The following is a 56407-nucleotide window of genomic DNA, read 5'->3' as shown; positions in this document are numbered from 1 at the left end:
GACCAGGCCCGCCTGACCTTCCGCAACCTGCAATCGGCGGTGGAAGCCGCCGGCGGCACGCTGGACGACGTTACGCAGGTGCTGATCTACATGACAGACGTCAACGACATGAAGGCCATCGACGCCGTCTACCGCGAGTTCTTCACCGCGCCCTACCCCAGCCGCTCCAGCGCGGCCGTCGCCGCCCTGGTCGTGCCGGGCATGAAGGTGGAGATCGTGGCGTTCGGAGTGGTCAACAAGTAGCGGGACTCATTCCCGGTCCAGCACCTCGAAGGGCGAGGCCGAGCGCTTGATGTAGCCCAGCACGATGTTGGATTCGATGTCGCGCACGCCGGGCGCGCGATACAGGCGATTGACGATGAAGTCGGAGTAGTGGCTGACGTCCCGCGCCCGCACCACCAGCATGTAGTTGGCCCCGCCCGTGACGATGCGGGCGGACAGCACCTCCGGCCAGTCCTTGATGGCGGCCACGAAGGCCTCGTGCCATCCCTCCACCTCGTGGCGCATGGACACGTGCACCACGGCCTCGACCTCCAGGCCCAGCTTGGCGTAGTCCAGCACGCAGCTGTAGCCCTGGATGATGCCGGCCTCTTCCAGCAGTTTGACCCGCCGCAGGCAGGCCGACGGCGACAGCGAGACCTGGGCCGCCAGATCCTGGTTGCTGATGCGGCCGTCGCGCTGCAGGCACTCGACGATGCGCATGTCGAGGCGGTCGAGCTTTATTCGCATGGAATTTCGCCAAATTCTTTGATTTTCGAATTTTATTCGAATTCAACCACCACGAACCATCGAAAATGCCAGCACATTCGATGGCCGCTTCGATAAGATTTCACCTGATCCTATCCCGCCACGCCATGTCCCTGATCGACATCAGCCCCCCGCTTTCCCCCGCCACTCCGGTCTGGCCGGGCGACACACCCTTCCAGCAGGCCGAGGTCTGGCGCATGGAAGGCGCCTGTCCGGTCAACGTGGGCCGCGTCACGCTGTCGCCGCACACCGGCGCCCATGCCGATGCGCCGCTGCACTACGCGCGCGATGGCATGCCCATCGGCGCCGTCCCGCTCGACATCTATCTCGGCCCGGCCCGCGTCATCCACTGCCTGGATGCCGGTCCGCTGGTGGAACCGCGCCATATCGAACACGCCCTGGCGGACGTGCCGCCGCGTGTCCTGCTGCGCACCTACGCGCGCAATCCGGTCGAGCGCTGGGACAGCGCCTTCTGCGCGATCGCGCCCGCCGCCATCGCGCTGCTGGCGCGGCACGGCGTGCGGCTGGTGGGCATCGACACGCCTTCCATCGATCCCCAGGAATCCAAGACCATGGACGCGCACCGCGCGGTGCACGCCGCGGGCATGGCCATTCTCGAAGGCCTGGTGCTGGACCAGGCCCCCGAAGGCGACTACGAACTGATTGCCCTGCCGCTGCGCTTCGCGACGCTGGACGCGAGTCCCGTGCGCGCGGTGTTGCGGCCGCTGCGCTGACCACTCTCTCCGTTTCAACGACCCATCGTCCAGGACGTTCTTCCATGACTGCCTCCCGGCAAGACAGCGACGCATCCCCCTCCGCGTGGCACAACGCGCAGATGGATTTCTCCAAATCCATGAGCTATGGCGACTACCTCGGCCTAGACCAGTTGCTGGGCGCCCAGCATCCGCTGTCGCCCGACCACAACGAGATGCTGTTCATCATCCAGCACCAGACCAGCGAGCTGTGGATGAAGCTGATGCTGCACGAGCTGTTCGCGGCCCGCGCCTGCATCCAGCGCAGCGAGGTGGAGCCGGCCCTGAAGATGCTGGCGCGCGTCTCGCGCATCATGGAGCAGTTGGTCCATGCCTGGACGGTGCTGTCGACCATGACGCCTTCGGAATACACCAAGTTCCGTCCCTACCTGGGCAGTTCGTCGGGCTTCCAGTCCTTCCAGTACCGGCAGATCGAATTCGTGCTGGGCAACAAGAACGCCGCGATGGTGGCGCCGCATGCCCATCACCCCGAGCGCAAGGCGCTGGTGGAAGCCGCGCTGGCGGCGCCTTCGCTGTACGACGAAAGCCTGATGCTGATGGCCCGGCGCGGCTTCGCCATCGCGCCGGAGCGCCTCGCGCGGGACTGGACCCTGCCCACGCAATACGACGCCTCGGTCGAGGCCGCCTGGCTGAAGGTGTACGCCGACCCGGATGCCTGCTGGGACCTGTACGCGCTGGCGGAAAAGCTCGTGGACCTGGAGGACGCCTTCCGCCAATGGCGCTTTCGCCACGTGACGACGGTGGAACGCGTGATCGGCTTCAAGCGCGGAACCGGCGGCACGGCCGGCGTCAGCTACCTGCGCAAGATGCTGGAGGTCGTGCTCTTTCCCGAGCTCTGGCAGATGAGAACAAATTTGTAACCCCCCCTACGCGCTGACGCGCGCCCCCCAGGGGGCGGCACTGGCGGACCGGCGGAGCCGGATCCGCTGTGCCCTGGGTAGAGCGGCGCTTGAAAAGCGCCGCTCTATAATCGATCGATAGTTCCAAGGAAAATCGTTCCCATGTTCGAGCACGTTCCCCGCTATGCCGGCGACCCCATCCTGTCGCTGGTGCAGACCTTCCTGAAAGACCCGCGCGAGCACAAGGTCAACCTCAGCATCGGCTTCTACTATGACGGCGCCGGCAATGTGCCGGTGCTCGGCAGCGTGAGCCAGGCCCGCGACCGCATCGACACCTCGGTGCCCGCGGTCTACCTGCCGATGGAAGGCGATGCCCAGTACCGCAAGGCAATCCAGGAAACCGTGCTGGGCGCCGGACACCGCGCCGTGGCCGAGGGCCGGGTGGCGACCATCCATACCCTGGGCGGTTCGGGCGCGCTCAAGGTGGGCGCCGATTTCCTGAAGGCGCATTTCCCCGGCAGCGAGATCTGGATCAGCGATCCCACCTGGGAGAACCACTACAACATCCTGGGCGGCGCGGGTTTCCCCATGCATGCCTTCCCGTATTACGACGCGGCCACCAACGGCATCCGCTTCGACGAGATGCTGGCCACGTTCGAGACGCTGCCCGAGCGCAGCATCGTGCTGCTCCAGCCCTGCTGCCACAACCCGACGGGCATCGACCCGTCGCGCGAGCAGTGGCTCAAGATCATCGACGTGCTGGTCGCCCGCAACGCCATCCCGTTCTTCGACATGGCCTACCAGGGCTTCGGCGACGGCCTGGAAGAGGACGCCTGGGTCGTGCGCGAGACGGCCGACCGCGGCATCGCCATGCTGGTGGGCAATTCGTTCTCGAAGAACATGTCGCTGTACGGCGAACGCGTGGGCGGGCTGTCGGTGGTCTGCCCGACCGCCGACGAGGCCGGCCGCGTGCTGGGCCAGCTCCAGGCCACGGTCCGCAAGAACTACTCCAGCCCGGCGCTGTTCGGCAGCCGCGTGGTCAGCGCCCTGCTGAACGACCCCGCACTGCGCGAGGAATGGAAAGGGGAAGTGGCGCAGATGCGCACGCGCATCCATGCCATGCGCAAGGGCCTGCGAGACCGCCTGCACGCCCTGCGCCCGGACCTGGACGTGGACTACTTCGTCAACCAGCGGGGCATGTTCAGCTACACCGGCCTGAACCCGGCGCAGGTCGACCGGCTGCGCGACGAGTTCGGCGTCTACCTCATCCAGTCCGGCCGCATGTGCGTGGCCGGACTGTTCGAGGCCAACCTGGACTACGTGGCCGCGTCCATGGCCAAGGTCCTGGCCTGATCCGGGCTGGCGCGGCTCAATCGAGCCGGATGTTCGCCTTGTCGATGACCTGGCGATACAGGCCGCGCTCTTCCTCGACCCGCCGGGCCAGCATCGCGGCATCGACGACGGGCACGTCGAAGCCGCGCTCGTTCAACTGCCTGACGAAGGCCGGATCGCGCAGGATGTGGTCCAGATGCGCGTCCAGCCTGGTCCTTGTCCGGGCGTCCATGCCCGCGGGCGCGAGCAGGCCGATCCAGCTGTCCACGGCCGCCAGGGCCGGATAGCCGCTTTCGGCGAAGGTGGGCGTGTCGGGCAGCAGCGGACTGCGCTGGCGGCCGGTAACGGCCAGCGCGCGCAGCTTGCCCGCCTGCACCTGGGGCGCCACATTGGTGACGGTGTCGAAGGTGGCCGTGATGTTGCCGCCCAGCAGGCTGCTCATGGCCGGTGCCGCGCCCTGGTAGGGAACGTGCAGCATGGCGATGCCCGCCGACTGGTTGAGCAGCTCCCCCAACAGGTGGGTGATGTTGCCATTGCCGAACGAACCGTATGAAACGCTCTTGGGCGTCCCGCGCGCCTTGCCCACCAGCGCCGCCAGGTCGTTCAGGCCGCTGCCGCTGCTCGTGGAAAACACCATCTGGTTGGTCCCCACCAGCGCCACCGCTTCCAGGCTCTTCACGTCGAACGGCAGCTTGGCGTAGAGCTGGGGAATGATGGTCAGCGTGGAATTGGGCGCCAGCATCAGCGTGTAGCCATCCGGCGCGGCCCCGGCCAGGGCGGTGGCGGCAATGATCGTGGCGGCCCCGGGCTTGTTCTCGACCACCATGGGCTGGCCCGTGCGCTCGGAGAAGTCCTTGGCCAGGATGCGCCCCACCAGGTCCATGGCGCCGCCGGGCGGATAGGGCACCAGCAGCTTGACCGGCCGCTCCGGATACCGGGCCTGCGCATGCGCCGCCGTGGGCGCGACGGCCGCCAGCCACAAGGTGGCCAAGGCGGCGAGCAATGACGACATGCCAGCGAAAAGCGGTCTTGCGATGAACATGGGAAGGCTCCAGGTCCGGGAGTGGGACGGCGGGTTCAGGCGGATGGTGCGCGCTCGGCCACGGCATCCAGGAATGCGCGCAGGCGGACGTTGAAGGCCGGGGCCTGCTCGATGTTCAGGAAATGGCCGCAGTCCTCGAAGATGTCCAGCTCGCTGCCGGCGATGGCGCGGGCGATGGCCTGCATCTGCTCGACCGGCGCGAGCTGGTCCTGCCGCCCGCCCAGCACCAGCGTGGGCACGCGGATGTCGGCAAGCGCCAGGTAAGGCGGCAGCTGCGTGCGCACCGGCACGATCTGGCGGTACTGGTCCAGCCGCAGGCGCAGCAGGCTGTCGCGCAGCCGGGCCACGACGTCGGGCGCGGTGGCGGGCCCCATCAGCTTGGGCAGCAGGCTGTCGGCCAGCGCCTGCTGGGGCCGCTCGGACTCCAGCGGCGCCAGGCGGTCGCGGGCGAACTGTTCGCCATGGGCCACCGGGGCATCGGCCGGCCGGCAGGCCGCGAGCACCAGGGCGCTGACCCGCTCGGGGGCGCGCGCATAGACGGACTGGATCACCAGCCCCCCCATGGACAGCCCCACCAGCGGCGCGCGCGCCAGTCCCAGCGTGTCCATGACCGCCAGCACGTCGGCGGCGAAATCGTGGAAATCCAGGGCGCCGGGAATGTCGTCGCTATGGCCGTAGCCGCGCAGGTCCAGCGCCACGGCGCGGTGATCGCGGCCGAAGTGCTCCAGCTGGTCGCGCCAGTTGTCCAGGTTGCCGCCCACGCCGTGCACGAACACGACGGGCGCGCCCTGGCCGTGCGATTCGTAGGCGATGCGGGGTAAGCCGGAGGTGAGCTGATATCCTTGATGCATGGGTGTCGCCGCCCTGGAAAAGATGAGAAATGCCGGTGGAAGCCCATTCTATGCATGCCTGGGAGCGGCCTGCTAGATGGCTTTGGGCTACCTCACTCATAACCAATGGATATGGGCCGTTCATGGACACCAAGCTGCGGCATTTTCTCGCGGTGTACGAACACCGGTCGCTGGGCAAGGCCGGCCGGGCGCTCGGCATGTCACAGCCCGCCCTGAGCAAGAGCCTGCGCCAGCTCGAACAGTCGCTGGGCATGGCGCTGTTCACCCGCCATGCCTGGGGCGTGGCACCCACGGTCTATGCGCATACGCTGCTGCCCTACGTGCGGGCGATCGACATGCAGTTCACCGCGGCGCAGGAAGAACTGGACGCGCTCAAGAGCGCGCACATCGGCGTCGTGCGCGTGGGCTGCGGCGCCGGGGCGTCGGCCTCGCTGCTGCCGCGCACGCTGCTCAGGCTGTACGGCGAGCGCCCGGGCATGCAGGTCTTCGTGGAAGAAGGGCTGTACCACCCGCTGGTCATGGGCGTGCGCGAGGGGCGCCTGGACATGGCGGTAACCATGCTCACCAACCTGGAGCTGCCGGCGGCGCTGACCCATTGCCGGCTGATGGCCGATCCCTTCCATGTCGCCCTGGCGCACGACCATCCCCTGTTGGACCTGCCGGGGCGGTCAAGCCTGCCGCGCCTGCGGGACTATCCCTGGGTGCTGCCGCCGCAGAACGGCGTGCTCCGGCCGCATCTGGTCGCCCTGTTCAAGCAGCTGGAGCAGCCGGCGCCCACGGCCACGGTGCAGGGGGTCTCGATTCCGTGCACCGCGGAACTGCTGCGCAAGGGCCGCTTCCTGACGCTGCTGCCGGAATCCGTGTTGCGCCACTATCCGGATCTCGCGGTGCTGCCCCTGCCGGAACTGTGCCTGCAGCGCGACCTGGTCGCCGTCTGGAATCAGGAGATCCCGGCAACGCCGGCGGCGGAGTATTTCCTGGCCCTGCTGCGCGACGAGGCGGTGCGGCTGCCCGCCGGCACCGCCTAGCGTGCCTTAGCGCCAATGCCGCGCGATGGCGGCGGCCGCCTCGGCGCCGCTGCGGCAGGCGCCATTCACCAGCGATTGCGACAGGTAGTCGCCGCAGTAATAGACGCTGCGGCGCTGCGCCGACTGCCATGCCAGGAAGCTCGCCACCTTGCGGCCATAGCCTGGGTAGAAGACCGGCAGCTTGCAGGCGATCCACTGATTGAAGCGGTAGACCAGGCGCCGGTCGAAGCCCGGCAAGCGCGCGCGTATCTCGTCGCGCAGCAGGCGGTCCACGTCGTCGGTGCATCCCAGCCGCTCGGCTTCCGCCACGGCCTCCGGGGTGAGCTGGCAGTAAAGAATGGCGTCGGCCTCGCCGGCATCGGGCGGCGCGGCCATCTGCTGCCAGGTGGCGATGCGCGTGGGCCGGCTGCGCAGCGAAAACTCCAGCGCCGGCGGCAACGGGCCGCGCAGCGCGTAGTGGACGATACCCAGGCTGTTGTAGCGCACCGCGTCCAGCAGTTGGCGCTCGGCGCCCGACTGCCCGGCCACCAGCGGCCGCGCGTAGGTTCCCTGCGTCGCGCAGACGACGATGTCGGCGGTGGCCTCGCCCTGCACGCCGTCCTTGCGGTATCGCACCGTGCAGGGGCCGTCGTCCGCCCGGACGATGGCCGTCGCCACGGTTCCGCACTCGATGCCGAGCCGGTCCGCCAGCGCGGCCGTCAGCGTGCCCATCCCGCCCCGGGGGACGTACACGGTGTCGTGGCCCAGCAGTCCCGGCGTGGTGCTGAGGTAGAACGACGCCGAGATATCCTCGGGATTCCAGCTGCGCGTGCCTCGGAAGACAGGCTCGACCAGCCGCTCCAGCACGCGGCTGCCGGCGGTGCGCCGGATGTAGCCGGCCAGCGTCTCGTCGTCGTAGGCCAGCGCCGAAACGGCATGGTCCGGGTCCGCGCGGCCGCGCAGCCAGGCCAGGTGCAGTCCGGCTCGCAGCAGTCCCAGCTTGTCGCGCCAACCCAGGCCCGGCGTATTCATCGCGGCGAAGCCGGGCATCAGGTCCACGCGGTAGGTGCCGTCCGCGGTCCTGCAGTCCGCACCCAGGTTCTTCAGGGGCACCAGGCCCTCGCGCAGGCCCAGCTCGTCGATCAGGGCCTGCAGTTCCCGGCCGAAGGGATACAGCAGACGGGCGCCTGTGTTGTACGGAATCGGGCCCTCTCGTCCCTGCGCCACACGCCCGCCCGGCTGGCTGGCGGCCTCCAGCACCCGCACGCGAAAGCCCTGTTCCCGCAGGCGGTACGCGGCGGTCAGCCCGGCGATGCCGGCCCCGACCACGATCACGGACCGGCAGTCCTCCATACCTTGCGCGCTCACTGGACTATCCTCCTGTCGCTGCGCGACATCCTCCCCGAGGGAGCGCGCCCTTCGGGCGGGCGCGCTCATGCCGGCTTGCCCACGGACGCCGGCAGGACGAGCTCGATCAGCGCCGGCCCGGTTGCCGCGCGGGCCCGTTCCAGCGCGGGCAGGAAACCGTCGGTCGTCTCGACCCGCTCGGCATGGGCGCCGAAGGCCCGCGCATAGTCGGCGAAGGAGGGATTGCGCAGGTCGGTCCCGATGGCACGGCCGAACAGCCGCATCTGGCTGCCGCGTATGGCGCCGTAGCCCGCGTTGTTCACGACCACGACCAGGATCTTCAGTCCTTCCTGGACGGCGGTCGCCAGTTCCTCGGCATGCATCAGGAAGCAGCCGTCGCCGGCCACGGCCACCACCCGGCGCGAAGGATCGGCCAGCGCCACGCCCACCGCCGCGGGCAGTCCATAGCCCATGGCGCCGCTCTTGGGTCCCAGCAGCACGTCGCCGCGCCGCAGCGCGAAATAGCGGTGCAGCCAGACGGCGTAGGCCCCAGCCCCCACCGTCACGGCGGTGCCCGCCGGCATGTCCGCGCGCAACAGCTCGACGGCCTTGCGCAGGTCCAGCGGGGCATCGCAGGCGCCCGTTCCCACGAATTGCTGGCGTGCGGCGCGCAGCTCCGACAGCCATGCGCCATCGGATAACGCAGGAACAGGCAGGCCGTCCAGCGCGACGGCGAACTCCCGGGCTCCTGCCTGGATGGCCAGGTCGGCCTGGAAGACCCGGTTCAGTTCACCGGCCTCGGCATGTACGTGCACCAGCGTCTGGCTGGGCAGCGGCGCCTCCAGCAGCTTGAAGCCGCCGAAGCCTCCGGCTCCGAAGGTGTTGATTTCGCCCAGCCGGATGTTCACCGCCAGGACCAGATCGGCCTGCGCGAAGCCCTCGGCCAGGGCCGGCGCGATGCCTATGCCGGTCTCGCCTACGAAGTGCGGATCGGCATGATCGATCAGGTCCGCACGGCGATAGGCGGTCGCCACGGGCCAGCCGGCGCGGGCGGCGAACGCGGCCACGCGGTCGAGCGACGCGTCGTCCCAGCCGGAGCCGCCCAGCAGCAGCAAGGGCCGGCGCGCGGCCGCGCACAGCGTCCGCAACTGCTCCATGTCGGGCGCGGCGGGCGCGGGATGGACGGGCGTCGGCGGCGGCAGGTCCGGGACGCGGGCCTCCTGGTGCATGGCGTCCTCGGGCACGATCACCACCACCGGCCCCCTGCGCCCCGACATCGCATCGCGCCAGGCGCGCGCCAGCACCTCGGGCAGGCGCGCGGCCTCGCCGGCGTACAGCACGGACTTGGCCACCGGCCGGAACACCTCGCCCAGGTCCTGCCCCCCCAGCGGATCGCGGCCGGCCTGGCGGGCGTCCGCCTGGCCCACGATCAGCAGCATGGGAGCGGCGTCGGTCTCGGCCGTGTGCACGGCCAGCAGGGTATTCAGAGCCCCCGGGGCCCGGGCGGCCAGGCACACGCCGGGCATGTCGGCCACCCGGCCCAGCGCCTGCGCGGCATAGGCCATGCCGGCCTCGTGGCGGAAGGACGTCAGGCGCACGTCGGCGTGGCGATCGGCCAGCGCATCGACGATCTCGAGGATGCCTTCGCCGGGAATGTGCAGGACATGGCGCACGCCGAATCCATGGAGAGTGTCGGCCAGGATGGCGGCGCCGGTGCGTGCGGAAGGTAGAGGAATCATGGAATCTGGGATCCGCCCGCAAGCGGGCGGATCGTGCCGAAACGAATCAGAACAGATGGAAGATACCCGCAAGCAGCATGGTCTGGCCGCGCGAACTGGACGCGCCGCCGGTGCTGCCATACAGGATGTACGCGTTCTGCGCATCGCCCGCGGCACGCTGGTGGATGGCCGCCAGTTGCAGGATGGTGCGCTTGGACAGGAAGTAGTTGGTCATCAGGTTGAACTGATGGTACTTGGGCTTGAAGCCGGTGGCATCCACCTTGCCGAAGGTATAGGTATATCCCGCGCCGAGCTGCCAGCTGGCGTTGACGGAATAGGCCACGTTCAGGTCCAGGTTGCTGTACTTCGCGTCGCTGACGGGCAGGCCCGCCACCGTGCCGCCCACCTTGTCGTAGCGGACCTGGGTGTAGGCGGCGGCGTACTTGAAGCTGCCCGCCTGGTAGTCCGCCGCGACGCCGACGGTCGTCATCGCCTGCGGGCTGACCGTGTAGGCGTTGCGCTGCGAAGTGGAGGTGAACGCCGGCAGCAGGATGGTATTCCAGTTGCCCTCGGACACCGCGGTGGCCGGGTTATTCACCCGCATGTAGGCGGCCGCGACGGAGAAGTCGCCCGACTTGTACTTCAGCCCCATGCTGTGGGCGCTGTTCTGCTTGCTGGATCCGGCCACCTCGCCGAAGCTGTACACCGCGCCGGCCTGGAAGCCGTTGATGACGGGCGTGACGTACTTCACCGAATTGTTCAGCCGGAACTGGAAGTTCAGGTTGTCGACGTCGCCGGGGTGCGCCATGTAGCCGTTCCACTTGCCGGCGGGCACATAGGGAGCGAGGAACGAAGCCACCATGTCGTACTGCCTGCCGAACGTGACCGTGCCCAGGCTGTTGTCGTTCAGGCCCACGTAAGCCTGGCGGCCGAACAGCCGTCCGCCCTGGCGCGAGTTGCCCGATCCCATGTCGAAACCGCTTTCCAGGGTGAACAACGCGGAACGGCCGTTGCCCAGGTCCTCGTTGCCACGCATGCCCCAGCGCGAGGGTCCGGTGGCCAGGCCCGTCACGCTGTGGCCTCCACTGTTGTTCACATAGCGCAAGCCGCTATACAGAAAGCCGTACAGCGTCACGTTGGACTGCGCATGCGCGGCCCCCGCGCATGCGGCCGCCGCGGCCGCTCCGATCAACCATCTTTTCATGCCTTTCTCCCGCGCCAGGCGGCCCCGTGTTCTCGATGAAGGTCACGGTTCTTTCGAACCGGCGAAAGGCGAACCGATTCGCCTCCCTGCCGCGCAGACTAGGCAGCCCGGACCGCCCCTACAAGGGCGCATCCCCACACGGTGCGGATTTCCTAGCAATCCGGAATGGATCGCCACAATTTCGCTCGCCGGGCCCGCCGCGCGCCGTGCGCAGCCAGGCTCGGCGCGCCTCATCTAGGAAATAGGCAAGAACATCTAGGCGATCGGGACTCGTCCGTTCGAGGGTGGGGGCGGCCGGTGGTTCGGTGCTAAAAATTCGGCATTCGAAGCCCTCCAGCGAGTCCAACGTCATGCTTGCGTTTCGCCTGTCTTTCCCGCGTGCCCTCGTCCTTCACGCGGCGGCAGCCGCCCTTCTCGGCTACGCCGGCGCGGCCACCTCGGAAACCGTGATCGGCATCGCCAACCTCGGCCCCCACCCTTCCATCGCACAGACCATAGAGGGCTTCAAGGAAGAAATGGCCCGGCGCGGCTACGTGGACGGCAAGAACACCACCTACGTCTACAGCGACGCGAACTTCACCCAAGCCCTGATGCCGCAGATGTTCACGCAGATCTCGTCCAAGTCGCCCGAGCTGATCCTGACGATCACCACCTCGGTCTCGCAGACGGCGCTGTCGGCGGTCTCCAATCGCAAGACGCCCATGGTGTTCGCCATGGTCACGGACCCGGTCAAGGCCGGCCTGGTGCCCAACTGGCAGCAAGGCGGCGCGCGCTTCACCGGCGCATCGGACATGCAGGATTTCGACGCCGCGCTGGCCTTCGGCAAGAAGCTGTTCCCCCATGCGACGTCCTTCGGTTCGCTGTACAACCCCGGCGAAGTCAACGACGTGGTGACCACCCAGAAGCTGGAGGAGGCCGCCAAGCGGGCCGGCCTGAAATTCGTGCCGGTCAGCGTCGATGCCGTGGGCGACATTCCGCAGCGCGCCCAATTGCTGCGGGGCATAGGCTTTGCCTATATCACGGGCTCCAATCTGGTGCAATCGGCCATTCCTGCCGTGGCGGCCGCGGCCAAGCAACTGAAGTTCCCCATCCTGAGCTCGGAAACCGAGTTCGTGAAAAGCGGCATGGCCGCCGCCAACTACGCGGTCTCGCTGAAATCCATAGGAACCAACGCCGCCGTCCTGGCCGACCGCATCCTCAAGGGCACGCCCACCTCGCAGCTCGCGCCGGCGCGCCCGGGACCGGACGACTACATCACCACCATCAACAAGACCAAGTTCAAGGAGCTGGGCCTCGCCATTCCCGCTTCGTTCGACGACTGCGCCTGCTTCGTCGAGTAGCCCGTTTCCGCATCAAGGCTTACCTCATGCTAGACGTCCAACAACTGCAGAAAATCTTCCACGCCGGCTCGCCGGACGAACGCATCGCCATCGACGAGGTATCCCTCGGCTTGCAGCGCGGCGACTTCGCCGTCGTCGTCGGCGGCAACGGCGCCGGCAAATCGACGCTGCTCAACATGCTGGCCGGCGAGGTCCTGCCCGACGCCGGCCACATCCGCATCGATGGCAACGACATCACGCGCCTGCCCACGCACAAGCGTGCGAAATACATTTCCCGCGTGTTCCAGGACCCGTCGGTGGGAACGGCGGCCGCGCTCAGCATCGAGGAAAACCTGGCCGTCGCCGCCCGGCGCGGCGCCCGCCGCACCTTCGGCCGCGGCCTGACCAGCGCGATGATGGCCGAGTTCCGTGCCCGCCTGGAAACCTTCGGACTGGGCCTGGAGAACCGCATGAAGGCCCAGGCCGGCCTGCTGTCCGGCGGCCAGCGCCAGGCGCTGTCGCTGCTGATGGCGGTGCTGCGCGAGCCGCAGTTGCTGCTGCTGGACGAACACACCGCGGCGCTCGACCCCAAGACCGCCGAGAAGGTCATGCAGGTGACCTCGCGCGTGGTGTCCGAGACCGGCCTGACCACGCTGATGGTGACCCACAACATGAGCCATGCCATCACCTACGGCAACCGGCTGATCATGATGCAGCAGGGACGCATCATCGCGGACCTGTCCGGCGAGCAGAAGCGCGGCATGACCGTCGAGCGACTGGTCGCCGCCTTCGACGACGAATCCCATCTCCTAGCAGCGGCGTGAACCCATGAACTTCCTGTCCACCTTCCTGAACCTGGTCCCCATGGGGATGATGCAGGGCCTGATCTACGCCTTGATCGCCATCGCCGTGATGATTCCCTTCCGCATCCTCAGCTTCGCCGACATGACCGGCGAAGGCACGCTGGCCTTCGGCGCCTGCGTCACCGCCAAGTGCCTGGTGATCGGGCTCGAGCCCGTGTCGGCGCTGCTGATCGGCGCCCTGGCCGGCTTCCTGGGCGGCACCGCCACGGCCTACATCCATGAAAGGGTCAAGATCAACACGCTGCTGTGCGGCATCCTGGTGCTGTCCATGCTTTATTCCATCGACATCCGCGTCATGGGACAGCCGAACACGGCCCTGTTCAACTTCCCCAACCTGTTCTCCTACCTGCCCGGCGACGACGGCAGCCTGACCAACCGCATCGTGTTCCTGGCCGTGATCGACGTCGTGCTGATCGGCCTGATCTTCTGGTTCCTGGGCACGCAGCACGGCATGGCCATGCGCGCGCTGGGTTCGAGCCAGGCCATGGCCCGCGCCCAGGGCATCAACGTCAAGGCCTACACGCTGGTCGGGCTGGGGCTGGCCAACCTGATCGCCGCGCTGGGCGGGGGCCTGCTGGCGCAGAACCAGGGTTTCGCCGACGTGAACATGGGCTTCGGCACCCTGATCAACGGCCTGGCCTCGCTGCTGCTGGGCGAAGCCATCATCGGCAACCGCACCATCTTCCGCCAGGTGGCCGCCCCCGTGCTGGGATCGGTGGTCTATTTCCAGCTGATCTCGCTGGTGCTGGCCTTCGGCTTCCAGCCCTCGGACCTGAAGATGGTCACCGCGCTGTTCGTGCTCGTGACGCTGATCAGCCTGGTACGCCGCAAGCCCGGCCGCAGCCCCTCGCGGGCCATCCGGGCCAGCGCCGCCTGAGCCCCCGGCGCCGGCTCCTGCCGGCGCCCTTGCCAGGGCCGATAAAAAAACAGGGATACGTCGCCGTATCCCTGTTTGCTTTCTGGCGGGCGGACCCCGCGGTCCGCGCCGGTACTAGAGTTGCTGCCCGGCCGCCAGATAATCGGCCAGCACCATGTCCGCCTCATCCCCCGGGATGCGCTTGCGTTCGAACTCGGCCTCGCGCCCCCACGGCTTGGTGGCGTCCAGCCCCAGCCGCCCCCAGTGGTCCTTGTGGGGATCGCGATAGAAGCCGGGCACATCCTTGACGACCATGGTGCGGGTATCGGCCCGGCCGCGCGTCAGGAAGGCCCATATCACCTCTTCCATGTCGTAGATGTTCACATCCTCGTCCACCACCACGCACAGCTTGTTGTAGTCGAGGTGCGACCCCATGGCGGCCAGCAGGACGTGCTGGGCGTGCCCTTCGTACTGCTTGCGGATCTTCACGATGGTGTTCATGACCGTGGGCCGGCACGTCACGTCCAGCACGCCAGCGACCTGGCCCTTCAGGTGCTTGTAGATGCGCGCCGCCGTGGCCGCCTCCAGCGGCCGCAGGTCCTCGTGCGACCCGCAGACCAGCCCGTGGTAGACCGCGCCCTGGCGCCACGAGACGTGGGTAACCTCGAACACGTGGTTGTCGCCCACCTCGACGTAGTAGCCCATGAATTCGCCGAAGGGCCCCTCGGGGCGGCGCTCGTGCGGCAGGATGCGGCCCTCGATCACGATCTCGGCCTCGGCCGGTACCGCCAGGCCGATGGTCTTGCATGCACGCATGGGCAGGGGCTCGCCCCGCATGGCCGACGCCAGCGCCAGCTCGTTGCCCTCGGGCGGCAGCGACACGCAGGCCGCCATGAACACCTCGGGCGGCGCGCCGATCACGATGGCGGCCTCCAGCGGCTGGTCCCGTTCCTCGGCGGCCTGCTGGTAGCGATACAGGTCATGCGAACTGCCCAGGCGGATGCGCAGTTCCTGGTCCGACACGTAAAGGGAACGATGGAACGACAGGTTGGGCACACCCGTCTGCGGATCCTTGGCGACGAAAATGCCCGACGTGATGTAGGCGCCGCCATCCCGCCCATGGTGCGTCAGCAGCGGCAGGTCGCTCAGCTTGCCCTCGCGCCATTCCTGCGGCCCGGCATCGCGCTGCCACGCGGCATTGCCGGCGGCCTCCTGGATCTGTTCGTCCAGCCGCTCGCAGAAATTCTTGTCCCCGCAGCGGATGATCTCGCACAGGCGGTCGTGATTGCTGTAGACGTTGATCGCCACCGGCATGTCGCTGCCACGGACCTTGTTGAACAGCACCGCCTTGCCGGACTTGCGCTGCAACTGCACCGCCACGGCCGCCAGTTCGTGGACGGGATCGACCTCGCGGTCGATGACGATCAGGTCGCCGCGGGCCTGCAGCCTGGCCAGGTAGTCTCTCATGATGGTTTCCAGCGGACCGCGCGGCTATTTCAGGCCGGGCAGCCACATGACGAGTTGGGGAAAAGCGACGATCAGGCCGGTGAAGACCACCATCGCGAAGAAGAACGGCAATGCCGAACGCGCCACCTGCATGGCGGACACCTTGGTCAGCCCCTGGATCACGAACAGGTTGAAGCCCACGGGGGGTGTCACCTGCGCCATCTCCACGGTGATGACGAGGAAGATGCCGAACCACACCGGGTCGTAACCCGCCGCCGTCACCAGCGGCAGCACGATGGGCAGGGTCATCACGATGGCCGATATGCCGTCCAGGAAACAGCCCAGCACCAGGTAGACGAGCAGCAGCAGAACGACCAGCCCCACCGGCCCGAGGTGCAGCGGCGCGATCATTTCCGCCACGGCCTGCGGCACGCCCAGGTAGCCCATGGCGGTGGAAAGAAACCCCGCGCCCATGACGATCAGGCCGATCATGGACGACGTGAAAACGGTGCCCATCAAGGCCTGCCGCAAGGCCCCCAGGCTCAGGTCGCGCGTGGCGGCGGCGATGGCCAGCGCTCCCACCACGCCTACCGCCGCCGCCTCGTTGGGCGTGGCGATGCCGGCCATCATCGAACCGATGATGGCGCCGATCAGCAGCATGACGGGCAACAGGTTCCTGAGCGCCGACAGCCGCTGGCTCCAGGTGTAGCGTTCGCGCCCTTCCGGCACGAGGCCCGGCCGCGCCAGCGCCAGCAGCATGATGGTGGCACTGAACATGGCCGCCAGCACGAGTCCGGGCACGATGCCCGCCAGGAACAGGTCCAGCAGCGATATCTGCGCCAGCACGCTGTAGACGATCATCACGATCGAAGGAGGAATGAGGAAGCCGATGGTGCCGGCGCCTGCCAGCGACCCCATGGCCAGCGAGCCGGCATAGCCCCGGCGGGTCAGTTCCGGAAGGGTGATCCGACCGATGGTCGCGGCGGTGGCGGCCGACGACCCCGACACGGCCGCGAAGACCGTGCACGCCGCCACGTTCACATGGGCCAGACGCCCGGGCAGCCACGTCGTCCAGGGCGCGAGCGCATCGAAGATCGCGGCCGCGATGCGGGTGCGGAACAGGATTTCCGCCATCAGCACGAACAGCGGCAGGGCCGATAGCTCCGCCACGGTGGCCGAGTTCCAGGACAACTGGCCCAGCAGCACCTCCACCGGCGTCGAGCGGAACAGCATCAGGCCGATCCCGCCGGTGGCCATCAGCCCCAGCCCCACCCACACGCCGGCTCCCAGCAGGAGAATGAGCAGGCCCGCGACGACGAGAGCGATTTCTATCATGGCGGACTCTATTCCGTGGAAACGAGCGGCGCGTCGCCCGTGCCTTGCTCGGTCGGTTCGCCCAGCGCGATGCGCGCCAGGCGCGCGGCGAACTGCAGCGCCAGGACGACGGCCCCCAGGGCGAACAGCGCCTGGAACGGCCAGAGCAGGGAATTGCTGGGCAGGAAGGAACGTGTCTGGTCCAGGTAGGACATGTATGCCAGCCGCAGCAGCGCATAGGCGAAGAAACCCGACACCAGGGCCGTGAATGCCGTGGCCACGCCATCGAGCAGGCGGGCACGGCGCGGTCCCAATGCGTTCAGCGCCAGATGCACCCGGACGTGGAATCCCGCCCGCAGGACATGGCCGCTGCCGGCCAGGAAGGAAATGGCCAGCAGGTAGCTGGCATATTCCCAGGCGAATTCCAGGCTGATGCCCAGCAACTTGCGCGAGGCAACCTCGGCCACGATCAGCGCCAGCATCGCGACGATCAGCCAGCACGCGGCACGCGCGCCCCAGAGCGACAGGCGGTCGATGCCGTCCAGCCATGCCCTCATCGGGCCTGCCCCGCGCGCTCGCGGTACTGCCTGAGCAATTCGGGCACGGAAGGCGTGCGCCGCGCATAGTCCTCCACCATGCCGGCGGCGGCCTGCTTCAGGTCCGCGGTGACCGGCGCGGGCAAGGGTTCGACCTGCATGCCGTGCTCGCGCAGGACCGCCAGCGACTTGGCATCGTCCTCCTGGCTGGCCTTCCAGAAGGCCGGCTCGAGATCGCGCGCCACTTTCTCGATCGCGTCGCGCTGCGCGGCCGTCAGTTTCTTCCATGCGGCCAGGTTGATCGTCGCCACGTTCGACGACCAGACGTGATTCGTCTTGTAGGCGTGCTTCAGGAACTCCCAGAAGCGCGAGTCCACCGCGGTGGAGGCCGAGGTCGTCACGCCATCCAGGCCGCCCGAGGCCAGGGCCGGCATCATGTCGGCGAAGGTCATCTGCACCGGCGACATGCCGACATGCTTGATCAGCTCGGACGTCACCCGGTCCGTGACCCGCACCTTCATGCCCTTGACGTCGGGGGTGGAGGCGACCGGCTTGCGGGTGAAGAGATACTGGTCCGGCCACGGCGTCATGTACAGCCGCTTCTGTCCGAAGCGGGCCAGCACCTTGTCGTATTCGGGCAGCATGATGTCGTGCAGCACGCGCAGCTGCCGGTAGTCGCCCACGAGGTAGGGCTGTGTCTCGAGCGCGAACAGCGGCGCATCGCCGACCTGCTGCGGCGCGTTGAACTCGGCCATCGGCACGATGCCGTCGCGCACCGCGCGCAGCGCTTCCGGCCCCTTCAAGCCCAGCACGCCGCCCGCGTGCACGGTGATCTTCACCTGTCCGCCGGTGGCCTTGTCCACGGCCTCGGCGAAGGCCACCGCGTTCTTCGTATGGAAATTGCCCGGTGGCCAGGCGATCGCCATGTCGAGCCGGGTCTGCGCCAGGGCGGAACCGCCGAGCGCCATTGCCGCGATGCCCAGCAGCGCGCGGATGCGAAGGGAAATGGACTGTGGTTGCATGCTCGGACTTCCTTGGTATGCGGGCGATCAGTCGATCGCGCCGGAATGAAAACGCCGGGCGGCCCCGGACGAGAAATAGCCCAGCCGCGCGTCGCGCCGGACCGCCTCGGGCGCGCGGCGCGACGGGTCGCCATAGCCCGCGCCGCCCGGCACGTCGATGCGCAGGACCTCGCCGGCGGGGACGGTTTGCAGCCCCATGGACCGCATGGCCGACCCCGAAGCGGTGCCCACCCACCCCGGTGCCCCGTCGGCCCCGCCCTCGCGTCCGCGGGCGGGATTCAACACGCGGTCGAAGATGCCGAACACCTGGAACGGCGTCCCGTCGCGGGTGGCGACCTCCACCCGCTGTCCCAGGCCGCCCCGGTACTGGCCGGCTCCTCCGCTGTCGGGCAGCAGTTCCTTGCGCCAGATGACGATGGGCGCCGCCGTCTCGCAGATTTCGGCCGGGATCGACCGGATGCCGCTGGGGAAGGCGGTGGCCGACAGCCCGTCGCCTTCGGGGCGGGCGCCCGAACCGCCGGCGTTGAAGAACAGGATCTCGAAAGGCGCCCCGCCCTCGATGCCGCCGCGCAGCTGCAGCCCCCAGTTGCAGGCGGCGCCCTCGGCCGGGATGCGGCCGGGCAGAGCCCCGGCCAGTGCGCCCAGCGCCACCTCGGGCAGGAACTGGCCGATGATGTGGCGGGCACAGACCGGCGCCGGGTGGCGCACGTTCAGGATGGAGCCCTCGGGCGCATCCACTTCCACCAGCGACAGCGAGCCCGCGTTGTTGGGCACGTTGGGCGCGACCGCTGCGCGCACGCCGAACGCCGCATAGGCGCGGGTGTAGTTCAGCACCAGGTTGATGCCCTTGGCGCTGGCCGGCGACGTGCCGTCGAACGACACCCGTATGCGCTCCCCGTCGATGCCCACCGCGCAATGGATGTCGACCGGACGGTCGTAGCCGTCGAGCCGCATGTGCGAGCGGTACGTACCCTGTGGCAGCTTGGCGATGGCGGCACGCATGCCGGCCGCCGAGCGTTCCAGCAGGAACGCGGCGATGTCCGCCAGCCCGTCCTGGCCGAATTCGTCCAGCGTGGACGCCAGGCGGCGGGCGCTGACCTCGTTGGCCGTGACGTAGGACAGGATGTCCCCCACCACCGGTTCGGGTTGGCGCACGTTGGCGCGCACGATGTCGAGCAGGTCCTCGTTCAGGCGGCCCGCGCGCGCCAGGCGCAGGATGGGGATGTACAGGCCTTCTTCGTACACCGACCGGCCGTCCGGCCCCTGGCCCAGGCCGCCGATGTCCACCTGGTGGCAGGTACAGGCGAAGAAACCGATCACCCTGCCGTCCTGGAAAGCAGGCGACAGCACGGTGACGTCGTGCAGATGGCCGGACGTCAGCCACGGGTCGTTGGTGATGAAGTGGTCGCCCTCGGCCATGGAGGCCGGCGGGTGCTTGTCCAGGAAGTGGCGGGCGCAGGCGGCCATGGAGTTCACGTGGCCGGGCGTGCCCGTGACCGCCTGGGCGATGAGCCGGCCTTCCAGGTCGAACAGGCCGGCCGACAGATCGCCCGCTTCGCGGACCGTGGGAGAGAAGGCCGTGCGCATCAGGGTGCGTGCCTGCTCCTCGACCACCGCGATCAGGCGGCTCCACAGGACCTGGGCCTTGATCTCCTCCGGCATGTCCCTGCCGGCCGCGGCGGCCGGGGAAGCCGCCGCGCCATCCAGCACGATGTCGCCCGCGGACGTGCACGCGACCGCCAGGCCCGACGGCACCACGATGGTGGTTTCGTCCTCCACCAGCAGGGCGGGCCCGGCCAGCGGCGCGCCCGGCGCCACGGCGCGGGCGGGCAGCACCCGGCCGGACACGAAGTCGCGCAAGGTCTGGTCGTAGAACCGGCGCTCGCCGGCCTCGCGGGCCACGGCTATGCCGGCCGCGGCGGGCGCGACCGCCGGCACCGGCGCCTCCACCCTGACGGTCCAGCCCAGCACCTCGATCTGCGCGCCGGCGATCACGCGGCCGTAGAGCGCGCGGTAGGCGGCCTCGAACGCCGCGGCCAGCATGTGCGCGGCGCCTTCGCCGAAGGAGCCGTCGGGCAGGATCACCCGTATCTCGTGCCCTTGTCCCTGGTAGCGCATCCAGGCGGTCCGCTGTTCGCGGACCTCGGCGCCGGGCGCCGCCCGGCGGACCACGCGATGCATCTCGGCGGCCAGTTCCGCGACGATGGCGTTGGCCTGGGCGGCATCGAAGGACGACAGCCTGGCCTGCACGCTGCGCGTGGTCTCGAATGCCACGGGCGCGCGCAGGAAGCCCAGCGCCGATCCCACGCCCGCGCCCTCGGGAATGACCACGCGGTCCAGCCCGAGCTTGGCGGCCAGCCGCGCGGCATGCAACGGCGCCATGCCGCCGATGGCGATCAGCGTGCGTCCGTCCACCCCCTTGCCGACCTCGACCGCATGTTCATGGACGGCATTGGCCATGCTCTCGTCGACGATCTCGCAGATGCTCCAGGCCGTGTCCTCGACCGACAGGTCCAGCGCTCCGCCCAGTCCCTCCAGCGCCTCGCGCGCGGCGCCCAGGCCCAGCGTCATCCGGCCGCCGGCGAAATGCTCCGCGTCGAGCCGGCCCAGCGCCAGGTGCGCATCGGTAACGGTGGGCTGCGTGCCGCCCCGCATGTAGCAGGCCGGCCCCGGCACCGAACCGGCGCTCTCCGGTCCCACCTGCAGCCGCCCCAGCGCATCGAGATGCGCGATGGAGCCGCCGCCGGCGCCGATCTCGGCCAGCTCGACCACGGGAAAGCGCAGCGGGATGCCGCTGCCCGCCTTGAACCGGGCCAGCCGCGCCACTTCCATCGACCGCGCGGTTTGCGGCGCGCCTTCGTCGATGAAGCACAGCTTGGCGGTGGTGCCGCCTATGTCCAGCAGCAGCGCGCGGTCTATGCCCATTCGCCGCGCCACGTCCGCAGCCAGGATGGCGCCTCCGGCCGGACCGGACTCCAGCAGCCGGACGGGAAAGCGACGAGCGACCTCGACCTCGCACAGGCCGCCGTTGGACAGCATCAGCAGCAGCGGCGCGCGTACGCCGCGCGCCGCCAGCGCCTCTTCCAGGCGCCGCAGATAGCCGGCCATCACCGGCTGCACGTAGGCATTCACGCAGGCCGTCGCGAAACGCTCGAACTCGCGGATCTCCGGCGCCACCTCGGACGACAGCGAAACATCCAGCTGCGGCCGAAGCCGGGCCAGCACGGCCGCGGCCTGCCGCTCGTGCGCGGGATTCCGGTAGCTGTGCAGGAACCCGATGGCGACGGCCTCGACCCCCGCTTCGTCCAGGGACGGCAACAGGGCCTCGATGGCGGCATCGTCCAGCGGACGCAGCACCTGGCCGTCCACCGACATGCGTTCATCCACCGTCAGGCGCAGGTCGCGCGGCACCAGCGGTTCCGGCTTGTCGACGTAGAGATCGTAATGGTCATGGCGGCTTTCCGTACCCATCTCCAGGGTGTCGCGAAAACCTTCGGTGGTGATGAACGCGATCCGCGCACCGCGACGTTCGATGACGGCATTGGTGGCCAGCGTGGTGCCATGCACCACCGTATCCAGGTCGGCAGGCGCGAATCCGGCATCGGCAAGGATGCGGTCCAGTCCTTCGAGCACCGCGCGCTCCGGCGACTCCGGAGTCGTCAGCACCTTCAGGAACCAGCGCCGGGCCGCGCCGCCATCGCTGGCCTCGAGCGCGAAATCGGTGAAGGTTCCCCCTATGTCGATACCCAACCGTAGCAAGAACGTATCTCCTATCAGGCCCTGGGCGCGGGAATCAGCGCCAGGATCGATTCGCGCGCCTGCAGCATCAGGTCGCGCATGGTTTTCTCGGCCGCCCGGGCATCGCGGCGGCCCAGCGCCTCGACCAGCGCCCGGTGGTGCCGGACCACGATCTCGCGATTGGATTTCTTCTCCAGCGTGGCCCGCCGCAGGGTCTGGATCTGGCTGTCGTGGCGGCTGGCGGCTTCGCCCAGCCGCTTGTTGCCGACCAGCCGCACCAGCGCGACGCGAAAGTCATGGTTGGCCATGACGAATTTCTGCAGGGACGGCCGGGGCAGCGCATCGACCTCGCGCTGCACGACCGCCTCGAGCTCGGCCAGTCCCTCGGGCGTGACCGACCGGGCGGCGCGGGCAGCCAGATAAGGCTCGATCAGCAGCCGCAGCTCCATGATTTCCTCCAGATCCAGGCGGGACAGCGAGGCCACCGAGGTTCCCCGGCCCGCGGTCAGCAGCCCTTCATGGCGCAGGCGCGTCAGCGCCTCGCGCAGCGGCGTGCGGGACACGCCCAGCATCGCGGCGAGCTGGGTCTCGGTCATGCGCACGGACGGGTCGATCTCGCCGCTGGCGATCTTCTCGTGGATCCGGCGGTAGATGCGCTCGGGCAGCAGGTCCGCGCGGGCAAGCGGTTCGAGGGGTGGAGGCGCGGGCGTTTTCATGGTCTGGCGACCATGATCGGCCAGGCCAAGCAAAAAAACAATTGTTTTTTGCATACCGACGGCCACGCCGGTGCCCGCCGCTACGCCGCGGGCCACTGCGAGCCCAGGTACTCCGCGAGGTCCACCGTGTCTTCGCCCGGGATCCGCTTGCGCGCGAACTCCGCCTCCCGGCCCCACGGGCGCGTCGCATCCAGCGCCAGGCGTCCCCAATGGTCCTTGTGCGGATCGCGATAGAAGCCCGGCACGTTGGGCACCACCATGGTGCGGGTGTCGGCGCGGCCGCGCGTCACGAACGCCCAGACCACCTCGTCCATGTCGTAGATGTCGACGTCCTCGTCCACCACCACGCAGAACTTGTTGTAGTCCAGGTGCGATCCCATCGCCGCCAGCAGCGCGTGGCCGCCGTGGCCTTCGTACTGCTTGCGGATCTTGATGATGGTGTTCATGACCGTGGGCTGACACGAGACGTCCAGCACGCCCGGCACCTGGGCCTTGAGCGCCTGGTAGATGCGCGCGGCCGTGGCCGCCTCCAGCGGCCGCAGGTCCTCCCTGGAGCCGCAGATCAGACCGTGGAAGACGGCGCCCTTGCGCCATCCGACGTGGGTGACCTCGAACACGTGGTTGTCGCCCACCTCGACGTAGTAGCCCATGAACTCGCCGAAGGGGCCCTCCGGACGGCGTTCGTTGGGCAGGATGTGGCCCTCGATCACGATGTCGGCCGCGGCCGGCACCGACAGGTCGATGGTCCTGCACCGCCTCATGCGCAGCGGCCCGCCGCGTATGGCCGCGGCCAGGGCCAGTTCGCTGGCATCCGGCGGCAGCGACACGCAGGCCGCCATGAACAGTTCGGGCGCGGCGCTGACCAGGATCGCCGCCTCGAGCGGCTTGCCGTCGCGCTCGGCCGCCTGCTGGAAGCGCGCCAGGTCGTGCGTGCTGCCCAGGCGTACGCGCAATTCGCCGTCGGAGACCTTCATCGACCGGTGGAACGACAGGTTGGGCACGCCGCTGTCGGGATGCTTCGCCAGGAAGATGCCCGAGGTGATGTAGGCACCGCCGTCGCGCTCGTGATAGGTCAGGATGGGCAGGTCGGACAGCGTGCCCGAGCACCAGTCGTCGCCGGGATCGGTATCTTCCATCCAGGCGCCCTGCCCCAGCGTGGCCGCCAGCGCGATCTCCTCGCCCAGGCGTTCGCAGAAGGTCTTGCGTCCGCAGCGGATGATTTCGCGCAGGCGCTGGTGTTCGCTGTAGACGTTCATGACCACGGGCAGCGCGCTGCCCCGGACATGGGAGAACAGCACCGCCTGCCTGGACTCGGACTGAAGCCTGCGGGCGATCGCGGCGGCCTCGAAGCGCGGATCCACTTCCTTGTGGACGACGACCAGCTCGCCCCGGGACTGGAGCTTGTCGAGGTAGTGTCTCATCGATGTGAAGGTCTTGCGTGGGATGAAGGTCCGACGATAGCAACGGCCGACGCCGCGCTTCTTTGCCGGATGTGGCGAAAACCTAGGATTACGGAACAACTTGATGTCGCGGGCGACGCCATACGCGTGTTAGCCCGGATTGCCTGGTCGACCGCGCCACCGTACCGTATGCCACCGCCGAATGTCCGACCGCACGGAGTGCCGATGAATACCTTCCCCTTTCGTCCCGACCAGAGCGACGACGGACTGTTCAGGACGCGGCTGGCGGGCCGGCATGCCCGGACCACCGAAGCCTTCCACAGCCTGCGCGCGACGGCCGAGCACGCCATTCCCCAGGCCAAGGGCCCCGGCATCTACGGCCAGCGCGTGGCCGTTTCCCAGGATCCGTCCGAGGGCTATTGGGAACTGATCAGCCTGCGGGACGAGATCTTCCTGGTCATCACCAGTTGCCGCTACACGAAGGAACGCACCGAAAGCGTGCTGCCAGAAGGCTTCGTCGAATTCCACTTCGTGCTCAAGGGCCCCGCGCGCGTCGAGTTCTCGGAATCGGGCGAAGTGCAGATCGGCTCGCCCAACCTGACGGTGGTGCAGCAGGGCGACGACATGCTCTACCAGGTGCATTGCGGCCCCGGATCCTGGCGCATGGTCAGCATGTACGTCACGCAGGCCTATTTCGACGCCTTCGTCCGCGCCTCGCTGGGCGCCGGCAACGCCTTCCAGAAGAAGCTGGACGCCGTGGGCAACGAACAGGTCTTCTGCCACCAGATGCCGGTGGGCGTGGAAGTGCTGCACGCCATCGAGAAACTGCTGGCCAACCCCTACCAGGGCTATCGCCGCCTGCTGCTGGCCGAGGCCAAGGCCAGCGAGATCCTGTGCGCCTCGCTGGACCTGTGGCAGAACCACATAGAAAGCGAGAACGCCCCGGGCGTGTTCTCCACCCGCGACCTGCGCCTGATCGAGAAGGCGCGCGACATCATGCTGTCGGACATGACGCGCGTGCCCACCATCCCGGAACTGGCGCGCGCGGTGGGCACCAACACGTCCAAGCTCAAGCGCGGCTTCAAGTTCCTGTACGGCATGACGGTGTTCGAGTTCGGCCACAGCCACCGCATGAACCGCGCGCTGAACCTGCTCATCCAGGACCGCCTGTCCGTCAACGAGGTGGCCTGCGCCGTGGGCTACCAGCACCAGACCAGCTTCACCGCCTCGTTCCGCGAGCACTTCGGCTTCGCGCCCAAGGACGCCCGCCGCATGGGCAGCGCCGAGGAAGTCCTGGCCCGCCACGCCGGCGACCCGCTGCATCCGCCGGGTACGCATTGATCGCATCCGGCCCGCTTTCGGGAAACAGATGACTTTTCTAGGAAATCGGCAGTGATGCGCATCCCGGGCTGATTGCCGCCCCATGCTTCGCATAGGATCGTCCCATCCCCGATGGGAACAACTAGCGAGGCACACAATGGCAGTCATGGAAGTACGGAATCCACGCAGCGGCGAACGGGATTACCGGTTCGAATCCACCAGCCCGGCGGACATCGCCGCCAAGGCCAAGGCGGCGCGCGAGGCGCAGCGCGCCTGGTTCTCGGGCGGCCTGGAGCGCCGCGTCGCCATCCTGAAGAAATGGGCCGAGGCCCTGGGCCGGCATGCCACCGAGATCGCCGCGGCGCTCAGCGTCGACACCGGCCGCACGCGCATCTCCCACGAAGAACTCGGCGCCGTCGAGCACTTCATCCACGGCTACTGCGAGGCGGCGCCCCAGGTGCTGGCCCAGCCCTTCCGCAAGTTCTCGCACAACGACGAGATCATCTTCAAGACCACCCTGGTGCCCTACCCGCTGGTGGGCGTCATCAGCCCCTGGAATTTTCCGCTGGTGCTGTCCTTCATCGACGCGATCCCGGCGCTGGTCGCCGGCGCGGCCGTGATGGTCAAGCCCAGCGAGGTCACGCCGCGCTTCGTGGAACCGCTGCAGCGCTCGATCGACGACGTGCCCGAGCTGGCGCACATCATCACCCTGGTACGCGGCGGGGCCGAGACCGGGCAGGCCGTGGTGGCCAACAGCGATGCCATCGTCTTCACGGGCAGCATCAAGACCGGCCGCAGGATCGCGCTTGCCGCGGCCGAAGCCTTCATCCCTGCCTTCCTGGAACTGGGCGGCAAGGATCCGGCGGTGGTGCTGGCGGGCTCGGATCTCGCCCGCGCCGCCACCAGCATCCTGCGCAGCGCCATCTACAACACCGGGCAGGTCTGCTATGCGATCGAACGCGTGTACGTGGATGCCTCGGTGCATGACGAGTTCGTCGCCGAACTGCTGCGGCAGGCCGCCACGCTGCGGCGCAGCCACGCGGCGGGAGACGGCGGCCACTACGGCCCGTTCATCTTCGAGGCCCAGGGCGCCATCGTCGAAGCCCAGCTCCAGGACGCGGTGGCGCGCGGCGCCCGCATCCTGTCGGGCGGCAAGGTCGAAAACGTGGGCGGCGCGATCTGGCTGGATCCCACCATCGTCACCGGGGTGGATCACAGCATGGCGGTCATGACCGAAGAGACCTTCGGCCCCGTCGTGCCGGTCATGAAATTCAGCACCGTCGAGGAAGCCGCCCATCTGGTCAACGACACGGTCTTCGGCCTGTCGGGCGCCGTGTTCGGTCCCGACACCCACACCGCGGGCGATTTCGCGACGCTGATGGAGGCGGGCGGTGTCAGCATCAACGACACCGAGCTGCAGCGCGGCATGATGTTCGACGGCGAGAAAACCGCCTTCAAGATGTCCGGCATGGGCGGCTCGCGCTATGGCGCGACCAGCATCCTGCGCTACGTCCGCAAGCGCGCGCTGATCGCCAACGAAGGCGGCATCAAGCCCCTGACCGAACTTTCGGAACTCGAGGCCTGACACTCGCGCCCGCGCGCCGGCCAAGCGGCGCGCGGGCGTTTCCCGTTCTTGGCAGGAGAAAAACCGTGCTGGGCAAACTTCTCGGACGGCTGGTGGCCGGAACGGCCCTCGTGGCCAGTTGCGCGGCGGGCGCGCAGGAACCCATGGTCGTGGGCATCGCCAACTTCGGTCCGCATCCGGCCCTGGACCAGAGCGTGTCGGGCTTCAAGCAGGAACTGGCCAGGCTGGGCTACGTGGACGGGAAGAACGTGCGCTTCGTCTACAGCGACGCCAACTTCACGCCGGCCATGATCCCGCAGATCCTGAACCAGATCGAGGCCAACAAGCCCTCGGTCATCCTGACCGTGACCACACCGGTGTCGCAGGCCGCCATCACCAGCGTCAGCGACAAGCGCATCCCGCTGGTGTTCGTGCTGATCAGCGACCCGGTTGCCGCCGGGCTGGTGCCGAACTGGAACCAGGGCGGGCCCCGCTTCGTGGGTTCGGCCAGCGCGATGGACTACGACGCGGTGCTGGAGTTCGCCCGCCAGATCTTTCCCGACGCGAAGAAGTTCGGCGTCCTGTACGCCCCCGGGGAAGCCAACGACGTGGTCGCCATGAAATCCATCGAAGGCGCCGCCAAGCGGGCCGGCCTGGCGTTGCAGGCGGTCAGCGTGGATGCGGCCATCGACGTGCAGCAGCGCACCCAGATGCTGTCGGGCGTCGACTTCGTCTATGCCATCGGCTCCAGCCTGGTGCAGTCCTCGATGCCGGCGCTGGCCTCGGTTACCGACCGCTACCGCATCCCCATCCTCAGCGCGGAAACCGAGCTGATCAAGAAGGGGGTGGTTGCCGTGTCCTACGCCGCGTCCTACCAGGTGCAGGGCGCGCACGCCGCCCAGCTGGCGGCCGAACTGCTCAAGGGCCGCAAGACCACCGAGCTCGCCCCCATCAAGCCTGGCCGCAAGGACTACGCCGCGCTGATCAGCCGCAAGAAATTCGCCCAGCTGGGCAAGCCCGTCCCGGCGGCCTTCGAGCACTGCAACTGCTTCGTGGACTGAGCCGCATGGCCCGCGCCCGTACCCTGCACGGCGTCTCCATCGGCATCCTGCTGCTGGACACGGGCTTCCAGCGCGTCCCGGGCGACATCGGCCACGCGGCCACCTGGCCTTTCCCGGTGCAGTATGCGGTGGTCCAGGGCGCGACCGGCGCCCGCGTCGCCGGCCCCGAGGCCGGCGGCACGCTGGACCTGTTCGCACGGGCGGCCGCCGGGCTGGCGGCCATGGGGGTGGACGGCATCGTGACCAGCTGCGGTTTCCTGGCGGTGCTGCAACGCGAGCTGGCCGCGTGCTGCCCGGTGCCCGTCGCCACCTCCAGCCTGCTGCAGATTCCCATGGCGCAGGCGCTGCTGCCGCCCGGCAGGACCGTAGGCGTGCTGACGCCCGTGGCCGAGGCCCTGACGCCCGCCCACTTCCACGGCGTGGGCGTAGCCGGCACGCCGCCGGTCGAGGGCTTGCCGCCCGGTTCGCTGTTCAAGCGCGACCTGCTGGAGAACCGGACGACGTTCGACCTCGCGGCGCACGAGCGGGAGGTCGTCGCGGCGGCCCGCCGGCTGGTCGCCCGGCACCCCGAGGTCGGTGCCATCGTCAGCGAATGCGCGAACTTCCCGGTCCATTCGGCGGCGGTCGAAGCCGAGCTGGGGCTGCCGGTGTTCGATACCTATACCCTGGTGTCCTGGTTCCACGCGGGCCTGCGGCCCCGCGCCTTCACCGCCGGGCCTTCCAGGGCACCCTGACCTCGGCCAGCGCGCCGAAGGCCGTCTCGGCCTGGACCTCCAGCTCGCGCAGCCGGGCGGCGATCCATCCCAGCGCGAACCAGGCCTGGGAATGCGCGTCGGCCAGCGAGGCATAGTGCGTGCGCGCCACGACCAGGTCGTTGATCTCGCCCAGGATGTCCTGCAGCGCCGAAAGCTGCCTGCGATAGGCCCGCACGCGCGCCGCCCGGTACAGGGGCGCCGACAGGGCCAGCCCGTAGCGCAGGCGCTTGGCCAGCTTGCGCAGGGCGTGGCGGCGCTCGTCTTCCAGACGCACGAAATGGCGTCCCTCGCGGACCAGCCGGCGGTGCCACTTGTCCAGGCGCGGCGTGACCGCGCGCGCAAGGCGGACGGGACGCGCCGGCGCGGGCGCCGCCGGTTCGGCCGCCGGCAGCCCGCCGGCCATGGGCAGGCTGGGAGCCGGCTCGCGTATGCCCACGTTCCAGGCCAGGAGGCCCAGCAGCCACGACTGGAAGTCCACGGACGATGCCAGGGTGGCCGCATCGGGCCCGGCCTCCGGCTGCCACGCCAGGGGCGGCATGCCGGCATCGACCAGCGTGGACAGGACCTCGCCGCCCATGACGTCCTGGTCGCGGACCCGGCCGAAGTCGGCGAAGTGCCGGCGCGCCCCCTCCTGCAACGCCGCCGGGGGCAATTCGGCATTGCCGTCCAGCAGCTTCCATGCCGAGCGCAGCCGGCGCATGCCGACACGCAACTGGTGCACGTGTTCGGCGCCCCCCAGCCGTACCCCGGGAGGCGCGTCGGCTGCCGCCAGCGGCGCCGCGTTGCGAGCGATCTGCTCGAAGCATTCAGCGGTCATCGCGGCCAGCGCCTGATCGGGCGTCTCGTCCTGGCCCAGCCCGATCCCGGTGGCAAAGCGCGGCGCCCAGAACGCGGCGATCTCCGCTTCCCTGACCTGGGGCCGTTCGTCCAGCGGCGCGGCGGCGATGCGGGCTGCGGCATTGGCCAGCCCGTCGCCGCGCTCGGCTTTGCTGCGCAGGTCCAGCACCAGGCCGTGCCGGGCCAGCCAGCGGCCGGCCACGATGAACAGCGCCTGGGGCCGCCCGGACATCAGCTCGAACTCCAGCTCGCACACCGGCAGCTCCAGTCCCTGCGCCCGGATCGTGCCCACATCGTAGGCCACCTCCACCGAACCCGCGCGGGTGCGCACCGCGGCCGTCTTGCGCCAGACGTCGGTCTCGTAGCGCACACCCAACCCGGCGCCCAGCCCCGCCAGCACCGCTTCGGCCGGCGTGCCGGCGTAGACGGACAGGTCCAGGGCCCGGCCGGGACTGGGATGGTTCAGTTCGACGCGGGACATGGCGTCGGCACCGGCCATCTTGAAGGTCTGCACCCACTTGCGGCCTTCCTGGCGCAGCCGGATCGCCGCGCGTTGGCGGGCCAGTTGCCTGTCGGGGGTGTCGAAGTACATCGCGCGCAGATGCGTGCGGGGCGCGGATGACAGGGAAACGACCTGGCCGGCGACAGCCTTGCGCGCGGCCCAGGGGACGGAAAACTTGAGTTCTTGTTCTAGCATGAGGGCGGAAAGCGAGCGATGACGGGAAATTCCCGACATGGTAGAGCTCGCCGCCCCCGAAAATGATGACAGGTCATCTGACCGTCACAATTCTCGACCGCGGCAGCCCGTGCCGCCACGACGAAATCAGAAGCGGGTATTCCGGGTGACCGACCAGCGCGCCGACAGCGCCCCCAGCAGGGCCACCCCGACCACGAACGCCGCCAGCCATTCCCACTGCGGCAGGCGCAGCGCGAATTCGGTCCCGTAGGTGCGGGCCAGGTCCGCCAGCGCGGCATTGAGCGGATCCAGCACCACGGCCACCAGCCCGATCGCGGCCAACGCCGCCACGCCGCAACTGATCGCCCCCAGGTACAGGAAAGGCCGCCGCACGAAGGACTCGGTGGCGCCCACCAGCCGCGCGACGCCGATTTCCTCGCGCTGGGACAGGGCCTGCATGCGCACGGTGTTGAACACTGCCGCCAGCACGGCCACCGCCACCACCAGGGCCAGGAACAGCAGGCTCGCGCGGGCGAAGCGCAGGATGGCCTCCAGCCGCTGCACCCAGGCGCTGTCCACCTGCACCATGTCGACCTTGGCCCAGGTCTTCCACAGGGCGGCGAGCTTGGCCGACCGCTGGGCCAGGTCCTCGCCTTCCAGCGTTACCACGATGGCGTCGGGCAGAGGGTTGTCGGGCAGCACCGCCAGGGCCTGGGCGTAGGCCGGGTTGGCCTTGAGCTCGGACAGGGCCCGGTCGCGGCTGATCACACGCAGGGCCTGAATCTCGCTGGCGTGGTCGCGCCGGATCCGGTCGGCCACGGCGCCGGTCTCGGCCGGCGTGGCGCTGACCTCCATGAAGACGGTCATCTCGGGATCGGCCGTCAGGTGGCTGGCCACCGGCCGCAGCGACATCAGCGCCGCCGCGCCCAAGAGGGGAATGGCCAGCGCCAGCGTGATGACGAGGATGTTGGCGACGGACGAGAACGGCTGCGACAGCAGCCGGCGCAGGGTCACGCCCAGCGCGTAGCGATGTTGGCGGATCAGGGGGCTCATGCCAGGACCTCCCCGCCCAGCCGCGGCGTGCGCTTGCCGCCGTCGGTGACCCGGCCTTCCTTGACCAGCAGCACGCGCGTGGCGTAGTCGGTGATCAGGCTTTCGTCGTGCGTGGCCAGGATCGTGGTCACCCCCACGCGGTTGAAGTCGCGGAAGACCTCGACGATGCGGCGGGCGCTCTCGCGATCCAGGTTGGCGGTGGGTTCGTCGGCGATCAACAGGCCGGGACGGTTGACGATGGCCCGCGCGATGGCCAGCCGCTGCTGGTCGCCGCCGGACAGCTCCTGCGGCCGCAGCCTGTCCTTGCCCGACAGGCCGACCCGCTCGATGGCGGCGTGCGCGCGCTTGGCGGCGGCCGCGCGCGAATGGCCGGTCACGGTAAGAGGCAGCATCACGTTCTCGAAGGCGCTGCGGTCGCTCAACAGGTGCACGTCCTGCAGGATGGTGCCGATGGCGCGCCGCAGGTAGGGGCGGAAACGGCCGGGCAGCTTGCCGACGTTCTTCCCGTTGACCAGGACGGTGCCCCGGTTGGGGACGTCCAGCCCCGCGATGAGCTTCAGCAGGGTCGACTTGCCCGCCCCGGAAGGGCCGGAGACGAAGACGAATTCGCCCTGGGCGATGCCGAAGGTCACGTCGGCCAGCGTATCGATGCCGCGGCCATAGGATTTGTAGACTTGCTGGAATTCGATCATGAGGTCGAAATATAACCTGGGCCGTCCGGAGGCGACAGGCCCCGAGGTTTTCATCATACCGAACACATGCTACGGTACGTTTCCCCAAGGAGGCCGTGGCCGGCGATGCTTTATAGTCCAGGGCCGTCCGCGCAAGGAGCCCGCCATGAAAGCACTGAAAACCTTCCTCGCCGCCGCCCTGATGCTGGGCGCCGCGCATGCCGCCCACGCCGGCCCCACGCTGGACGCCGTCAAGAAGAAGGGCTTCGTGCAGTGCGGCGTCTCGACCGGCGTGGCCGGTTTCAGCAACCCCGACAGCAAGGGCAACTGGACCGGCATCGACGTGGACCTGTGCAAGGCCGTCGCGGCCGCGCTGTTCGGCGACGCCACCAAGTTCAAGCTGACCCCGCTCAATACCCAGCAGCGCTTCACCGCGCTGCAGTCGGGCGAGGTCGACGTCCTGCCCCGCAACACCTCCATCACGCTGCAGCGGGACGCGGCGCTGGGCCTGACCGGCGTGGGCGTGAACTTCTATGATGGCCAGGGGATCCTGGTATCGAAGAAGCTGGGCGTCAAGAGCGCGAAGGAACTCAACCAGGCGGCCATCTGCCTGCAACCGGGCACCACCACCGAACTGAACCTGGCCGACTGGTTCCGCGCCAACAAGATGACGTTCAAGCCCGTGGTCATCGACAAGTTCGACGAACTGGTCCGCGCCTTCGCCGCGGGCCGCTGCGACGCCTACACCACCGACATCTCGGCGCTGAACGTGATCCGCACCACCAAGCTGTCCAACCCGGACGACTATGTCGTGCTGCCCGAGCTGATCTCGAAGGAACCGCTGGGACCCATGGTGCGCCGGGGCGACGAACAGTGGGCGGCCATCGTCCGGTGGACGCTGAACGCGATGATCGAGGCCGAGGAATACGGCATCACGTCCAAGAACGTCGATGAAATGGCCAAGAGCGCCAATCCCAACGTGCAGCGCATCCTGGGCGTGACGCCCGGCGCCGGCAAGAACCTGGGCGTGGACGAGAAGTGGGCCTACAACATCGTCAAGCAGGTCGGCAACTACGGCGAGAGCTTCGAGCGCAACCTCGGCCAGGGCAGCCCCTTGAAAATGCAGCGCGGCGCCAACGCCCTCTGGACCAAGGGCGGCCTGATGTACGCATTGCCCATCCGCTGACGCGCGCATGTCCCGGTTGAGCTGGAGCAATCCCTCCGTCCGGTCGACGGTGTACCAGGCCCTGGCCCTGGCCGCCGTCGCCGGGCTGGCCTGGTTCCTGGTCTCGAACACGCTGGCCAATCTGGCGGCCCGCAACATCTCGTCGGGCTTCGGCTTCCTAGGGCGCGAGGCGGGCTTCGCCATCGGCGAGGCCCCCATCCGCTACGACCCGCAGGACACCTACGCGCGGGCCATCCTGGTGGGCCTGCTGAACACGCTGCGCGTGGCGGCGGCCGGCATCGTGCTGGCCACCATCCTGGGCACGGTGGTGGGCATCGCGCGCCTGTCGCGCAACTGGCTGGTGGCACGGCTGGCGTCGGTGTACGTCGAGCTGATGCGCAACACGCCGCTGCTGTTGCAGCTCTTCCTCTGGTATGCGCTGGTCACCGAGACCCTGCCCCCGGCCCGCCAGGCGCTGGAGCTCCTGCCCGGCGTGTTCCTGTCCAATCGCGGCATCAAGCTGCCGCTGCCAGCCGACCACCTGGGCTTCGATCTGGCCGCGGCGGGCTTCGGCCTGGCGGTCGCGCTATCGCTGGCGCTGGCGCACTGGATGCGGCGGCGCCAGCAGCACAGCGGGGACGTGCGCCCCATCGCCCACTGGGTCGTCGCGCTGCTGGTCGGACTGCCGCTGGCGGGCTGGCTGGCGGGCGGCGCGCCCATGCAGTTCGACGTGCCCCACCTGCAAGGATTCGGCTTCACGGGCGGCGCCACGCTCACCCCCGAGTTCACGGCCCTGCTGTTCGGGCTCGTGATCTATACGGCGGCCTTCATCGCCGAAGTCGTGCGCGCCGGCATCCAGTCCGTGAACCGCGGCCAGTGGGAAGCCGCCGAGTCCCTGGGCCTGCGGCGCAGCAAGGTCCTGCGGCTGGTCGTGCTGCCCCAGGCGCTGCGGGTCATCATCCCGCCCGTCACCAGCCAGTACCTGAACCTGACCAAGAACAGCTCGCTGGCCGTCGCCATCGGCTATCCGGACATCGTCTCGATCGCCAACACGACGTTGAACCAGACCGGCCAGGCGATCGAGGGCGTGCTGATCATCATGGCCGTGTACCTGGCGGTCAGCTTGACGATATCGGTGCTGATGAACCTGTATAACCGCCGCATGGCATTGGTAGAACGCTAATGGAGGCGGCGTCCTTCATCGACGATGACTCTGCTCCAGAGCGCCGCGGATCCGGCTCCGCCGGTCCGCCAGCGCCGCCCCCTGGGGGGCGCGCGAAGCGCGTAGGGGGGGGCCTCTTCTCGTCTCCGTTGAACGTCGTACTGACGCTGCTGGTGGCTTGGCTGCTGCTGATGATCGTGCCGGCGCTGGTGGAATGGGGGCTGGTACGCGCGACCTTCGTCGCCTCGTCGGCGCAGGAATGCCGCGAGGCCGGCGGCGCGTGCTGGGCCTTCATCGCCGAGAAGCACCGGCTGATCCTGTTCGGCCTGTATCCCTACGACGAACAATGGCGCCCGCTGCTGGCCAGCGCGCTGCTGATCGGCGCCGTCGTGGCCAGTTGCCTGCGCCGCTTCTGGAACCGCTGGCTGGCGCTGATCTGGATCGTCGCGCTGACGGCCACCGGCATCCTGATGTGGGGTGGCGTGCTGGGCCTGCAATACGTCGAAAACACGCTGTGGGGCGGCCTGCCGCTGACGCTGATCCTGGCGACCTTCGGCATGGGCCTGGCCTTTCCGCTGGGCGTGCTGCTGGCGCTGGGGCGCCGCTCGCGCCTGCCCGCCATCAAGGCCCTGTGCGTGGTCTACATCGAACTGATACGCGGCGTGCCGCTGATCAGCCTGCTGTTCATGTCCTCGGTCATGCTGCCGCTGTTCCTGCCGGAAGGCATGAGCATAGACAAGCTGCTGCGCGCGCAGATCGCCATCATCCTGTTCGCCGCCGCCTACCTGGCCGAACTGGTGCGCGGCGGCCTGCAGGCCATCCCCAGGGGCCAGTACGAGGGCGCCGACTCGATCGGCCTGGGCTACTGGCAGCAAATGCGCCTGATCATCCTGCCGCAGGCGCTCAAGACCATCATCGCGCCGCTGGTCAGCATGTTCATCCTGGTGTTCAAGGACACCTCGCTGGTGGTGATCATCGGCATCTTCGACCTCACCCAGTCGGCCAAGGCCTCGCTGGCCGATGCTGCCTGGCCGGGTTTCTCGGTCGAGGCCTATCTGTTCATCGCCGCCATCTACTTCGTGTTCTGCTTCGCGATGTCGCGCTACAGCCAATCGCTGGAGAAGCGCCTGCGCACGGACCGGGAACGATGATCTCCGACAGGAAACCCGCCATGTCCTCATCCACGCAGCCGATCATACAAATGGAAGGCGTCAGCAAATGGTTCGGCAAGTACCAGGTGCTGCGCGACATCGACCTTGCCGTGGAGCGCGGCGAACGCATCGTCATCTGCGGGCCTTCCGGCTCCGGCAAATCGACGCTGATCCGCTGCATCAACCGCCTGGAGGAACACCAGCAGGGCCGCATCGCCGTGGGCGGCATCGAGCTGACCAGCGACCTGAAGGACATCGAGGCGATCCGGCGGGAAGTGGGCATGGTGTTCCAGCACTTCAACCTGTTTCCCCACCTGACCGTCCTGCAGAACCTGACGCTGGGCCCGATCTGGGTGCTCAAGCAGCCCAAGGCCCAGGCCGAGGCCGCCGCCATGCAGTACCTGGAGCGCGTGCGCATTCCGGAGCAGGCGCACAAGTACCCGGGACAGCTCTCGGGCGGGCAGCAGCAGCGGGTGGCCATCGCGCGATCGCTGTGCATGTCGCCCAAGATCATCCTGTTCGACGAGCCGACCTCGGCGCTCGATCCGGAGATGGTCAAGGAAGTGCTGGACGTGATGACCTCGCTTGCCGAGACCGGCATCACCATGCTGTGCGTGACGCACGAGATGGGTTTCGCCCGGCAGGTGGCGGACCGCGTGATCTTCATGGACCAGGGCCAGATCGTCGAACAGAACACGCCCGAGGCCTTTTTCTCGAACCCGCGCAACGACCGCACCCGCCTGTTCCTGAGCCAGATCCTGCACTGATCCGACCCGGCGGCGGCGCCATGAACCCGAAACGCCCAATTATTACGATTGAGCAAGCCTGTCGGGGATGAGCATCCCGAGGCATTAAAATCCGGAACTCATGGACCTCAAACTTTTCGAAGACCTCATCGCGCTCGCCCGGACGCAGAGCTTCGTGCGCGCCGCCGAAATGCGGCACGTCACCCACCCCGCCTTCGGCCGCCGCATCCGCGCGCTGGAAGTCTGGGCCGGCTCGCCGCTGGTGGAACGCAATCGCACGCCGGTCCAGCTCACCCCCGAGGGCGAGGTCATGCTCAAGACCGCCGAACGCACGGTCGAAAGCGTCGCCAACGCCCGCTCGCAAATCCAGCGCCACGGCACCAACCAGGGCATGAGCCTGCGCATAGGCACGGGCCGCACGCTGGCCCGCACCCTGGTGGCCGACTGGCTGGCCCGCATCACGCACATGCCGCGCAGCCCGCTGCGCGGCAAGGCGCAGATCGACATCATCACCGGCGCGACCTCCGACCTTGCCGGCATGCTGGAGCAAAGCAAGGTCGACATGCTGTGCTGCTACGAACACCGTGCGCTGTCGGTGCCGCTGAACGGCCACCGCTATCGCCACCTGACGCTGTCCACGGAAAAACTGGTGCCGGTCAGCGTGGCCGATGCGCAGGGCAAGCCCCGCTACAGCCTGATCGGGGCCAGCCAGGCAACGCCGCTGATCGCCTACGGCATCGGCCTGTCCATGGAGCGGCTGCTGAGCGAGCATTTCGAGCGCAATCCGCTGGCGGGCATGAACGTGTTCCTGCGCTGCGACTCGGCCGACGCCGTCTACGAATTCGTCAAGAAGGGCCTGGGCGTCGCATGGCTGCCCTGGTCCATGGTGGCGGCCGATTGCCAGCGCCGCAACATGGTGGTCCTGGGCGGCCGCAGCGACGAAGTCCCGTTCGAAGTCCGGCTGTACCGGCCCCGCGCCCGCCAGGCCGACGTGGTCGAAGCCGTCTGGGCGGCAACGGAATTCGCGCGCTGACCGACGCGGCGGAATGCCGTCCCGGGTGCCCCGCACCAAGCCGGGGCATCAAGCGTTTCGTATATTCCCCGCTTGCCGCACCGGCCTGGGGCAAACCCTGACAGCAGGCCGAATTCGCACGCACATGTGCCTGATCCGCACCTTTGCGGCCATGCCGTGCGCAAGGATGGCGGCACGATAACTGCTCTGTACGGGGCCCCTCCATGAACCAGCCTACCCTTACGCGCCGCGCGCTCATGCTGGCGCTCGCCGCCTGTGCCGCCGGCGCCGCCGTCCCTGCCCACGCGCAGGACGACTATCCCGCCCGCCCCATCACCCTGGTGGTGGGCTACCCGGCCGGCGGCAGCACCGACCTGACCGCCCGTCTGTTCGGCGACGCGCTGTCCAAGCGCATCGGCGAACGCGTCATCGTCGAGAACGTGGGTGGCGCCGGCGGCGCGATCGGCGCCCAGCGCGTGGCCAAGGCCCGCCCCGACGGCTATACGCTGCTGCTGGGGGCCTCCAACGAGATGGCCATCGCCAGCCTCATCAACAAGGCGGTCAAGTACGACGGCCTGAAGGACTTCACCCCCATCGGCATGATCAGCACGCAGCCCATGGTGCTGGTGGCGTCGGCCAATTCGCCCATCAAGAACATCTCCGACTTCCTGGCCCAGGCCCGCGCCCATCCCGGCAAGTTCAGCTTCGGCACCTCGGGCGTCGGCACCGCGCTGCACCTGTCGGCCGAAAGCGTGAAGGAAGCGGGCGGCCTGCAGCTCGTGCACGTACCCTACCGCGGCGTCGCGCCGCTGGCCAGCGACATCATGGGCGGCCAGTTGCAGTTCGGCGTGTTCGTGCTGTCGAGCGCGCTGGCCAACATCCGCGCCGGCAAGCTGGTGCCCATCGGCCTGATGCAGGCCTCGCGCGCGCCGCTCGCGCCCGAGATCCCCACCTTCGCCGAAGCCGGCCTGAAGGACGTCAACATGGACATCTGGTTCGGCCTGTACGGCCCCGCCAACGTACCCGCGCCCGTGGTCACGAAGCTGCGCGCCGCGCTGGACGACGTCCTGAAGATGCCGGAGTTCCGCAGCAAGATGCAGGAATCGGGATCCACCGTGGCCGCCTCGGGTGTCGACCTGGCCCAGTTCCAGCGCAAGGAAACCGAGAAGTACAAGCGCATCGTCGAGTTCGCCAAGATCGAGGAATGAAGATGGCGACTCACGATTTCCTGCTGCCCGTGCCCGACCTGTCCGCCGTCCGTGCCGGCAACACCGGCGTCGAAGGCGTCTGGCACTTCGACTCGGGCACGCCCGGCCGCCATGTGCTGGTCACTTCGCTGGTGCACGGCAACGAGCTGTGCGGCGCCTGGGCGGTCAAGACCGCGCTCGAGACCGGCCTGCGGCCCCGGCGCGGCAAGCTGACGCTGGCGTTCTGCAACCTGGCCGCGTTCGACACCTTCGACGTCGCCCGCCATGATGCCTCGCGTTACCTGGACGAGGACCTGAACCGGGTCTGGAGCGACGACAAGCTCGCCGCCCCCACCACCCGCGAGCGCACGCGCGCCGCCGCGCTGCTGCCCTGGGTGCGGCAGGCCGACTGGCTGCTGGACCTGCACTCCATGCACGAACCCTGCGCGCCGCTGCTGCTGACCGGCATGCAGCCGCGCAACCTGGAGCTGGCCCGCGAGCTGGGCGCGCCGCGCCACGTCATCGTCGATGCCGGCCACAAGGACGGCGTGCGCATGCGCGACTACGGCCGCTTCGGCCAGATGGCCGACAACGGCACGCGTTCGCTGCTGATCGAATGCGGCTACCACGGCGCGATCGAGAGCCGGACCGTGGCGCTGGACCAGGTGGCGCGCTTCCTGCGCGCCTCGGGCATCGTCGACGAGAACGACCTTCCCGCCGAATGGATCGCGCCCGCGCCGGACGCCCAGCAGGCGATCGAGGTCACCCAGCCGGTGGTCGCGCGCAGCATGGACTTCCGGTTCGCCCAGCCCTGGCAGGGACTGGAGGAACTGGAACGCGCCGGCACCGTCATCGGCTGGCAGGACGGCGAACCCGTGACGACACCGTACGACCATTGCACGCTGGTCATGCCGTCGCTGCGGCAGCTCGTGCCGGGCGTGACCGTAGTCAGGCTGGCGCGGCGCGTCGCCTGAGGATGGGGGTCCGGTTTCGGCCGGCCCCGCAATTGCTTACTGTTCAGTCAATAACAATAAAATCCATCTTGAAAACAATCAAATTTATAGCTGTTTAATCCAGTTTTCCATTTCAATATATTGACTATCTAGTCAACTCAACCTATCGTGCGGCTGGACGATGGCCGTTGCGCGCCATCGCCCTCCATCCACTCCCGAGGAACCCACGATGGCCACCGCACGCCACCCCCGACCACCCGAGCTCGAGCACGCCTCGCTCGAGGACATCGCCGCCCGCTACGTCGGCCGCTTCCGCGACAAGACTCCCGACTGGGCCGCCTTCGAAGACGCAAGAATCGAAGGCTTCAAGCGCGCCCAGCACCGCTTCATCGGCGCCGGCGGCTCCGGCAAGCACGACGATGCCTCCGCCATCCCCGCCCGTGGATTCACCCTGAGCATCATGTACGTCGAGCCCGGACAGGGAAACGCCGCCCACACCCACGAGGTCGAGGAAGTCTTCTTCGTCCTGCAGGGCTTCCTGGACGTCTTCTTCCAGGATGAAGCCGGCAACAAGGCCTGGCGCCGCCTGGCACCCTGGGAATGCGCCGCCTGCCCGCCCGGCGTCATCCACGGCTACGAGAACCGCAGCCTCGAACCCGTCTACTTCCAGGTCATGCTCGGCCGTGCGCAGCCCGAACTCATGGGCTATGCCAGCGACGACCTCTTCCAGAAGCGCGACGCACACCTCAGATCCAGCCCCCGAGTCTGACCCGCCCCGCGCCCATGCCCCGGGCGTAGCGATGCCCGCGCGGCGCCCCTCGTTTGCAGGAGTACACGCTGTGAATCGAATGAAACTGGCATTCATCTGCGCGGCCGTTGCACTGACGGCCCCGGCCGCCGCCGACACCTATCCCGCCAAGCCCGTGCGGATCGTCGTCACCGCCCCGCCCGGCGCGACCTCGGACATGCTGGCGCGCGTCATGGCCGAGCAACTGGGCAAGGCGCTGAAGGTCGCCTTCGTCGTCGAGAACCGCCCCGGCGCCGGCGGCAACATCGCCGGCGAGCACGTCGCCAAGGCGCCGCCCGACGGCTACACGCTGCTGCTGGCCTCGGTCAGCTCGCACGCCATCAATCCGTCGCTGTACACGAAGATGCCCTACGATTCGGTCAAGGATTTCGCGCCCATCATCGTGCTGGCCTCGAATCCGAACGCCCTCGTGGTTTCTCCCGCCTCCGGCATCAAGTCCGTCGCCGACCTGGTCAAGGCCGCCCGCGCCAAGCCCGGCGAACTCAGCTTCAGCTCCGGCGGCAACGGGACCTCGCAGCATCTGGCGGGCGAACTGTTCAAGTCCATGACCGGCGTGCAGTTGATGCACGTGCCCTACAAGGGCTCGTCGGAAGCCTTGACGGCGGTCATGCGCAACGAGACCACCCTGATGTTTCCCAACATCCCCAACGCGCTCGCGCTGGCCAAGAACGGCAACGTCAACCTGCTCGCGGTCACGACCCGCAATCGCCTGTCCTGGCTGCCCGACGTTCCCACGCTGAATGAAAGCGGCCTGTCCGGCTTCGAAGCCGTGGCCTGGTTCGGCCTGGTCGCGCCCGCCGGTACGCCGCGCCCGGTGGTCGACACCATCAACGCCGAATCGGCCAAGGTGCTGGCGCGGCCGGACGTCCAGCAGCAGTTGATCGGCCAGGGATTCGACATCATGGGCGGCAGTCCGGAAGCGTTCCAGGCGTTCCTGAAGGCCGAGATCGAGAAGTGGCGCGTGGTCGTCAGACAGTCCGGCGCGACCGTCAACTAACCGCGGAAAAACCGAGCCCCCTCCTCCGCCCCACGCCGCGAGGAGGGGTAGTTGGCGCTACAGCGGCCGGATGCCGATGAAGCGCAACTGCGACAGTTCGTCTATCGCGTAGCGCACGCCTTCGCGGCCGAACCCCGACTGCTTGGCGCCGCCGAAGGGATACATGTCCAGCCGGAAGCGGCTGGCCTCGTTGATCCACAGGGATCCTACCTCGAAGCCGTCCGCGAACAGGAAGGCATTGCCCAGGCTGCGGGTGAACACCGCGCCCTGCAGGCCGAACGGTGAATCGTTCGCCAGTTGCAGCGCCTCCTGCGCATCGGCGGCGCGCTGCACGACGGCCAGCGGGCCGAAGGCCTCGTCCGCCCAGATGGGACTGTCGGCGGGCGCATCCACCAGGATGCCGGGGCTGACCCGGCAACCGTCCTGCTTCGGCTCCAGGGCATATCGGGAACCCCGCTCCACCGACCGGCGCGCCATGTCCATGACGCGGTCGGCGGCCGCGCGCGAAACCATGGGACCGACGTCGGTGGCCTCGTCGTCCGCGCTGCCCACGCGCAGGGCCCGGGCCGCTTCCACGAACAGCGGCAGGAAGGCATCGTACGCCGCAGCCTCCACGATCACGCGCTGCGCCGACACGCACTGCTGGCCGCTGGCCTCGAAGGCGGCGGCGGCGATGCGGCGGGCGGCGTCGGCCAGGTCCGCGTCGGCCAGCACCACGTTGGCGGCGTTCGAACCCAGTTCCGCCACGAACTTCTTGGCGCCGGCCGTGCGCGCCAGCGCATCGCCGGCCGCCGTGCCGCCCGTGAACGTCACGACCCGGACCCGCGCATCCCGCACCAGGGCCTGTGCCGGGGACCGGTCGCCGCACACCACGTTGAACAGCCCCGGCGCCAACCCCGCCTCCACGAACAGCGCGGCAACGGCCAGCGCCGCGCGCGTGCCGGCCGGATGCGGCTTGACCACGACGGCGTTGCCCGCCGCCAGCGCCGGCGCCACTTTCTGCACCAGCAGGTTGACCGGCGCGTTGAACGGCGTGATCGCGGCCACGACGCCGTACGGCACCCGGCGCACCAGGCCATGCCGCCCCACGCCCGCCGCGACGGCGTCCAGCGGCAACATCTCGCCGGTCAGCGTCTGGAGCTGCACCGCGCAGGCCCGCAGGAACTGGACGCCGCGGACGACCTCGACGCGCGCCACCCGGACGGGCTTGCCGACGTCGCTGACCAGCAGATCCGCCACCGCATCCACCCGCGTCTCCAGCAGATCCGCCGCCTTGTTCAGCACGGCCGCCCGCTCCACCACCGGCGCCGCCGCATGGCGGCGGAACGCGGCCAGGGCGGAAGCGACCGCCTGCGCGCACAGCTCGTCGGAGGCCTCGGCCAGGTGGATGCCGCGGCCGGCATGCTGGGGCGACTCCAGCGTGATCGTCGCCCCGGCGCCGGGTAGGGACTGGCCATCGATGAAGCTGTGCAGGATATCCAAGGCAGGCTCGCAAGGTCAGGAAAACGGGTCAAGCGCCATTCTATTTATTGTTTGACCATTTAGTCAATTTAAAGACGAGCCACCGAAACTCCCGTGGTCACCGTGCCGGCCCGCGCACGAGGCGTGAATCCCGCTGCATGTACACTTGCACGGCCCCCTAGCATTCAGGCTCTCATGTCCGCCATGACTCCAAAAAAAGCAGACACCACCGTTCCCGCAACACCCCGGCGCCGGACCAGCGGCCCGCGGGAAAGCGCCGCCCGCACGCGCCTGTCCATCATCGAGGCCTCCATCCAGGAGTTCTCGCAGAAAGGCTTCGAAGGCGCGCGCGTGGACGAGATCGCGCTGCGGGCGGGCGTGAACAAGAACCTGCTCTACCACCACTTCGGCAACAAGGATGGCCTGTTCGTCGCGGTGCTGACGCATACCTACGAGAACATCCGTGCGCGGCAGCAGGACATCCAGCTGCGCACCGTGGACCCCGAAGCGGCCATGCGCCGGCTGGTCATCTCCACGGGCAAGATCTGGGTCCAGTTCCCCGAGTTCCAGCGCCTGCTGATGAGCGAGAACCTGGCCGGCGGCCGGCACGTCGCCAGCGACGCGGCCATCTCGGACCTGTACAACCCGCTGCTGGACACGATCGAACAGCTGCTGACCCGCGGCCGCGAGGCGGGCGTCTTCCGCGACGACATCGATCCCATCGACCTCTACATCTCGGTCACCTCGCTGACCGCCCACTACGTCAACAACCAGCACACCTTCGAGGCCATCTTCCGACAGAAACTGATGACGCCGCAGCGGGTCCGGCAGCGCCTGGAGCACGCGGCGGACATGGTGATCCGGTACCTGAAGAAAGATTGAGCGGCGTTGCGCCGGCTCTGGTTTCCGGCGCTTAACATTGACCATTTAGTCAATTTACCCTATCGTGTGGTCGTACGATGGCCGTTGCGCGCCATCGCCCTCCATCCACTCCCGAGGAACCCACGATGGCCACCGCACGCCACCCCCGACCACCCGAGCTCGAGCACGCCTCGCTCGAGGACATCGCCGCCCGCTACGTCGGCCGATTCCGCGACAAGACTCCCGACTGGGCCGCCTTCGAGGACGCCAGGATCGAAGGCTTCAAGCGCGCCCAGCACCGCTTCATCGGCGCCGGCGGCTCCGGCAAGCACGACGATGCCTCCGCCATCCCCGCCCGTGGATTCACCCTGAGCATCATGTACGTCGAGCCCGGACAGGGAAACGCCGCCCACACCCACGAGGTCGAGGAAGTCTTCTTCGTCCTGCAGGGCTTCCTGGACGTCTTCTTCCAGGATGAAGCCGGCAACAAGGCCTGGCGCCGCCTGGCACCCTGGGAATGCGCCGCCTGCCCGCCCGGCGTCATCCACGGCTACGAGAACCGCAGCCTCGAACCCGTCTACTTCCAGGTCATGCTCGGCCGTGCGCAACCCGAACTCATGGGCTATGCCAGCGACGACCTCTTCCAGAAGCGCGACGCACACCTCACGTCCAGCCCCCGCAACTAGACAGGCCTTCAAGGAGAACAAGCGATGCAACTGGTTGGCGAACAGCTGGTGCCGGCGGACCAGCAGACGACGTGGGAAGCGCTGAACGATCCCGAGGTGCTGCGGCAATGCATCCCGGGCTGCGATGCCATCACCGAAGACGGCGAGCATGCCTATCGGGTCGACATGAGCGTGCGCATCGGCCCCGTCAGCGCGAAGTTCAAGGGCAAGCTGCGGCTGCTGGACATCCAGGCCCCGTCCTCCTACAGCCTGGAGTTCGAGGGCCAGGGCGGCGCCGCCGGATTCGGCAAGGGCACGGCCGCCGTCCGGCTCGAACCCGAAGCCGATGCCACGCGCCTGGCCTACACCGTCGAGGCCTCGATCGGCGGCAAGCTGGCGCAGGTGGGCGCGCGGCTGATCGAGGCCGCGGCGCGCAAGCTGTCCGATGATTTCTTCGGCAAGTTCAACACGCTCATGCAGCAAGGTGCCGGCGACGCGGCAGCGGTCGAACCCGGCGGGGACTCCGTCCCTCGCTGGAAGCGGCTGTTCAGGAAAGAGGGAACGCCGTCGTAGGCAAGCGAAGAAGCGCCGGGGCGTGGGCCACCCGCCCCGGGCGCGCCCTGATTCACTCCGCCTTGATACCCGCGGTCTTGGCCGCCGCGCCATAGCTCGCCACGTCCCGTTTGATCAGGTCGGCCGACCGCGCCGAATCCAGGAAGAACACGTCCAGGCCCGCCCCCGACAGCTTGGCGCGGATCTCCGGCGATTCCAGCGCCTGCCGGACGTCGCTTTCGATCTTGGCCACGACTTCCTTGGGCGTCCCCCCGGGCGCGGCCAGGCCATAGTAGTTCTCGACCGAGAAGTTCTTCAGCGCGGGAATCCCGGATTCCGCCACGGTGGGAATGTCCTTGGCCGACTCCGAACGCTTGGCCGACGTGACCGCGATGGGCACCAGCTTGCCGCTCTTGATGAAGGGCAGGACCGTGGGCATGGTCGCCACGACCGTGTCGACGTGTCCCGCGACCGCATCCACCACGGCCGGGCTGCAACCCCGATGCGGCACGTGCACGGCCTTGGTGTGGGTCTCGACCTTGATCAGCTCCATCGCGAAGTGGTGGGCCGTGGCCGCGCCGCAGGTCAGGTAGTTCATCTCGCCCTTTTCCCGCTCCATCTTCGCCAGCAGCTCCGGCATGGTCTTGACCTTGGCCTTGGGATTGACGGCTATCACGATGGCCGACGACGTCATCATGCCGGCGAAGGCGAAGTCCTTGGTGATGTCGAACTCGGTCTCGGTGTAGAGCACGCGATTGATCGCGTGCGTGTTGCTGACCAGCAGCAGGGTGTGGCCGTCCGGCGGGGACCGGTAGACATTCAGCGCCCCGATGTTGCCGCCCGCGCCGATCACGTTCTCGACCACCACGGCGTGGGGCTTCCATTTCTCCGCCAGCTTCTCGGCCATGATGCGCGCGGTCTGGTCCGCCGCGCCGCCGGGTGTGAAGCCGACCACGATGCGCACCGCCTTGGTCGGAAACCTCACGTCGGCATGGCCCTGCTGCGAAGCCGCCATGGATAGCGCCGCGACGACGCCTGCGCACACGCGCATCTTGTTCAACCTAGACATTGTTCAACCCCTTCCCAGGAAGTAAGAACTGCTTGGATCGATGAAGGTGCCGGCGGGATGCCGGCGGTGTGGCAAGGCGTCAGCCCGCCGCCTGCTCGTGCGCGGCGATCTGCCGGACGAGTTCGACCGGCTCCACGGGCACCCGTGATACCCGGATCCTGAAATCCGCCAACGCGTCGTCGATGGCCGAGGCGATGGCCGAGGTGACGGGTATCGTCCCGGCCTCGCCCACGCCTTTCACGCCCAGCGGATTGCTGGGCGCCGGAGACTCGGTGAACGAGATCTCCAGGGGCGGCACTTCGGTGGCGGTCGTCAGCAGGTAGTCCGCGAAAGTCGTGCTGATGGGCTGCGCCTGATCGTCGTAGCGCATGCACTCGAACAAGGCGTTGCCGATCCCGTGCACGATGCCGCCGTGAATCTGTCCTTCGGCGGTCATGGGGTTGATCAGCGTGCCGCTGTCGTGGGTCGCGACATAGCGCAGGACGCGCACCTCGCCGGTCACGATGTCCACCTCGACCTCGCAGGCGTGGAAGCCATGCGCGTAGGCCATGTCGGTGGGCTCCCAATGGATGGTGGCCTCGAGGCCCGCGCCCACCCCGGGCGGCAGATCGTAGCCGGGTATGCCCCGCAGCAGGCGCGCGATCTCGCTGTAGGTCACCGCTCGGCCGGGATCGTCGATCACGCGGACCGTTCCGTCGCGCAGGCAGACCGCCTGCTCGTCCACCTTCAACATATAGGCGCCGACCTTGCGCAGCTTGGCCGCTACGGCCACGGCGGCGTAATGCACGGACGAGCCGGCCGTCACGGTCTGCCGGCTGGCGAACCCGCCCACGCCCATCGACGTGTGGGCGGTGTCGCCCGATATCACCTGCACCGTCTCGACCGGAACGCACAATTGCTCGGCGGCGACCTGGGCCATGGCGGTGTTCAGGCCCTGTCCCATCGCCATCGCGCCGGTAGCCACGGTGACGTGCCCGTTCGACGACACGCGTACGCTGCCGGACTCGAACGGGCCGCGTCCCGTCCCCTTGACCGCGTGCGCGAAGCCCAGGCCGATGTAGCGTCCGTCGCGCCGCGCCGCCTGTCGCCGCGCCTCGAAGCCGGCATAGCCGATCCGCTCCAGCACGCGGCGCTGGGCATCCAGGTAGTCTCCGCTGTCGAGCACGATGGGCCGGCCCGACCGGGCGGTCAGCGGCTTGACGTAGGGCATCTTCTCCGCCGGCACCAGATTGCGCGCGCGCACCACGGCGCGGTCCTCGCCCAGCTCGAAGGCGATCCGGTCCAGCAGCCGCTCCATGACGAAGGTGCCCTGCGGATACCCCGCGCCCCGGACCGGGATCACGTAGATCTTGTTGGTCTGCACCACCGTGACCCGCATCTCGTAGGCGGGAATGGCGTAGGGGCCGGTCACCGCCGTGCTGGAGTTGTAGGCGCAGTTCACGCCCTGGGGCGTATAGGCGCCCTGGTCGTGCAGCATGGTCCCGCGTATGCCCCGGACCACGCCCTGGTCGTCGCAGGCCACCTCGACGTCCCAGAGCTGGTCGCGCTCCTGGATGGCGCCCAGGAAGTGCTCCATGCGGTCCTCGATCCACTTGACCGCGCGCTTGTGGTGCCAGGCAACGGCGGCCACCGCCAGTTCCTCGGGATAGACCACGAACTTGCAGCCGAACCCGCCGCCCACGTCGGGCGCCACCACCCGGACCAGCGAGTCGGGCAGGCCCAGCGCCTTGGCGACGGTGAAGGCCAGTTCGTGCGGCATCTGGGTCGAAGCCCAGATCATCAGCGCGCCCTGGTGCTTGTCGTACTGCGCCACCATGCCCCGGCACTCCATGGGATGGGCGCCGCCGCGATGCTGGGAAATCGTCTCGCGGAAAACATGCGGCGCATCCTGGAACGCCGCGTCGCACTCGCCATAGCCCACGCGGAATTCCCTCAGCACGTTGCCGGGCGCCTCGCGCCGCACCTTGGGCGCGTCGGGCTCCAGCGCGGCGTGCACGTCGGAGACGGCCGGCAGCGGATCGTAGTCCACCATCACCAGCGCCGCGCCGTCCTCCGCGATATAGCGGGAAGTCGCCAGCACCATGGCCACCGCCTCGCCCACGAAGCACACTTCCTCGGGACACAGCACGTAGGGTGTGATGTCGGAGGGCAGGTCGCTGGTCGGCCAGCCCAGCGGCATGCGCAGGGCCTCGAGGTAGGTCGCCATCTGGCGCGCGTCGATGACCGCGACCACGCCCGGGACCTCCAGGGCGGCCGAACCGTCCACGCCGCGGATCAGCGCATGAGCGTAGGGGCTGCGGACGAAGGCGACGTGCAGGGCGTCGGCCAGGTCGATGTCGGCCACGTAGCGGCCCGCCCCCGTCAGCAGGCGGACGTCCTCGGCGCGCAGCGCGCGCTTGCCGATAGGCGAGGTCGAGATCCGGTCACGCGCGTTCATGGACGGCCCTCCTGCTTTCCAGGGTGCGCATGGCGGCGGCCACGATGTTCTGGTATCCGGTACAGCGGCAGATGTGTCCGGACAGGGCCAGCCTGACGTCGTCCTCGGTCGCCTCGGGCATGTCGCGCAGCAATTCGGTCAGGGTCATCAGGATGCCCGGTGTACAGAAGCCGCACTGCAATCCATGCAGCTCCCGGAATGCCTGCTGCAGATCGTTGAGTTCGCCATTGCCGGCCAGCGATTCGACCGTATGGATCTCGTACCGCTGCGCCTGCGCCGCCAGCATCAGGCAGCTGCGCGCGGTGGCCCCGTTCACGTGCACCGTGCAGGCGCCACAGACACCGTGCTCACAGCCCAGGTGGGTGCCGGTCAGCCCCAGGTCGTTGCGCAGGCAATCGCCCAGGGTCGTGCGCGGTTCGACGCTGACCGCATGCCGGGTGCCGTTGACGCACAGGGATATCTTCGCCAGCTCGCCGACTTCGAGTTTCTTCATGATGTGTGTTCCTGGGAAAGAACGCCGGCGCGTTCGAGCGCCTTGAACAGCGCGCGTTCGAGCAGGCGCTGGGCGAGCCGTTGGCGGTACCACGCGGGATAGGTCGGATCGCCGACCGCCTCGCACCGGGCGGCCTGCGCGCAGGCTTCGCGCACCACCTCCCGGGTGGGGGCATTCCCCTGTAGCAGGCGCTCGGCCGCCTCGACGCGGAACGGCACCGACGCCACGCCCCCCAGGGTCAGCGAGCAACGTTCGACCGCGCCGCCCGCATCCAGCAGGACCAGCGCGGCGGCCGACACGATGGCGAAATCGCCGTGCCTGCGGCCGTACTCCACGAACGCATGGCCGGCGCGCGCGGGCCAGGGCGTGAAACGGACGGCAGCCAGGATTTCATCGGGCTCCAGGCACGAGGTCATCAGGTCCACGGCGAACTCCCGCATGGACACCACCCGCTCGCCGCGCACGCTGCGCAGGGAAAGCCGGGCGTCCATGGCGATCGCGACCGTCGGCTGCTCGGCGGAGGGGTCCAGGTGGCAGACGCTGCCGCCCAGCGTGCCACGGTTGCGCGTCTGCCTGTGCCCCACGTTCAGGATGGCCTCCTTGAGCAGGGGCAGGCGCTCGGCCACCAGGGGCGAGAACTCGATGTCGCACTGGCGGGTCATCGCGCCGATGACGATGTCGTCGCCGTCCTCGCGCAGGCCCGCCAGTTCGGCGATGCCGTTCAGATCGATGACATCGTCGGGAAACGCCAGCCGCAGGTTGAGCATGGGCATCAGGGACTGGCCGCCCGCGATCACGCGGGCATTGTCGCGGCTCGCCAGCAGCTCCAGCGCCTCGGACAGCGACTCCGGCAGGTGCAGGGAAAAGGGAGACGGTTTCATGGCGTCCCGCCTCAGATCCGGGTCAGGTCGAGCGTGGAGGGCGAGAACAGTTCCTCGGGCGCCACCTGGCGCGCCGACAGTCCCTGCTGGTGGTGATAGCGCACGAAGGTCTCCAGCACGTGGCGATTGGCTTCGAATCCATAGCTCCAGTAGTCGTCGCCCATGTCGCGCCTGGCCTGTTCATAGGCCGCGACGCCCCAGGGCAGGCTGTGATAGAGGTGGCCGATCTGCCCCATCTCGGTGAAGGCCAGGTCCTTGGCACGGGTGAACGCCTTGAGCACGTTGACCGCCAGCCACGGATGCTGCTCTGCCAGTTCCTTGCGGATGCCGATGGCATGCATGGTCGGAAAGATGCGCGTGCGCCGGAAGTAGTCCGCCTCCACGCTCGGATAGTCCGGGAACATGCGGGCGACGTCCGGTTCGCCCCGCAGGAAACAGGATGGCGCCCGCGCGCTGATGACGGCATCCAGTTCGCCGTCGGCCAGCATGCCGCTCAGCGTCTTGTCGCCGGCGATCTGTTCCAGCTCGATGCCAGGCGGCAGCTTGATGGGCGCGCGCTCCTCGCGCCCCGCCTGCTCGACGCCGCCGCGCCGCCACCGCACCGAGGCGGGGTCCAGGCCGTAGTCGTCCTGCAGGATGCCGCGTATCCACACGTTGGCCGTGATCTGGTATTCGGGCAGCCCCACCTTCTTGCCCGCCAGGTCCGACGGGGACCGGATGCCCCGGTCGGTGCGGATGTAGATGCCGGAGTGGCGGAACAGCCGCGAGACGAAGGCGGGGATCGCGACATACGCGTTCTGGCCGCGCGAGGTCATCATCGTATGGCTGCTGAGCGAGATCTCGCAGATGTCGAACTCCGCGTACTTGAAGGCGCGGTGGAACGACTCCTCGGGCTCGAGCTGCGACGTGATCAGGTCCACGCCTTCGATCCCGGCCCGGCCGTCCATCAGCGCGGACGTCCGGTCGTAGTTCGCACAACTCATGCTCAATTGCAGGCTTTTCATAGGATGGCGTCGAGATCATGGGTGCGCGGCAACGGGGACGGCAGGTGTCCGCGCGGATTAAAAATTGACTAAACAGTCAACATCTTATATCCGTCGACAAGGTATATCAAAGAATTTTTTTGGATCAAGCTGACTGAACAGTCAACGCACCACGCCCCAAACAGGGGCGTGCTCAGGCCGGCCGGGCCTGCGCCATCACCCAGTCCCGGAAGTCGCAAACGTGCGCATCGTTCTGCAGGCGTTCGGGGTAGACCAGATAGAAAGCCGAGTCCAGCACGAGCCGGCCCGCGAAGGGGGCGACCAGCCGGCCTGCGGCCAGGTCATCGGCCACCAGCGCATGCTGCCCCATCGCGACGCCCATGCCTTGCAGCGCCGCCTGGTAGGCCAGCGTGACGTTCTCGAAGGTCAGTCCATGCGCGGGATCGACCCCTTCCACGCCGTGGGCGTCCAGCCACCGCCCCCAGTAGTCGGGCCGGGCCGACGATTGCAGCAAGGTATGGCGCGCCAGATCCGCGGGCTCGCGCAAGGGCACGGGGCCGGCAAGCAAAGCCGGACTGCACACCGGCAGCAGTTCGATGTCCACCAGCCGGTGGGCGATCACGCCCGGCCAGTCGCCATGGCCGATGCAGATGGCGACGTCGGCATCGCTGAGGTTGTCCAGTTGCTTGAGCGAGGTGGTGAACACGGCATCGCGGTCCGGATGCCGCGCGTGGAACTCGGCCATGCGCGGCAGCAGCCAGCGCATGGCGAACGTCATCTGGCACCACACGTGCAGCGGCTTGTCCCGGTTCCGGCCCAGGGCCTTGGTGGTTGCCTGCGAGATCCGCTCGAAGGCCCCGCTCAGGTCGTCGCGGTACTCTCTGCCCGCCGGCGTCAGGCGCACCTCGCCGCTGGCCCGCTCGAACAGCCGCATGCCCAGGAACTCCTCCAGCACGCGTATCTGCCGGCTGACCGCGCCCGTGGTCACGTGCAGCTCGCGGGCGGTCTGCGTGAAACTCAAGGTATGCGACGCGGACTCGAACACCCGCAAGGGGTTCAGGGGCGGCAGCTTCATCCGGGAGGTGTTGATGAAAAGTAAACCGGATTGACTATATATCGATTGCCTGCCAGCGGCCAGGCCCGCACGATTCAGGTCTGACGAACCGGAGGCATTTCCGCATGAAAACCATCTTGCTCGCAGGCTTCGGAGCCATGGGGCAGTCGATTTTTGATCAACTGAAGGACGACCCGCGCATCGGCCGGTGGCTGGTGCTGGAACGGGCGGAGCGGGCCGACGATGCGCGCCGCAAGCTGGGCGGGCATGGCCAGGTCGCGCAGTCGGTCGACGGGCTGGAAACCCGCCCCGACTTCGCCGTCGAATGCGCCGGCCACGAAGTGCTGGGCACCCTGGTGCCCCAGCTTCTGGAACAGGGCATCGACACCATCGTCGCGTCGGTGGGCGCGCTGGCGCTGCCCGGCATGATCGAGCGGCTGGACGCGGCCTGCCAGGCGGGCCGGTCGCAACTGACGCTGGTGCCAGGCGCGCTGGCCGGCGTCGATGCGCTGGCCGCCGCGCGCGACAGCGGCCTGGCGTCGGTGGACTACACCGGACGCAAGCCGCCCGGCAGCTGGCGCGGTACGGCGGCCGCCCGATTGTGCGACCTGGACCATCTGGCCCAAGCCACGGTGTTCTTCGAAGGCACCGCGCGCGAAGCCGCCTCTGCCTTCCCCCAGAACGCCAACGTCGCCGCCATGGTCGGGCTGGCCGGCATGGGGCTGGACCACACCCGGGTCCGCCTGATCGCCGACCCCGCCGCCGGCGGCAATACGCACACCATTTCGGCGCGCGGCGCCTTTGGCAGGATGGAAGTCATGGTCGAGGCCGCGGCCTTCGCCGCCAACCCCAAGACCTCGGCGCTGGCCGGCATGTCCATCGTGCGTGCCGTGCGCAACCGCCTGAACGCCATCGTGATCTGAACGCCCATCGTTGTGTTGCAAGGACCCCGCATGTTCAAGAAGCTCATCCCCTGCCTGGCCGCGCTGGGCGCCTTCGCCGGCTCCGCGACGGCCGCCGCGCCCTTCCCCGCCGGGCCCATCACCATCGTCGTGCCGAACGCGGCCGGCGGCCTGGCCGACAACATCGCGCGCCCGCTGGCCGATGCCCTGGGCCAGGAATTGAAGCAGTCCGTCATCGTCGAGAACAAGGGCGGCGCCGGCGGCGTCGTGGGCACGGGCATGGTCGCGCGTGCCAAGCCCGACGGCTACACGCTACTGCTGACGCTGTCGTCCATATCCGGGCTGCCCGAGGCCGATCGCCTGCTCGGCCGCAAGCCGGCCTTTCAGCTGGACCAGTTCGTGCCCATTGCGCGCATCACCGCCGATCCCAACCTGCTGGTGGTCCGGGCAGACGCGCCGTGGAAATCGGTGGCTGAACTGGTCGCGGACGCCAAGAAAAACCCGCAGGCGTTGAACTACGGGTCATCGGGCGTGTACGGCGCCATGCACATTCCCATGGAAATGCTGAAGGCCGCATCGGGCGCCCCCATCACCCACGTGCCGTTCTCGGGCGGCGGTCCGGCCCTGGTATCGCTGCTGGCCGGCCAGATCCAGCTGGCGGCCAGCGGACCCGCCAACGCCAGCACCTTCGTCAAATCAGGCAAGATGCGGCCCCTGGCCCACTGGGGCACCCGGCCGCTGGCCTCGATGCCCGGTGTCCCCAGCCTGAAGTCGCTGGGCTACGATGTCGAGTTCACGCAATGGTCTGCCCTGATCGCCCCCGCCGCCACACCCAAGCCCGTCATCGACGCGCTGCGCGGGGCGGTGCGCAAGGTCACCGCGCAGCAGGGACTGCAGCAGGTCTTCGTCAACCTGGGCAGCCCCCTCGACTATATGGACGCGCCCGAATTCGCGCCCTACTGGAAGGCCGACGCCGAACGCGTGCAGGCTGCCGTTCGCCGCATCGGCAAGGTGGACTGACATGTCGAACCCGCCCGAAATCCCGCCGTCCCTGCGCCAGGCCATGGCGGACCTCGGCCCGCGCTGGGGCACCAGCGTGCAGGCCCACGTCCGCCAGATGGTCCTGGGATTCTCCGAGGTCCTTCGCGACGCCCCCAAACTGGCCACGGTCACGCGCGACGTCCCGTACGGAGCCGATCCGCGCCAATGCCTGGACGTCTTCCAGCCGCAGGGCCCGGCGGCCGCGCGCCGGCCGGTGCTGATGTTCGTGCACGGGGGCGCTTTCGTCGAAGGCGAGAAGGACCGTACGGCGGAGATCTACAGCAACGTGCTGTGGTACTTCGCCCGGCACGGCATCATCGGGGTCAACGTCGAATTCCGCCTGGCGCCGGCCCATCCCTATCCCAGCGGCACGCAGGACATCGCCGCCGCGGTGGCCTGGGTGCGCGCCCACGCCGACGAGCTGGGCGCCGATCCCGGCCGCATCTTCCTGATGGGGCATTCGGCCGGCGGCACGCATGCCGCGCACTACGCCTACGATGCCCGCTTCCATCCGCCCGAAGGCCACGGCCTGGCCGGCCTGGTGGTGGTGTCCGGCCGCGTGCGGGCCGAGAACTCGGCGGAAAACCCCAACGCCAGCCGGGTGGAGGCCTACTACGGCACCTCGCCGGCCACGATGGAGGACGGCTCGCCGGTCAACCACGTCACGGCGCAGGCGCTGCCCACGATGATCGCGGTCGCCGAGTACGAGAACCCGCTGATCGACGTGCACTGCGTGGAGCTGCTGGCCGCGCTGACCCGCGTCCGGCGCCGCGCGCCGCGCTTCGTCTGGATGGCGGGCCACAACCATACGTCCATCGTGGCGCATTTCAATACCGCCGAGGACGAGCTGGGCCGGCAGATCCTGGCGTTCATGGAGCGGCCGGCCTAGAACACCCCCGGGAATGATCCGCCGTCTATCAGGATGTTCTGTCCGGTGATGTATCCCGCATAGGCGCTGCACAGATACGCGCACAGGGCGCCTATTTCCTCGGGCCGGCCGAACCGCTTCGCCGGGTGAGCCGCCAGGCGCAGGCGCAAGGCCTCCTCGAGGGATTGGCCGCGCCCGGCTGCGATCGCCGAGAAGTTGTGGACCAGCCTCGGGGTGTCGAACGTGCCGGGCAGGATGTTGTTCATCGTGACTCCGCTCCCTACCGTGCTGCGAGCCAGGCCGGCGACGAAACCGGTCAGGCCCGAGCGGGCGCCGTTGGACAGGCCGATCGAGGGAATCGGCTCCTTCACGGCGCTGGACGTGATGTTGACGACGCGCCCGAACCCGCGCGCCATCATCCCGTCCACCGTCGCCTTGATCAACTCGATGGGCGCCAGCATGTTGGCATCGATGGCACGTAGCCAATCGTCCCGCGTCCAGTCACGAAAGTCGCCGGAAGGCGGCCCGCCGGCATTGGTGACCAGGATGTCGAAGTCGGTGCCGTGCCTGAACACCGCCTGCCGGCCCTCGTCCGTCGCGACGTCGGCGGCGACCACGGTCGCCGTTCCCCGTCCAAGCGCATTCAACGCCGCAGCCGCCTCGCGCAGGCGAGCCTCCCCGCGGGCCACCATGACCACGTCCGCGCCTTCTCTTACCAGCGCCGTGGCGCATGCCAGGCCCAGCCCCGAACTGGCGCCGCCAACCAAGGCCCGTCGGCCTTCGATACCCAGATCCATGTGGAAACCTTCCGATTATGGGCGCCGCCGTCCCGGAGGAGGGGCGGCGCATGGTCAATTCGCCCAGGCGATGGGGGACTCGTTCAACCCCCAGTACAAGCTCTTCTGATTGGTGTATTGCAGGATGCCGAGCCGCCCCTTCTCCTGGCCGTAGCCGCTCATCTTCACGCCCGAGAACGGTGTGCTGATGGAGAACACCTTGTAGGTGTTGATCCAGACCGTACCCGTCTGCAATCGGGCGCCCAACCGCCACGCGCTTCGGAAGTCGCGTGTCCAGACACCGGCCGCCAGCCCGTAAGGGTTGTCGTTGCACCGGGCGACCAGGTCCTCTTCATCCGACCAGGAAAGCAGCGCCAGCACCGGACCGAAGATTTCCTCGCGGCACAAGCGGGCATCGTTGGGCACCCCTTCGATGACCGTGGGCAGGTAATAGCTGCCGCGCACGAACGGCTCGCCTGCGGGACGCGCCCCGCCCGCCAGGAGTTGCCCGCCATCCGCCAACCCCTCCAGCACGTAGCGCTCTACCGTCTCCCGATGGGAAAGGCTGACCAACGGCCCCACCTGCGTGCTTTCCAACGCCGGATCGCCCACCCTCAGCCGGCGGACGCCTTCCAGCAGCCGCGACTTGAAGGCGTCGTAGACGCTCTCGTGCACGAAGGCGCGCGAGCCGGCGATGCATGCCTGGCCGGACGAACTGAATATTCCATAGAGCACGCCTGCGACCGCATGGTCCAGATCGGCGTCCGGCATGACGATCGTCGGCGACTTGCCCCCCAGCTCCAACGAGGTCGGCATGAGCTTCTCGGCGGCCAGGCGCTGTATTCCCAGGCCCACGCGGGTGCCACCCGTGAAGGCGATGCGCTTGACCAGCGGATGGCGCACCAGCGCGTCGCCCACGATGGCGCCGCGCCCCGGCAGCACGCTGACGATGCCGGCGGGGATGCCTGCCTGCTCGCATATCCTGGCCAGCTCGATGGCGCTGCGGGGTGTGATCTCGGCGGGCTTGAGCACCACCGCGCAGCCGGCCGCCAGCGCCGGGGCGAGCTTCTGCGCTTCGCTGGCAATGGGCGAGTTCCACGGCGTGATCGCTCCGACCACGCCCAGCGGCTCGTGCAGGCTCATGGTCAGGTAGTCCCCGCGGGCCGGCGTGATGGT

The 56407-nt window shown here is 68.5% G+C and carries 52 protein-coding genes (2 of these 52 only partly in view); 27 read left to right on the top strand and 25 right to left on the bottom strand.

What is annotated here, in order from left to right:
• Positions 1–243, top strand: the 3' portion of a protein-coding gene (locus EGT29_RS02415; RefSeq protein ID WP_087779920.1) for a RidA family protein. Its footprint begins 135 nt before the window's first position; the window shows 243 of its 378 coding nt (coding positions 136–378); the start codon falls outside the window, past its left edge; the stop codon is at positions 241–243.
• A 6-nt stretch (positions 244–249) separates the two neighbouring features.
• Here EGT29_RS02415 and EGT29_RS02410 read toward each other — a convergent pair whose 3' ends face one another.
• Positions 250–723: an Lrp/AsnC family transcriptional regulator gene (locus EGT29_RS02410; protein ID WP_087838498.1), complete on the bottom strand. Its 474-nt coding sequence runs from the start codon at positions 721–723 to the stop codon at positions 250–252.
• Positions 724–854: 131 nt separating this feature from the next.
• On the opposite strand from EGT29_RS02410, the gene kynB reads away from it, so the two are divergent.
• From kynB to EGT29_RS02395, 3 genes are all read left to right on the top strand, one after another.
• Positions 855–1481 (top strand): arylformamidase, encoded by a 627-nt coding sequence (gene kynB, locus EGT29_RS02405; protein WP_124687534.1) that lies wholly within the window; start codon positions 855–857, stop codon positions 1479–1481.
• 44 nt (positions 1482–1525) lie between these two features.
• Complete coding sequence (kynA, locus tag EGT29_RS02400) at positions 1526–2380, top strand: tryptophan 2,3-dioxygenase (RefSeq protein WP_124687533.1); 855 nt, start codon at positions 1526–1528, stop codon at positions 2378–2380.
• Positions 2381–2521: 141 nt separating this feature from the next.
• Complete coding sequence (locus tag EGT29_RS02395; protein WP_124687532.1) at positions 2522–3712, top strand: amino acid aminotransferase; 1191 nt, start codon at positions 2522–2524, stop codon at positions 3710–3712.
• A 16-nt stretch (positions 3713–3728) separates the two neighbouring features.
• On the opposite strand, the gene EGT29_RS02390 is transcribed toward EGT29_RS02395, so the two are convergent.
• Together EGT29_RS02390 and EGT29_RS02385 are read right to left on the bottom strand one after the other, a co-directional pair.
• Positions 3729–4733: a tripartite tricarboxylate transporter substrate binding protein gene (locus EGT29_RS02390; RefSeq protein WP_124687531.1), complete on the bottom strand. Its 1005-nt coding sequence runs from the start codon at positions 4731–4733 to the stop codon at positions 3729–3731.
• Positions 4734–4768: 35 nt separating this feature from the next.
• Positions 4769–5584 (bottom strand): alpha/beta fold hydrolase, encoded by an 816-nt coding sequence (locus EGT29_RS02385; RefSeq protein ID WP_124687530.1) that lies wholly within the window; start codon positions 5582–5584, stop codon positions 4769–4771.
• A gap of 122 nt (positions 5585–5706) precedes the next feature.
• On the opposite strand from EGT29_RS02385, the gene EGT29_RS02380 reads away from it, so the two are divergent.
• Complete coding sequence (locus tag EGT29_RS02380) at positions 5707–6612, top strand: LysR family transcriptional regulator (RefSeq protein WP_161567669.1); 906 nt, start codon at positions 5707–5709, stop codon at positions 6610–6612.
• A 6-nt stretch (positions 6613–6618) separates the two neighbouring features.
• On the opposite strand, the gene EGT29_RS02375 is transcribed toward EGT29_RS02380, so the two are convergent.
• The 3 genes from EGT29_RS02375 to EGT29_RS02365 form a co-directional block, all read right to left on the bottom strand.
• Entirely contained in the window at positions 6619–7959 is a 1341-nt protein-coding gene (locus tag EGT29_RS02375) for an NAD(P)/FAD-dependent oxidoreductase (protein ID WP_161567668.1), read from the bottom strand.
• 65 nt (positions 7960–8024) lie between these two features.
• Positions 8025–9677 carry a thiamine pyrophosphate-dependent enzyme gene (locus EGT29_RS02370; protein WP_161567667.1) on the bottom strand — a complete coding sequence of 551 codons (1653 nt, stop codon included), beginning with the start codon at positions 9675–9677 and terminating at the stop codon, positions 8025–8027.
• 46 nt (positions 9678–9723) lie between these two features.
• Positions 9724–10860: a porin gene (locus EGT29_RS02365; RefSeq protein ID WP_124687526.1), complete on the bottom strand. Its 1137-nt coding sequence runs from the start codon at positions 10858–10860 to the stop codon at positions 9724–9726.
• A 350-nt stretch (positions 10861–11210) separates the two neighbouring features.
• Between EGT29_RS02365 and EGT29_RS02360 the strand changes: the two genes are divergently transcribed.
• The 3 genes from EGT29_RS02360 to EGT29_RS02350 are packed head-to-tail and all read left to right on the top strand — an operon-like array spanning position 11211 to position 13919.
• Positions 11211–12200, top strand: a complete 990-nt coding sequence (locus EGT29_RS02360) for an ABC transporter substrate-binding protein (RefSeq protein ID WP_124687525.1) — start codon at positions 11211–11213, stop codon at positions 12198–12200.
• Positions 12201–12226: 26 nt separating this feature from the next.
• On the top strand, positions 12227–13003 hold the full coding sequence (locus EGT29_RS02355) for an ABC transporter ATP-binding protein (protein WP_124687524.1): 777 nt from the start codon (positions 12227–12229) through the stop codon (positions 13001–13003).
• Positions 13004–13007: 4 nt separating this feature from the next.
• Entirely contained in the window at positions 13008–13919 is a 912-nt protein-coding gene (locus EGT29_RS02350; RefSeq protein ID WP_124687523.1) for an ABC transporter permease, read from the top strand.
• A 114-nt stretch (positions 13920–14033) separates the two neighbouring features.
• On the opposite strand, the gene EGT29_RS02345 is transcribed toward EGT29_RS02350, so the two are convergent.
• The 7 genes from EGT29_RS02345 to EGT29_RS02315 form a co-directional block, all read right to left on the bottom strand.
• Entirely contained in the window at positions 14034–15365 is a 1332-nt protein-coding gene (locus tag EGT29_RS02345; protein ID WP_124687522.1) for a UbiD family decarboxylase, read from the bottom strand.
• A gap of 24 nt (positions 15366–15389) precedes the next feature.
• Entirely contained in the window at positions 15390–16679 is a 1290-nt protein-coding gene (locus tag EGT29_RS02340) for a TRAP transporter large permease (protein WP_124687521.1), read from the bottom strand.
• An 8-nt stretch (positions 16680–16687) separates the two neighbouring features.
• Positions 16688–17215 carry a TRAP transporter small permease subunit gene (locus tag EGT29_RS02335; RefSeq protein ID WP_124687520.1) on the bottom strand — a complete coding sequence of 176 codons (528 nt, stop codon included), beginning with the start codon at positions 17213–17215 and terminating at the stop codon, positions 16688–16690.
• Entirely contained in the window at positions 17212–18216 is a 1005-nt protein-coding gene (locus tag EGT29_RS02330; protein ID WP_124687519.1) for a TRAP transporter substrate-binding protein, read from the bottom strand. The genes EGT29_RS02335 and EGT29_RS02330 overlap by 4 nt, the downstream gene beginning before the upstream one ends.
• Before the next feature lie 27 nt (positions 18217–18243).
• Positions 18244–21975: a hydantoinase B/oxoprolinase family protein gene (locus EGT29_RS28685; RefSeq protein WP_124687518.1), complete on the bottom strand. Its 3732-nt coding sequence runs from the start codon at positions 21973–21975 to the stop codon at positions 18244–18246.
• 14 nt (positions 21976–21989) lie between these two features.
• On the bottom strand, positions 21990–22670 hold the full coding sequence (locus EGT29_RS02320; RefSeq protein ID WP_161567666.1) for a GntR family transcriptional regulator: 681 nt from the start codon (positions 22668–22670) through the stop codon (positions 21990–21992).
• Positions 22671–22750: 80 nt separating this feature from the next.
• Positions 22751–24091: a UbiD family decarboxylase gene (locus EGT29_RS02315; protein WP_124687516.1), complete on the bottom strand. Its 1341-nt coding sequence runs from the start codon at positions 24089–24091 to the stop codon at positions 22751–22753.
• Between the two features lie 204 nt (positions 24092–24295).
• Between EGT29_RS02315 and EGT29_RS02310 the strand changes: the two genes are divergently transcribed.
• From EGT29_RS02310 to EGT29_RS02295, 4 genes are all read left to right on the top strand, one after another.
• Positions 24296–25411, top strand: a complete 1116-nt coding sequence (locus EGT29_RS02310; protein WP_124687515.1) for an AraC family transcriptional regulator — start codon at positions 24296–24298, stop codon at positions 25409–25411.
• A 145-nt stretch (positions 25412–25556) separates the two neighbouring features.
• The gene (locus tag EGT29_RS02305; RefSeq protein WP_238160268.1) at positions 25557–26975 is read left to right on the top strand and encodes an aldehyde dehydrogenase family protein; all 1419 of its coding nucleotides are present in this window, start codon (positions 25557–25559) and stop codon (positions 26973–26975) included.
• 65 nt (positions 26976–27040) lie between these two features.
• Positions 27041–28015: an ABC transporter substrate-binding protein gene (locus tag EGT29_RS02300; RefSeq protein ID WP_238160267.1), complete on the top strand. Its 975-nt coding sequence runs from the start codon at positions 27041–27043 to the stop codon at positions 28013–28015.
• 5 nt (positions 28016–28020) lie between these two features.
• On the top strand, positions 28021–28749 hold the full coding sequence (locus EGT29_RS02295; RefSeq protein WP_124687513.1) for an aspartate/glutamate racemase family protein: 729 nt from the start codon (positions 28021–28023) through the stop codon (positions 28747–28749).
• Here EGT29_RS02295 and EGT29_RS02290 read toward each other — a convergent pair.
• From EGT29_RS02290 to EGT29_RS02280, 3 genes are all read right to left on the bottom strand, one after another.
• Entirely contained in the window at positions 28721–30304 is a 1584-nt protein-coding gene (locus tag EGT29_RS02290; protein ID WP_124687512.1) for a CYTH and CHAD domain-containing protein, read from the bottom strand. The two genes, EGT29_RS02295 and EGT29_RS02290, sit on opposite strands and share 29 nt — an antisense overlap.
• 126 nt (positions 30305–30430) lie before the next feature.
• Positions 30431–31336: an ABC transporter permease gene (locus tag EGT29_RS02285; protein WP_124687511.1), complete on the bottom strand. Its 906-nt coding sequence runs from the start codon at positions 31334–31336 to the stop codon at positions 30431–30433.
• On the bottom strand, positions 31333–32028 hold the full coding sequence (locus tag EGT29_RS02280; protein ID WP_124687510.1) for a cell division ATP-binding protein FtsE: 696 nt from the start codon (positions 32026–32028) through the stop codon (positions 31333–31335). Before EGT29_RS02280 ends, EGT29_RS02285 begins: the two co-directional genes overlap by 4 nt.
• A 145-nt stretch (positions 32029–32173) precedes the next feature.
• On the opposite strand from EGT29_RS02280, the gene EGT29_RS02275 reads away from it, so the two are divergent.
• The 9 genes from EGT29_RS02275 (at position 32174) to EGT29_RS02235 (ending at position 41188) form a co-directional block, all read left to right on the top strand.
• A complete protein-coding gene (locus EGT29_RS02275) occupies positions 32174–33193 on the top strand; it encodes an amino acid ABC transporter substrate-binding protein (RefSeq protein ID WP_124687509.1) in 1020 nt (339 codons plus the stop codon).
• 7 nt (positions 33194–33200) lie between these two features.
• Positions 33201–34355, top strand: coding sequence for an amino acid ABC transporter permease (locus tag EGT29_RS02270; protein WP_124687508.1), 1155 nt, complete (start codon positions 33201–33203; stop codon positions 34353–34355).
• Positions 34355–35485: an amino acid ABC transporter permease gene (locus EGT29_RS02265; RefSeq protein ID WP_124687507.1), complete on the top strand. Its 1131-nt coding sequence runs from the start codon at positions 34355–34357 to the stop codon at positions 35483–35485. Before EGT29_RS02270 ends, EGT29_RS02265 begins: the two co-directional genes overlap by 1 nt.
• Positions 35486–35505: 20 nt before the next feature.
• Positions 35506–36252 carry an amino acid ABC transporter ATP-binding protein gene (locus EGT29_RS02260; protein ID WP_124687506.1) on the top strand — a complete coding sequence of 249 codons (747 nt, stop codon included), beginning with the start codon at positions 35506–35508 and terminating at the stop codon, positions 36250–36252.
• Positions 36253–36352: 100 nt separating this feature from the next.
• The gene (locus tag EGT29_RS02255; protein WP_124687505.1) at positions 36353–37264 is read left to right on the top strand and encodes a LysR family transcriptional regulator; all 912 of its coding nucleotides are present in this window, start codon (positions 36353–36355) and stop codon (positions 37262–37264) included.
• Between the two features lie 203 nt (positions 37265–37467).
• The gene (locus EGT29_RS02250) at positions 37468–38451 is read left to right on the top strand and encodes a tripartite tricarboxylate transporter substrate binding protein (RefSeq protein WP_124687504.1); all 984 of its coding nucleotides are present in this window, start codon (positions 37468–37470) and stop codon (positions 38449–38451) included.
• 2 nt (positions 38452–38453) lie between these two features.
• A complete protein-coding gene (locus tag EGT29_RS02245) occupies positions 38454–39404 on the top strand; it encodes a succinylglutamate desuccinylase/aspartoacylase family protein (protein WP_124687503.1) in 951 nt (316 codons plus the stop codon).
• 208 nt (positions 39405–39612) lie between these two features.
• Complete coding sequence (locus EGT29_RS02240; RefSeq protein WP_124687502.1) at positions 39613–40152, top strand: cupin domain-containing protein; 540 nt, start codon at positions 39613–39615, stop codon at positions 40150–40152.
• A gap of 79 nt (positions 40153–40231) precedes the next feature.
• Complete coding sequence (locus tag EGT29_RS02235; RefSeq protein ID WP_238160512.1) at positions 40232–41188, top strand: tripartite tricarboxylate transporter substrate binding protein; 957 nt, start codon at positions 40232–40234, stop codon at positions 41186–41188.
• Between the two features lie 57 nt (positions 41189–41245).
• Here EGT29_RS02235 and EGT29_RS02230 read toward each other — a convergent pair whose 3' ends face one another.
• Positions 41246–42670 (bottom strand): aldehyde dehydrogenase family protein, encoded by a 1425-nt coding sequence (locus EGT29_RS02230; RefSeq protein WP_124687500.1) that lies wholly within the window; start codon positions 42668–42670, stop codon positions 41246–41248.
• A gap of 183 nt (positions 42671–42853) precedes the next feature.
• On the opposite strand from EGT29_RS02230, the gene EGT29_RS02225 reads away from it, so the two are divergent.
• The 3 genes from EGT29_RS02225 to EGT29_RS02215 all read left to right on the top strand — a co-directional run bounded on the left by EGT29_RS02225 (position 42854) and on the right by EGT29_RS02215 (position 44748).
• Positions 42854–43531 carry a TetR/AcrR family transcriptional regulator gene (locus EGT29_RS02225; protein ID WP_161567665.1) on the top strand — a complete coding sequence of 226 codons (678 nt, stop codon included), beginning with the start codon at positions 42854–42856 and terminating at the stop codon, positions 43529–43531.
• A 125-nt stretch (positions 43532–43656) separates the two neighbouring features.
• Positions 43657–44196: a cupin domain-containing protein gene (locus EGT29_RS02220; protein ID WP_124687498.1), complete on the top strand. Its 540-nt coding sequence runs from the start codon at positions 43657–43659 to the stop codon at positions 44194–44196.
• A gap of 24 nt (positions 44197–44220) precedes the next feature.
• Entirely contained in the window at positions 44221–44748 is a 528-nt protein-coding gene (locus EGT29_RS02215; protein ID WP_124687497.1) for a CoxG family protein, read from the top strand.
• 52 nt (positions 44749–44800) lie between these two features.
• Here EGT29_RS02215 and EGT29_RS02210 read toward each other — a convergent pair whose 3' ends face one another.
• The 6 genes from EGT29_RS02210 to gcvA form a co-directional block, all read right to left on the bottom strand.
• Complete coding sequence (locus tag EGT29_RS02210; RefSeq protein WP_124687496.1) at positions 44801–45796, bottom strand: tripartite tricarboxylate transporter substrate binding protein; 996 nt, start codon at positions 45794–45796, stop codon at positions 44801–44803.
• A 79-nt stretch (positions 45797–45875) separates the two neighbouring features.
• A complete protein-coding gene (locus EGT29_RS02205; protein ID WP_124687495.1) occupies positions 45876–48233 on the bottom strand; it encodes a xanthine dehydrogenase family protein molybdopterin-binding subunit in 2358 nt (785 codons plus the stop codon).
• Positions 48220–48726 carry a (2Fe-2S)-binding protein gene (locus EGT29_RS02200; RefSeq protein ID WP_124687494.1) on the bottom strand — a complete coding sequence of 169 codons (507 nt, stop codon included), beginning with the start codon at positions 48724–48726 and terminating at the stop codon, positions 48220–48222. The genes EGT29_RS02205 and EGT29_RS02200 overlap by 14 nt, the downstream gene beginning before the upstream one ends.
• Positions 48723–49607: a xanthine dehydrogenase family protein subunit M gene (locus EGT29_RS02195; protein ID WP_124687493.1), complete on the bottom strand. Its 885-nt coding sequence runs from the start codon at positions 49605–49607 to the stop codon at positions 48723–48725. Before EGT29_RS02195 ends, EGT29_RS02200 begins: the two co-directional genes overlap by 4 nt.
• 11 nt (positions 49608–49618) lie before the next feature.
• Entirely contained in the window at positions 49619–50611 is a 993-nt protein-coding gene (locus EGT29_RS02190; RefSeq protein WP_124687492.1) for an ABC transporter substrate-binding protein, read from the bottom strand.
• Between the two features lie 172 nt (positions 50612–50783).
• Positions 50784–51665: a transcriptional regulator GcvA gene (gcvA, locus tag EGT29_RS02185; protein WP_124687491.1), complete on the bottom strand. Its 882-nt coding sequence runs from the start codon at positions 51663–51665 to the stop codon at positions 50784–50786.
• Between the two features lie 104 nt (positions 51666–51769).
• On the opposite strand from gcvA, the gene EGT29_RS02180 reads away from it, so the two are divergent.
• Genes EGT29_RS02180 through EGT29_RS02170 form a run of 3 tightly spaced genes read left to right on the top strand, consistent with a single transcriptional unit; the run spans position 51770 to position 54476 of the window.
• Positions 51770–52567, top strand: coding sequence for an aspartate dehydrogenase (locus tag EGT29_RS02180; RefSeq protein WP_124687490.1), 798 nt, complete (start codon positions 51770–51772; stop codon positions 52565–52567).
• 30 nt (positions 52568–52597) lie between these two features.
• A complete protein-coding gene (locus EGT29_RS02175; RefSeq protein WP_124687489.1) occupies positions 52598–53566 on the top strand; it encodes a tripartite tricarboxylate transporter substrate binding protein in 969 nt (322 codons plus the stop codon).
• A 1-nt stretch (position 53567) separates the two neighbouring features.
• Complete coding sequence (locus tag EGT29_RS02170; protein ID WP_124687488.1) at positions 53568–54476, top strand: alpha/beta hydrolase; 909 nt, start codon at positions 53568–53570, stop codon at positions 54474–54476.
• Here EGT29_RS02170 and EGT29_RS02165 read toward each other — a convergent pair.
• Both EGT29_RS02165 and EGT29_RS02160 read right to left on the bottom strand, forming a co-directional pair.
• A complete protein-coding gene (locus tag EGT29_RS02165; protein WP_124687487.1) occupies positions 54473–55252 on the bottom strand; it encodes an SDR family oxidoreductase in 780 nt (259 codons plus the stop codon). The two genes, EGT29_RS02170 and EGT29_RS02165, sit on opposite strands and share 4 nt — an antisense overlap.
• 54 nt (positions 55253–55306) lie before the next feature.
• Positions 55307–56407 carry the 3' portion of an aldehyde dehydrogenase gene (locus EGT29_RS02160; protein WP_124687486.1) on the bottom strand. The gene runs 378 nt beyond the window's last position, so the window shows 1101 of its 1479 coding nt (coding positions 379–1479); the start codon falls outside the window, past its right edge — the gene reads right to left on this strand; its stop codon occupies positions 55307–55309.

This window comes from Pigmentiphaga sp. H8 (assembly GCF_003854895.1).
Lineage (GTDB): Bacteria > Pseudomonadota > Gammaproteobacteria > Burkholderiales > Burkholderiaceae_B > Pigmentiphaga.
This window is presented reverse-complemented; position numbering and strand designations above follow the sequence as displayed.

Bases quoted from the DNA above. Each gene is read 5' to 3' on its own strand.
- EGT29_RS02245 (WP_124687503.1), top strand. From the start codon at position 38,454: ATGGCGACTCACGATTTCCTGCTGCCCGTGCCCGACCTGTCCGCCGTC.
- EGT29_RS02215 (WP_124687497.1), top strand. From the start codon at position 44,221: ATGCAACTGGTTGGCGAACAGCTGGTGCCGGCGGACCAGCAGACGACG.
- EGT29_RS02195 (WP_124687493.1), bottom strand. From the start codon at position 49,607: ATGAAACCGTCTCCCTTTTCCCTGCACCTGCCGGAGTCGCTGTCCGAG.
- EGT29_RS02235 (WP_238160512.1), top strand. From the start codon at position 40,232: ATGAAACTGGCATTCATCTGCGCGGCCGTTGCACTGACGGCCCCGGCC.
- kynA (WP_124687533.1), top strand. From the start codon at position 1,526: ATGACTGCCTCCCGGCAAGACAGCGACGCATCCCCCTCCGCGTGGCAC.
- EGT29_RS02330 (WP_124687519.1), bottom strand. From the start codon at position 18,216: ATGCAACCACAGTCCATTTCCCTTCGCATCCGCGCGCTGCTGGGCATC.
- EGT29_RS02270 (WP_124687508.1), top strand. From the start codon at position 33,201: ATGTCCCGGTTGAGCTGGAGCAATCCCTCCGTCCGGTCGACGGTGTAC.
- EGT29_RS02210 (WP_124687496.1), bottom strand. From the start codon at position 45,796: ATGTCTAGGTTGAACAAGATGCGCGTGTGCGCAGGCGTCGTCGCGGCG.
- EGT29_RS02345 (WP_124687522.1), bottom strand. From the start codon at position 15,365: ATGAGAGACTACCTGGCCAGGCTGCAGGCCCGCGGCGACCTGATCGTC.
- EGT29_RS02385 (WP_124687530.1), bottom strand. From the start codon at position 5,584: ATGCATCAAGGATATCAGCTCACCTCCGGCTTACCCCGCATCGCCTAC.
- EGT29_RS02360 (WP_124687525.1), top strand. From the start codon at position 11,211: ATGCTTGCGTTTCGCCTGTCTTTCCCGCGTGCCCTCGTCCTTCACGCG.
- EGT29_RS02240 (WP_124687502.1), top strand. From the start codon at position 39,613: ATGGCCACCGCACGCCACCCCCGACCACCCGAGCTCGAGCACGCCTCG.
- EGT29_RS02285 (WP_124687511.1), bottom strand. From the start codon at position 31,336: ATGAGCCCCCTGATCCGCCAACATCGCTACGCGCTGGGCGTGACCCTG.
- EGT29_RS02320 (WP_161567666.1), bottom strand. From the start codon at position 22,670: ATGAAAACGCCCGCGCCTCCACCCCTCGAACCGCTTGCCCGCGCGGAC.
- EGT29_RS02380 (WP_161567669.1), top strand. From the start codon at position 5,707: ATGGACACCAAGCTGCGGCATTTTCTCGCGGTGTACGAACACCGGTCG.
- EGT29_RS02205 (WP_124687495.1), bottom strand. From the start codon at position 48,233: ATGAACGCGCGTGACCGGATCTCGACCTCGCCTATCGGCAAGCGCGCG.
- EGT29_RS02165 (WP_124687487.1), bottom strand. From the start codon at position 55,252: ATGGATCTGGGTATCGAAGGCCGACGGGCCTTGGTTGGCGGCGCCAGT.
- EGT29_RS02310 (WP_124687515.1), top strand. From the start codon at position 24,296: ATGAATACCTTCCCCTTTCGTCCCGACCAGAGCGACGACGGACTGTTC.
- EGT29_RS02255 (WP_124687505.1), top strand. From the start codon at position 36,353: ATGGACCTCAAACTTTTCGAAGACCTCATCGCGCTCGCCCGGACGCAG.
- EGT29_RS02390 (WP_124687531.1), bottom strand. From the start codon at position 4,733: ATGTTCATCGCAAGACCGCTTTTCGCTGGCATGTCGTCATTGCTCGCC.
- EGT29_RS02220 (WP_124687498.1), top strand. From the start codon at position 43,657: ATGGCCACCGCACGCCACCCCCGACCACCCGAGCTCGAGCACGCCTCG.
- kynB (WP_124687534.1), top strand. From the start codon at position 855: ATGTCCCTGATCGACATCAGCCCCCCGCTTTCCCCCGCCACTCCGGTC.
- EGT29_RS02200 (WP_124687494.1), bottom strand. From the start codon at position 48,726: ATGAAGAAACTCGAAGTCGGCGAGCTGGCGAAGATATCCCTGTGCGTC.
- EGT29_RS02280 (WP_124687510.1), bottom strand. From the start codon at position 32,028: ATGATCGAATTCCAGCAAGTCTACAAATCCTATGGCCGCGGCATCGAT.
- EGT29_RS02180 (WP_124687490.1), top strand. From the start codon at position 51,770: ATGAAAACCATCTTGCTCGCAGGCTTCGGAGCCATGGGGCAGTCGATT.
- EGT29_RS02350 (WP_124687523.1), top strand. From the start codon at position 13,008: ATGAACTTCCTGTCCACCTTCCTGAACCTGGTCCCCATGGGGATGATG.
- EGT29_RS02370 (WP_161567667.1), bottom strand. From the start codon at position 9,677: ATGATTCCTCTACCTTCCGCACGCACCGGCGCCGCCATCCTGGCCGAC.
- EGT29_RS02335 (WP_124687520.1), bottom strand. From the start codon at position 17,215: ATGAGGGCATGGCTGGACGGCATCGACCGCCTGTCGCTCTGGGGCGCG.
- EGT29_RS02365 (WP_124687526.1), bottom strand. From the start codon at position 10,860: ATGAAAAGATGGTTGATCGGAGCGGCCGCGGCGGCCGCATGCGCGGGG.
- EGT29_RS02290 (WP_124687512.1), bottom strand. From the start codon at position 30,304: ATGCTAGAACAAGAACTCAAGTTTTCCGTCCCCTGGGCCGCGCGCAAG.
- EGT29_RS02305 (WP_238160268.1), top strand. From the start codon at position 25,557: ATGGAAGTACGGAATCCACGCAGCGGCGAACGGGATTACCGGTTCGAA.
- EGT29_RS02260 (WP_124687506.1), top strand. From the start codon at position 35,506: ATGTCCTCATCCACGCAGCCGATCATACAAATGGAAGGCGTCAGCAAA.
- EGT29_RS02395 (WP_124687532.1), top strand. From the start codon at position 2,522: ATGTTCGAGCACGTTCCCCGCTATGCCGGCGACCCCATCCTGTCGCTG.
- EGT29_RS02355 (WP_124687524.1), top strand. From the start codon at position 12,227: ATGCTAGACGTCCAACAACTGCAGAAAATCTTCCACGCCGGCTCGCCG.
- EGT29_RS02315 (WP_124687516.1), bottom strand. From the start codon at position 24,091: ATGAGACACTACCTCGACAAGCTCCAGTCCCGGGGCGAGCTGGTCGTC.
- EGT29_RS02295 (WP_124687513.1), top strand. From the start codon at position 28,021: ATGGCCCGCGCCCGTACCCTGCACGGCGTCTCCATCGGCATCCTGCTG.
- EGT29_RS02225 (WP_161567665.1), top strand. From the start codon at position 42,854: ATGACTCCAAAAAAAGCAGACACCACCGTTCCCGCAACACCCCGGCGC.
- EGT29_RS02175 (WP_124687489.1), top strand. From the start codon at position 52,598: ATGTTCAAGAAGCTCATCCCCTGCCTGGCCGCGCTGGGCGCCTTCGCC.
- EGT29_RS02170 (WP_124687488.1), top strand. From the start codon at position 53,568: ATGTCGAACCCGCCCGAAATCCCGCCGTCCCTGCGCCAGGCCATGGCG.
- EGT29_RS02190 (WP_124687492.1), bottom strand. From the start codon at position 50,611: ATGAAAAGCCTGCAATTGAGCATGAGTTGTGCGAACTACGACCGGACG.
- EGT29_RS02265 (WP_124687507.1), top strand. From the start codon at position 34,355: ATGGAGGCGGCGTCCTTCATCGACGATGACTCTGCTCCAGAGCGCCGC.
- EGT29_RS02250 (WP_124687504.1), top strand. From the start codon at position 37,468: ATGAACCAGCCTACCCTTACGCGCCGCGCGCTCATGCTGGCGCTCGCC.
- EGT29_RS02340 (WP_124687521.1), bottom strand. From the start codon at position 16,679: ATGATAGAAATCGCTCTCGTCGTCGCGGGCCTGCTCATTCTCCTGCTG.
- gcvA (WP_124687491.1), bottom strand. From the start codon at position 51,665: ATGAAGCTGCCGCCCCTGAACCCCTTGCGGGTGTTCGAGTCCGCGTCG.
- EGT29_RS02275 (WP_124687509.1), top strand. From the start codon at position 32,174: ATGAAAGCACTGAAAACCTTCCTCGCCGCCGCCCTGATGCTGGGCGCC.